Here is a 57,671-nt window from a genome sequence, read left to right as displayed (position 1 = left end):
GGCCAGTAAAATGATGGCCAAACAATCTATTCAAAAGGTTGTCATGCTTGGCTTGTTGGCGATTCTTGTGACGACGATTGGTTTATTTTTCGCTCCGATGGGGATTGGCGTGTGGTATTTTGTCTTGCTGATGTTCATTTTTGGAATTGGCATGGGGATAGTAATTGTTTCGACAACGGTCTCTGCACAACAAGTTGTACCCAAAAGTCACTTGGGAGAAGCAACTTCATTTAATACCTTGGTTAGAACCATTGGACAAACGGTGATGGTAGCTGTCTTTGGTTTAATCTTTAACTTTATGACCAACCAAGAATTAGATAAGCAACATTTAGCTGGACGCACAGATTTGTTAAACCAATTTGTCAATCCAAAAACGGCGCATCAAGTGGCGAGTCGATTACATGAGATTTTACGAAAAGTGCTTTATGAAGGACTCCATGCGGCATTTTTCGTAGCTATTTTACTGGCAGTGATCAGTATGGTTTGTGTGAAAATTTATATCCGCCATCAAGTGAAATTAGGCGAATTAGAGGAATAAAAAAAGAACGGTTGGCTGACCGTTCTTTTTTATGCACTCATTTGGATTTGTAAGACATATTGCTCGAATTGGTGCTTAAAGCTATCAAAATAAAGAGCAGCTGGCACTTTTTGCGACTTTTTCCATTCATAGGCCATACCGATTAATAGCCAACTGGTTGAAGTGGTTAAAATTTCACTTTCTGGTGTGCATAATGGTTTTGGAATCGCCCGTTGTAAAATCAGTTGCAAATCTTCTCTTAATACAGGGCTGGTATAAAAACTCAAGGCTTCGACATAGTTCTTCTTGCAGATGCTAGCCATATCGGTATGAAAATCAGCCAAAATTAAGAAAATCTTCTTTAATAACTCTAAAGAAAAAGGCTCGTCTGGTAGAATTTGTTCTTGAATTTGAGCGAGTAAAGTTTCTTTAGTAATCATGTCTAGCAAGTGATATTTATCAGTAAAATAATTATAAAAAGTGGCTCGATTGATTTGTGCTTGATTGGTTATATCGGCAATTTTGATTTTTTCTAAACTTTTTTGATGCAATAAAGTAATGAAGGCCTCGATGATTTGTTGGCGTGTTTTTTTACTGCGAATATCAATAGTTGTCATGACGTTCATCCTTTCTTTTTTTCATTATATCAAGAATGGATGAATTTACCAAAAAAATGCTTTAGCGCACAAGACAAGTAATTCCTGCTTTTTCAAAGATTTTTTGATGTTCTAAGAGATCTTCTGTGTGTAGTTGGCTGACCTTAGCTAGACGATAGGGACGGTTGAGCTGTTCATATTTTTTTTCACCAAATTGATGGAAAGGAAGTAGCTCAATATTTTGCACACCATATAAAGTAAATAATTTTGCAAATTCTTTAGCATCTTCCAGGCTATCATTGTATCCTGGAATAATCGGAATCCGCACAATGATTTGATGATGCTGGATGGCATAACTGAGATTTTGCAAGATGATATCTTGTTTAACCCCCGTACCTTGGCGATGCTTTTCGTTATCATAATGTTTAATGTCAAAATAAATTAAATCAACATACTGTGCGATTTCTTGAAAGGTATCTGCTTTACAATATCCAGTCGTTTCTATAGCGGTATGGATATTTTGGGCTTTTAAGGCTTTGAGTAAATCGAGGGCAAAATCAGCTTGAAACAAGACTTCTCCACCGGATAGTGTAACGCCACCACCTGATTCTTGGTAAAAAGGAAGGTCTTTTAATACTTCTTCCATAATTTGGTCGACTGTTTGCATTTTACCAACCGTTTGCATTTTTTTCTTTTGAGGATGAAACATTTCTTCAGGATGGGCATTTTGAGATTCTGGATTGGCACACCAATAGCATCGTAATGGACAACCTTTGAAAAATACGACAGAGCGAATCCCAGGACCATCATGTAGACTAAATTTTTGAATATTGAAAATACAAGCTTGTTTAACTGAACGCATCATAGTATCCCTTCTTTCTTTCATGTTTATCTTAACACAATAAACTTCAAACGTAAATATAATTTGTTTCAAATGAAATGTGATATCTGTAAATTGAAAGGCATGCTGGTTTATGTTATGCTAGATTTGCCTGAGAAAGGATGAGGTTGATGACTAGAGAAGAAGAAATTATTGCGATTGTTAGTGAAAAGAAAAAAATAGAAGTCAATGAATTGGCTGATTTATTAAAAGTCTCACGGGTCACGATTCGAAAAGATTTAGATAAATTAGAAAGTCGGGGAATTTTGCATCGCCAACATGGTTTTGCCGTATTAAATAATCAAGATGATATCAATTATCGCCTGGCTATTAATTATGACTTGAAGCGTAAAATTGCTAAAAAAGCTGCTGAATTAGTAAAAGATGGCGAGATGGTGATGATTGAATCAGGATCGACTTGTGCACTTCTAGCAGAAGAATTAGCATATAATAAAAATGATGTGACGATTATTACCAATTCTTGTTTTATTGCTTCTTATGTACGTAAGGCAGATAGTGTCAAAATTATTTTGCTTGGTGGAGAATATCAAAAAGATTCGCAAGTCAATGTGGGGCCGCTTGTCAAAAAAGTAATCAGTGAATTTCGAGTAGATAAACTATTTGTTGGGATTGATGGCTTTGATCGTGCACGTGGTTTTACTGGTAGTGATATCACTCGAGCGGATACTGCCAACGCGATGATGCAAAGTGCCAATCAAACCATTGTGCTTACTGATTCCACCAAGTTTGAACAAATGGGTGTCATTTCTGAATTTAATTTTGCCGATATTTCGCATGTGTATACGGATGCGGGAATTGATGAAGCAACCATTCACTTTTTAAATGAGCAAGACATCCAGGTTGCGACAGTCTAAAATAAATGAGTTTTGTCTAAGTAGGTCTAGTTTCGCTAGTTTTACTTAGACTTTTTTTATTAGTTTAAGTTTTTAACTTTCATTCGTAAATATTTAAAGTTTCATTTGACAAATTGTGAAAAGATGTGCTATATTATGTGCGTAAGAAATAAATAAAGGTTTCAAATGAAGAAAAGAGGGATTTATATGTCAACTGCTGTAGCGACGCAAGATCATGTTAATCGTAAACATTTTGGAGATTTAACCCCACGGATGAATCAATATCGTGAAGAAGTTTTAGACAAGAAGCCTTATATTTGTGCAGAGCGCGCGATTTTAGCTACTGAAAGCTATAAACGGCATCAAAACGAACCTAATCTTTTGAAACGTGCCTATATGTTACAAAATATTTTGGAGCACATGAGTATTTATATTGAAGATGAGACCTTAATTGTAGGAAATCAAGCAAAATCCAATAAAGATGCACCGATTTTTCCAGAATACACCCTCGAATTTGTCTTGAATGAATTGGATACTTTTGAAAAACGTGATGGCGATGTTTTCTATATTACAGAAGAAACCAAAGAACAATTACGTTCCATTGCGCCATTTTGGGAAAATAATAATCTAAGAGCTAGAGCCGGTGCGATGTTGCCAGAAGAAGTAAAAGTTTATATGGAATCAGGATTTTTCGGTATGGAAGGTAAGATGAATTCTGGAGATGCCCATTTAGCCGTGAATTACGAAAAAGTCTTAAAATATGGATTACGCGATTTTGAAGAACGAACGAAAAAAGCTAGAGCAGCATTAGACTTAACCAAACCAGAAAATATCCATAAGTATCATTTTTACCGCGCTGTATTAATTGTAATTGATGCGGTAAGAAGCTATGCTATGCGTTTTAGTCAATTAGCTAAAGAAAAAGCTGTACAAACACAAGATGCGAAACGTAAGTCTGAATTACTTGAAATTAGTCGTATTTGTGCGAAAGTACCATATGAAAAAGCTGAAACATTCCATGAAGCGATTCAATCTGTTTGGTTTATCCAATTAATTTTGCAAATTGAATCGAACGGACATTCCTTATCTTATGGTCGTTTTGATCAATATATGTATCCTTATTACTGCCATGATATTGACGCAGGAATAATATCTGAAGACCAAGTTGTTGAATTATTAACTAACCTTTGGATTAAAACCCTAACGATTAATAAAGTTCGTAGCCAAGCCCATACTTTCAGCAGTGCAGGTAGTCCTTTATACCAAAATGTAACAATTGGTGGCCAAACAACAGATAAAAAAGATGCAGTGAATGATTTATCTTTCTTAGTATTGCGAAGTGTTGCTCAAACACGTTTGCCACAACCAAATTTGACGGTGCGCTATCATAAAAATTTAAATCCGAAATTTATGAATGAAGCGATTGAAGTAATGAAACTCGGCTTTGGTATGCCAGCTTTTAACAATGATGAAATTATTATTCCATCTTTTATCAAGTTTGGTGTCAAAGAAGAGGATGCTTACAATTATAGTGCGATTGGTTGTGTAGAAACAGCTGTACCTGGAAAATGGGGTTATCGTTGTACCGGTATGAGCTATATCAATTTTGCTAAGATATTGATGATTACGATGAATGATGGGATTGATCCTGTTAGCCGTAAACGTTATGCACAAGGTCATGGCCATTTTACCCAAATGCAAAGTTTTGATGATTTGCTTCAAGCTTGGGATCAGACTTTACGTGAATTAACCAAAATGAGTGTCATTGTCGAAAACGTGGTCGATTTAGCGATTGAAAGTGAAGTTCCTGATATTTTATGTTCGGCTTTGATAGATGATTGTATTGCACGTGGTTTAACCTTAAAAGAAGGCGGTGCAGTCTATGATTATATTTCTGCTTTACAGATTGGTATTGCGAATTTAGCTGATTCTTTAGCTGCAATTAAAAAGCTTGTCTTTGAAGAAAAGAGATTTACGACTGAACAATTATGGGATGCGTTGATTCATGATTGGCAAGGAGAAGAGAATGAAAAAATCCGTGAATTGATTATTGAAGAGGCGCCAAAATATGGCAATGATGAAGATTATGTTGATCAATTAGTTCATGATGCTTATGAAGTATATATTGATGAAATCAAAAAATATCCAAATACTCGTTATGGTCGTGGCCCAATTGGTGGTATTCGTTACTCAGGTACTTCTTCTATTTCTGCAAATGTTGGTCAAGGAAAAGGCACGATGGCTACTCCAGATGGTCGAAAAGCATGGAGCCCATTAGCTGAAGGTTGCTCACCATCACATAATATGGATCAGCACGGCCCCACTGCAGTCTTAAAATCAGTGGCTAAACTGCCAACGGAAGATATCTTAGGTGGTGTGCTCTTAAATCAAAAAGTGAATCCGCAAACATTAGCCAAGGAAGAAGATAAACAAAAATTGATTATGTTATTACGTACTTTCTTTAATACTTTGAAAGGCTATCATATTCAATATAATGTCGTCTCAAGAGAAACTTTATTAGATGCGCAAAAACATCCTGAAAAACACCGTGACTTAATTGTGCGGGTTGCGGGTTATTCAGCTTTCTTTAATGCCTTATCTAAAGCAACTCAAGATGATATTATTGCACGTACTGAACATGTCATTTAAAACTTGTAACTGAAGGTGAAAAAAATGGAACTATTATTAGATACTGCCAATTTAGAACAAATTCAAAAATATGTAGATACTTTACCAATTGATGGGGTAACCAGTAATCCATCCATCATTAAAAAAGAAGGAAAAATCGATTTTTTTGAACATTTACGCCAAATTCGGCAAATCATTGGCAAAAATCGTACCTTACATGTCCAAGTGGTTGCGACGGACTATGAAGGGATGTTGGCTGATGCGAAAAGAATCTTAAAAGGAGTGGATGATCAAGTCTATATTAAAGTACCAAGTAATGAGGTCGGCTTTAAAGTAATGAAAGAGTTGAAACGTCAAGGAATTCATATCACAGCCACGGCAATTTATACAGAATTTCAAGGGTTGTTGGCCATTCATGCAGGGGCGGATTATCTAGCACCTTATTATAATCGGATGGAAAATTTAAACATTGAGGCTAGTTTAGTGATTCAAAATCTTGCAGCTGAGATAAAGCGGGTTCATGCTGACAGTAAAATCTTAGCGGCTAGTTTTAAAAATGTCAGCCAAGTGTTACAGGCTATCAATCAAGGGGCTCAAGCTGTTACGATTGGTCCAGATGTTGTCGCTCAAGCCTTTAGTATGCCATCTATCCAAAAAGCTATTGATGATTTCTCACAAGATTGGCAAAGCATCTATCAAGATAGCTACATTCATGACTTATCATAATTGAAAATGAATCATTAACGGACATGCACCTTGTTTTCACCAAGCAAGGTGCATGTTTATTTTTTTGTTTTATGTGAAAAATTTCTTATTTATCAGTCAAATGATTGAAACTGTGTTATACTATAGTTAATAGAAAGCGCTATCAAAAAGTAGTAAGAAGGTGAGTGTATGTATGGATTAGGCGATATTCTATTTTTAACGCTCTTTGCAATGCTTGTGGTTTTTGTTGTCTTGCTAGGCATCTGGGGGCTAATGGTCGTGATGAGTAAAATCTTAAATCAAGGTGGAAAGTAGGGTGAGCATATGTCAGCAATTGTTCAACAAATGATTGAAACTTCAGGAATAGCCAATTTAACGCTGCAAAATGGAATCATGATTTTATTAGCGTGTTTCTTTTTATATTTGGGAATTAAAAAGAAATATGAGCCGTATTTAATGATTCCGATTGCCTTTGGGATGTTGTTAGTGAATTTACCTTTAGCTAATCTTATGGCCGGTGCTACCAATGGTCAACCAGGTGGCTTATTACATTATTTATATTTGGGTACGGAATTAGGGATTTATCCGCCATTAATCTTTTTATGTTTAGGAGCAGCGACAGATTTTGAACCCTTGCTTGCCAATCCTTACACGATTCTTTTAGGGGGAGCTGCCCAGTTTGGTATTTTTGCGGCCTTTTTCTTAGCAATTTTGTTTCATATGTCGCCACAAGAAGCGGCATCCATTGGCATTATTGGTGGGGCAGATGGTCCGACAGCAATCTTTTTAACCAGTCGTCTAGCACCAAATCTATTACCCGCCATCGCTTTAGCTGCTTATTCTTATATGGCGTTGGTGCCAATTATTCAACCACCGATTATTCGTGCACTAACTACAGAAAAAGAACGCCAATGTCCAATGAAAGTCACCCGTAAAGTGAGTCAAAAAGAAAAAATTATCTTTCCAATCGCTGTGACTATTTTTGTCAGTCTATTAGTTCCTAGTGCTACGACATTGATTGGTTGCTTGATGTTAGGAAATCTAATTCGTGAAGTCAAATTAGTACCGAAATTATCTGAAGTCTTACAAAATGTCTTTATGTATATTATCACCGTTATTTTAGGTTTAACAGTTGGTGCCAAGGCAGAAGGAAATTTATTCTTATCCAAAACGACCTTAATTATCATTATGCTTGGGTTGATCGCTTTTGCAGTCGGCACCGCTTCAGGGGTATTGATGGGCAAACTAATGTATTATGTGACAAAAGGAAAAGTAAACCCAATGATTGGTGCAGCAGGGGTATCAGCCGTTCCAATGGCAGCGCGTGTAGTTCATTTAGAAGGTCAAAAAGCCAATCCTCATAACTATTTATTGATGTATGCGATGGGACCAAATGTTGCCGGAGTTATTGGTTCAGCCGTAGCAGCCGGTGTTTTACTAGCATTCTTCCAATAATGAATGTTCAATAAGTGACGTGTTGCTGTGAAACAAATTTTTATAGTGAAACAAGGTGAAAAAATAAAACGCTTTTTGCGAAATAATCCGTATGAAATTGCGTCAAATAAGCATTCTTATATTTTCATTTTTTTGAGGATAACTCACGTAAACAGTTTTACTTGTTGATATACAAATGTTTGTTCTACTTTAAAAACGGATGATATCAACACGTCAAGGAAAAATTTTATCTTCCCAAAAAATTGTGAAACAAAAATTCCGATTTTTTTTGAATGATGTGGATAACTCAAAAAGATTTTCTTTTCAGATTCCTTATGGTAAAGTATCATTATGGAAAATGAAAGGGGCAGCGTGTATGTGGTCAAAAGAAGAAAAACGTGAAGCTTATGAGTTATTATTGCTTCAACAAAAAGGCTTATTAGAGATTGAAAGTAATTGGATTGCAAATTTGAGTAATTCATCTGCTTTATTAAATGAAACATTAAAGGAAACGGTATTTGCCGGTTATTATCTTTTTGATGGACAAGAATTAATTTTAGGACCATTTCAAGGGAGAGTTTCTTGTACGAGAATTCAAATGGGCAAAGGTGTTTGTGGAGAATCTGCGCAAAAGGAAGAAACATTAATCGTCCCTAATGTCAAAGAGCATGAGAATTATATTTCTTGTGATTCTGCAGCAATGTCTGAAATTGTCGTGCCAATGGTTAAAGACGGCAAATTAATCGGTGTACTGGATATCGATAGTTCTAAAATTGGGATGTATGATGAAATCGATCAAGAATTTTTAGAACAATATGTCGCGATTCTTTTAGATAGTTTATAATGAAAGCTTCAAATCGGCTTCTTTTCTAGAGTTTAGAGAAGAAGCCGTTTATTTTATTAAGATTTGTTTAGAATGAAATAACATCTATTCACATACCATTTGGAAAGTTTTATACTGATTCATAGTGAAGAAAAGATGGTATTAAATCATGAAAAATAAAAAAATTATCGGTGGTGTAACGCTTGCTATTATCCTAATCGGCTTGCTTATTTATTGTTATGCAGATGATATTTATCTTGCTTTACATCCACCTAAAGAAGAGCATGTTTTTAAAACAAAACCAGATGCGATGATTCCTCAATTAGCACAGCAGCTAGGTTTAGCCAATGCTACCCAAATGGATGGTTTAGCCAATCAAGCGGTGAAAGTCTATAATCATCAGTCGCAATCTAAAAATGGCTATTTTGAAAGTTATATCGAAATTCCGGTTAGCCAACAGAGTCGCTTTGTCTCAATGGTCTTTTATCAAAAAAACAGTAAAGATTATTACGAGATTCCAGCTAGGAAATTATCTGATACGACTTATTATATTCAAACAGAATTTTTTTCTCAGCATCCAAAAACAAAATGGCGCCAAGGGGTTTTGCTTTCGGGAATGTTGATGGAGTATGAGTATTTTCCAATTCAAGATCATTTCAAAGTAAAAAATTATCGTCAACCAAAGCCATCATTCTATCCGAGCCTTCAGTTAGCTTATCCTCAACCAATGCATTTGATTAAAGAGAAACGATTGAAAAGGATAGTCCAAAGAGAAAGAAAATCGCAAAAACATGAATTAATGGCGCATCATTTAACAGATTTTTCTTTAGCTGATTTTGAACATCAAGAACGAAATAGCATTGAGACTATGTATTTTGACTATACGAAGATTGATGATGGAAAGATTCAGATGGATTTCAACTTTACTTATCCATTATTAAAAAAAGTTTCTTATCAAATAGCGATGTTCAGTCAGGAAAATGGCTTGGATGATGTCAAAAATTATCCATTAAAACAAACAGGACCAAAGCATTTATCTTTATATTTTACGAACCATGATCATAATCGCTATGAGACGGGGTATTATACTGGCTATATTCAAAGAAATACGCCAATTCAGTCGCAAGTTAGTTTCATTAGCAAGCAATTTTTCATTCCTAAATATATTTTGAAAACCATTAGTTACAAAATGAAGAAAATAGATGGTCCTCGTGGTATTTATGCGCTACAATTAAAGTTAAATAAGAATGAGCGTATTTTGCAAGCACGTTTTGCAGTATGGACGGCTAGAGGCAATCAAGATGACTTGCAGTGGTATACAGTTAATTCGCCAAATCAACAAGGAATTTTTGAAGTGATGATTGATACGCGAAGAGTTCATTTTGATGGCAAGGAAATTGATAGTCTAGTAGATGTTGAGATAGACCAAACTGGAACACAAAGGATGGGTGAAATGAAAGATAAGGTATCGAAAAATCGAGTGGCTATGTATGTCAATCATCGGGGCAATCATCAATATGCACCGGAAAATTCATTGCCAGCTTTTAAGCAAACAAAATATGAAGCGATTGAGACAGATATTCATTTAACGGCCGATCAACAGTGGGTGATTATGCACGATGATTCATTAGATCGTACAAGTAACGGTAGAGGGAAATTGGGCTTATTTACTTACCAACAACTTCTTCAATTTCGTTTAATTGGTATTGGTGAGCAACACTATGTCTATGCGGAGTTAAAAATTCCGACTTTGGCAGAGTTTTTGGCAATTTGTCAAAGTAAGCAAAAAATTCCGGTCATTGAGATTAAAGATAAAGAAATAAACGAGGCTGCTTATCAACATTTGGTGCAAATGGTGCGTGAAGCTGGTTTTGGTTTGACTGCTAGATTTATTTCGTTTCATTATGAACCCTTAAAAGTAATCAAACAAATCATGCCCGAAGCTGCGGTGATGTATTTGGATAAAGATATCACGGCAAGTAATATCAAAAAAGCCAAACACTTAGGAACGCGAGCTGGTTTAAATATTAAATGGCAAAATCTAACTTACGAAAAGGTAGCTCAAGCCAAAGCTGCTGGTCTACAAGTTGGTGTCTGGACTGTTCCTGTAAGTCAATATTGGCAAATGGAACAAATGGGTGTGGATTACATTACAACGGATGATTAGTCATACAAAAAGAGCGTTTCTTCCAATCGCGTTGAGGCGCTCTTAACTTGTATATAAAGAAAAAAAGCATTGAGCAATCTCAACGCTTTTTTAGTACATTTAAAAAATACCTATGGAGGCGGTGGGAGTCGAACCCACGTCCAAACATATCGCCACCCAAAAATCTACGCTCATAGTCAGTTCTATTTAAAGTTCATTTGAGAAGATGCCGAGTGACAGGCCCCTTAACAAACTAGTCTGACAATCTCTTTAATCAAAAACAGACGGAATTTGATTACGTATCCCACTTAGAATAAGACCCGGGAAAAGCACATGGGCGATGCTTAGCGGATCACGCTTGCTGTTTTTTAGGCAGCTAAAGCGTAAGAATTGTTTGTTTTTGCAGTTATATTTAACTGTAACGTTTTAACGTAGACGTAACCTACGAAGCGCAATTCAGGCCCGAACTATGCCTGTCGAATCCGTAACGCCCCCTCAATAAAAATAAGAGGGTGCCACTTACATAAAAAAGTATAGCATAACTTCTTTTAATATCAAAGAAAAAACCTTGAAAAGTTTAATATTATTTTAAGAGACTGCTATTTAAGCATGATTTAAGGTAAATAATAGATGATTATTGTGAGGAAAACTATCGAATTAATATGATTTGCGTTATAATGATTTCAGAGAACAAACGAATACTAGAGGTGAAAAATATGCAAATATTAATGATTGAAGATAATGAATCAGTGGCAGAAATGATGCAAATGTTCTTTATCAATGAAGGCTGGGAAGCAACGTTTAAATATGATGGCAAAGAGGGATTGGATGCTTTTTTAGCAGAGCCTGACAAATACGATATTATCACATTGGATTTAAACTTACCTAGTATGGACGGCATGCTTGTCGCTAAAGAAATTCGTAAAGTTTCTAATACGGTGCCAATTATTATGCTTACAGCGCGTGATTCTGAAAGTGATCAAGTGATTGGACTAGAGATTGGGGCAGATGATTATGTGACGAAACCATTTAGTCCACTTACTTTAATTGCTAGAATCAAGGCTTTACATCGTCGTAGTGAGCTAGTTGAAAAAGTGAGTGGAAAAAGTGATGAGACGGATGATTTTGAAATTGCTACTAAACATTTCAAAATGAATACGAAAACACGTGAAGCTTATTTGAATAATGAGCCGATTGATGGATTAACGCCTAAAGAATTTGATTTGCTTTATACGATGGCCAAAAAACCACGTCAAGTCTTTACACGTGAACAACTTCTTGAATTAGTTTGGAATTATGAGTATTTTGGCGATGAACGAACAGTGGATGCGCATATCAAGAAATTGCGTCAAAAAATTGAAAAAGTTGGTCCCCAAGTTATTCAAACAGTTTGGGGAGTCGGTTATAAATTTGATGATTCAGGGTTAGAAGCATGAAATATTTATATCAACAATTAATTGCCTTTTGGACCGTCATTGCGATTACTTTTATTTTGACAGGATTTGCGTTTATTCAATTAACGAGACACACCATCGAGCAAAATAACTATCAACAATTATACGGTTATGCCAAGGCAGTAGAGAAAATTTCCAAAAGTTTTAATAATGTCTTTGCCGGTGATCAGAGTCAATATCGCATTGTTCAGAATGCCTTGAATCTATCTGAAGCAGTATTAAATCAGCAAAGTGTCAATTTCGTTTTTGTGAATTCCCAACAAGAAGTGCTCTATCCAGATAGCAATGCTTCCGTAAAACCACCGATTACCAAAAAACAATGGCAGCAACTCACCCAAGGACAAGTGCAACAAGCAACTTTGGAAAGAGATATTTTTGGTCAAAAGAATATGACTTCCTATGAAATGGTGCCTTTTTTATTAAATGATGAGTTTGGAGTTTTGATTGTCAGTCGACCGGCGAAAAATGTGGAAGAGACGGTCAATGAGTTTACTAGCAATTTAATCAAAGGCTTCATTGTTTCAGGAATCGTGGCATTTATCATTAGCTATTTCTATGCAAGTTTTCAAGTGCGGCGGATTAATCGCATGAAAAAAGCCACGAAAGAAGTTGCGAGTGGGCATTTTGATATTGTCTTACCGGTTCATAATCGGGATGAGTTTGATGAATTAGCTGCTGATTTTAATAAGATGACTGATTCATTGAAACAATCCCAAGAAGAAATTGAACGACAAGAAGAACGACGCAAACAATTTATGGCAGATGCTTCTCATGAAATGCGTACTCCTTTGACGACGATTAATGGACTGTTAGAAGGTTTTGCATATGGGGCAATTCCGGAAAGCCAAAAAGAGAAAGCCATTGCCTTAATGAAAAATGAGACCGAGCGTTTAATTCGGTTAGTTACTGAAAATCTTGACTATGAAAAGATTCGAACCAATCAGATTTCTATGGTGATTAAGAAATTTAACGCAACAGAAGTATTTGAAAATCTATTTACGCAATTGGAAAGTAAAGCAGAACAAGTGAATGACCAGCTGATTTTAGAAACTAAACAACCTGTGGAAGTTTATGCTGATTATGACCGTTTTGTTCAAATAATGGTAAATATATTGCAAAATGCCATTCAATTTACGGAAAATGGTACAATCACGGTTAGCTTAGAAAAAGGCTATCTAGAAACAATCATTAAGATAAGTGATACTGGAATCGGCATGTCTGAAGAACAGCTGAAAAATATCTGGGATCGTTACTATAAAGCTGATCCATCTAGAAAGAATAAAAAGTTTGGTGAATCTGGGTTAGGACTTTCTATTGTCGAACAGTTAGTGAAGTTGCATAAAGGCCAAATTCAGGTTGAATCTGAGTTAGGAAAAGGAACAACTTTTATCATCTCTTTACCGGATGTCGATATGGAGCAATAAAAAAAGCAGACAGGCTATTTGGATAGCTTGTCTGTTTTTTTACTCATGAAAATGAAGTAAGGTTAGGTTGTGCGTAAGGATGATAATCTGTTTATGATAATGGCGGCTGATTTGCTTCAATTTTAGCAAGAGTTGTTGAATTTGCCAGGTCGTACAATAATCAATGCCACGAATATAGATGCAGTCATTGTGTTGGATAAATAGTTGTTGATAGACTTGAATGGCAATCAGGGTTTGATAATCTGCTTGTGTAGGTAGGACATCAAGATTGGTTTCTGCTATCTGAAATTCTTTTGCCAACCATTCAATGGCATTTTGCTGATTTTTACGTCGAATGGCTAAATGGGCCTTTAAAGATAAAAAAGGAACGAAATTAGAAAAGGGTTGATTCGCTGTTTCATAACTCATTTTTATATTCGGAAAGTTTAGTTGATTATTTGGCAAAAGAGATCCTTCCTTTCTTTAGATTTTGAACGAAATAAATCAGGCTGTTTACTGTGATAAGTCCTAAGCTATTAATGAAGCAAGTTTTAACCAACATTTGCAAACTAATTTTTTCTAAGTGAATTTGATTTTGGATGAATTGCCATAAACCATTTTCTGATTCAGGCACTTTTATTTGAAAAATATTTTTAGCAGGTACAGGTGCCTGAATCCATTCTTTAATAGAGAAGTGATGAATATCAGCGAAGTAATAACGACATAAAGAAAAAATAATCGGTAATATCCAAGTTTGTAATAAAAACATCACCATACTCATGACCACGGAGACAGTAATAGAAATCACGAGTAATTCCCCACTAATTAAACCAAAATAATTGCTGACGGTACCCCCATTATTGATCCAGGAAACTTTTTCATTTTGACGGTTTTTTTGTAAGCGAAATAAGAAGTAACCGAGGATGAGAAATAGGATACATAAGACAATCATATATAGCATTCTACTTGGAGATTGCCACTGGGTGATTAGTTGTTTTGCTTTAGCTGAAATATCAAAAAATTGCTGTATCGCATGAATGATTGCAATCAAATATTGCTGAAAAATAGCATAGAACCACTGGATTAAAATGAGTAAACTAAAAAAGAGCGCAATGCCTAAAAATGCTTTTTTATGATAATAAATACTACGCTTAATGACACTTAACCAAAACAATCTTTCACCTACCTTCAAAAATATCTAGATTTCCTCTAAGTATTACTATAGTCTTTTTTTATGAACATTTTGTGAATAAGGTACGAAAAAAAGAGGCTGAATTCATCATTTCAACCTCTTTTTACTGATAGCTATTTGTTTTCATTTGAAGAACTTGAACTTGCCTCTTTAGGATGTAGTTCTTGATAAGATTTGGTTTGGTACTTATCAGTAGTACTTGTATGATTATGTTTACTGTAAACACTTGTTGACTTATCGCCAAGTTCTTTTTCAATTTTTTCAATACGATCTGTGTTTTTCAGATAATTATAATCATCTGGGTTGATGGCTTTCAATCCACTCTTCGTATAGAACCGTAACAAATCACCATTATTTATTTTATCTGAGGTGGCCAACTGATCGGATACGGCGTCTTTATCTGCGTCGATTTGTTTTTTGAGTTCTTCACTAGGTTCGGTAATTTCTTCACCGGTTTTATTATCATAAAGCACGCCACCATAATAAGTATAGTTTGGTGTCACAAAATCACCATCACGGAAGGCGACAAGTTGTTTATGATCAGGTGAGAATAAGTCTTGACCTAGTTGAATATAGTTTTGCGTATCAACACCTAGTAAATGTAATAATGTAGGTAGCGCATCGACTTGACCGCCATAAGTATCAATGATTTTACCTTGAGTCATACCTGGAATGTGAATCATGTAAGGTACGCGTTGGACTTGGGCGTTATCAAAGTTTGACCAAGTATCACGGTCTTTGCCTAACAGTTGAGCTAATTCTTTATTACGCGCATTTGAAATTCCATAGTGGTCACCATAAAGGATGATGATGGAATTATCATAAAGACCACTTTGTTTGAGATAATCAAAGAATTCATGAACCGCAGTATCCATATAATTGGCTGTTGAGAAGTAACTATTAATTGTTTCATCTTTTGTTTGTGCCAATGGGAAACCTGTTTCATCTCCACTCAATTGTGAGTATGGATAGTGATTCGATACGGCTATAAATTTGGTATAGAATGGTTGTTGCAAGTGTTCAAGATACTTCACAGATTGTTGGAAGAATGGTTTATCATTTAACCCATATTGGAATGAGTTATCTTCTGTTACATTGTAATAGGAAGCATCAAAGAAATAATCATAGCATAGATGTTTATAGGTTTCATTTCGATTCCAAAACGTACCGGAGTTTCCATGGAAAACAGCAGAAGTGTATCCTTGTGTTTGTTTTAAAATATTTGGTGCTGCTTCAAAGGTATTTTTCCCACCTAATTGTGTGAAGAGAGCGCCTTGATTTAATCCAAAGAGTGAGTTTTCAAATAAAGTTTCAGAATCACTCGTTTTTCCAGCTTTGACTTGATGGAAAAAGTTAGAAAAGCTAAAAGTTGAATTACTATGATATAAACTATTAATGAAAGGCATCACTTCATGTTCAACACCATTTTCATCTTTTAACTTATAATCAATTAAAAATTGTTGTGTACTTTCTAGGTGAATATAAATGACATTGCGACCTTTTGCTAAACCAAAGTACTGGTCATTGGGTTTGGCATAATGGCCTTTGACATATTCTGCTACTTCATCCATATCGGTAGCACTTGCCTGAGCACGCACTTGAGTTGTTTTATAAGTTTGGACACCATCATAAGCAGTAAATGCATTGATTCCTAAGTATTTCACTAAGTAATCACGAGAGAAGGTACGTGTTAATAATTCTGGACGATCACTTTCAGCTAAGAATAAGTTACCTGAAAAAATCATCACAGATAGTGTGGTAAAAGCAAAAGCCATTCGCGCACGTACCGGAGTTTCATCCATTTTGATACGTTTGGTAGCTAAAGCAAAGACGAGCAAAATGAAGTCTATCCAATACAAAATATCATACGGTCTAAATAGTTTAATGGCACTTTCACCTAAACCACTCGCAACCTTACCCGCACCTAACATCGTATTGATTGTGATGAAGTCAGTGAATTCTCGATAATAAACAGCATTCGAAAACAATAGGGTAGTCATGATAAAATAAATGACCATCATTGTAATATAGGCTGGCTTTTTGCGACGAACGTATAAACCGACTGATAATAAAAGTAAGGTTGTAGCAATTGGATTTATTATCAAAATAAAATGTTGGAGCGCATTTTCCAAAGATAGATGAAAATCTAAGGTATAGGCCAACATATTTTTTAACCACATTAACACAATTAGTAAGGTGAAAAAGCCCAAACGTTTGTTAACCCAGCTAAAATAATTTTTTTTAGTCAAAGGAAAATTCCCCTCTTTTCTTTTATTTACAAATTTTCATAAAGTTACACTATTCCTTTACATTTTACTCATCTTAAAATCGACTGTCAATTGAACTTCAAATACCGTCATCATAATTTAATTTTTCTTTATAAAATGTCTCAGTGCTTTTTTCGTGTTTTCTATTATTTTGTGTTATAATTTTTTTAAATAAAGAGAGAAGAAATGGAGAAACAAATGCCAAAAGTAACAATTAAAAATTCTGCAAAAAATAAATTTTTACATGGCTATCCCTTAATACGCAAAGAAGAAGTGTTAGATGTACAAGTAACGAATGATTGGGTAGATTTTGTCGATGAAAAGGACCGCTTTATTGCCAAAGGATATTTAGGTGAGCAGAACAAGGGCATCGGTTGGATATTATCTTTGAAAAACGTAGCAATCGATCATCATTTTTTTATGCAAAAGTTTGAACAGGCTAAACAAGAGCGTTCAACCTATTTTTATTCTCAAGATACGGATACTTTTCGAATTTTTAATGGAGAAGGCGATGGAATCGGTGGGATGACAGTCGATTATTACAATGGTTACGCAGTTGTTTCTTGGTACAATGCTACAATTTATCATCATCGCCAGCTAATTATGGATAGTTTTCTCAAAGTATATCCAGAAATTATTGGTATTTATGAGAAAAATCGTTTTAAGAGTGATTTACCAGAGTCCAATCATTTTTATGGAAGAAAAGCACCTGAACCATTAATCGTGAAAGAGAATAACGTTCAGTTTGCTACCTATTTAAATGAAGGTTGGATGACCGGAATTTTTTTAGATCAACATGAAGTGCGAGGCCGTTTGGTCGATGGTTTAGCAATGGGAAAACGTGTGTTAAATATGTTTAGCTATACAGGAGCTTTTTCGGTTGCTGCAGCTTTTGGAGGAGCGAGTAGTACGACTAGTGTGGATTTAGCTAAACGTAGCCTTGAAAAGACAAAAGAGCAGTTTGCAGTAAATGGCTTTACACTAGAAAATCATAAAATTCATGTGATGGATACCTTTGATTATTTCCGTTATGCTAAGAAAAAAGGCTTGCAGTTTGATGTAATTGTACTTGATCCTCCAAGTTTTGCGCGAAATGGCAAGAAGGTATTTTCTGTTGCAAAAAATTATGGAGATTTAATTGCAGATAGCTTACCTATATTAGCTGAGAAAGGAATCATTATTGCTTCCACTAATGCAAGTAATGTCCCATTAACGAAATTTCAAAAAATGATTGAGAAAAGTTTTCAAGTTGGTCAAGTGAAGTATCATTTATTAGAGAGTCACCATTTACCGGCGGACTTTAAAACGAATTCGCACTATGAAGAAAGTGATTATTTAAAAGTATTAATTTATCAAAAAGTATCAAAGTGAGAGGAAGGATTGTATGTCGACGGAGTTTAAACGCCCCAAGATTTGTGTTCCGCTAACTGGAAAAACAACGGAAGAATTGGTTGCACAAGCAGAAAAAATTCGGCAAAGTTCTGCGGATATGGTGGAATGGCGAGCTGATTATTTTACAGAAATTCAAGATTTGGAGCAGACACTAGTGACGCTGAGAACTTTACGTAATAAATTGTCAAATAAGGAATTGCTCTTTACTTTTCGAACTAAAGAAGAAGGTGGAGAAGCCCAAATTCGCTTGGATGATTATAAAGAATTGTGCTTAAGTGTTTGTAAGTTGCAGTTAGTGGATATGATTGATATTGAACTTGCACAGGCTGAGTTTTTAGGACGATATTTTATTAAGCAACTAAAAGAGACGCAGACAATTTGTTTGATGAGCTATCATAATTTTGAACGTACGCCTAAAGATGCAGAATTAATCTTTAAAATAGGGCTAATGCAGCAGATGGGAGCAGATATTGGTAAACTGGCTTTAATGCCGCAGCAACTAAATGATGTCTTACGTACAATGAGTTTAATTGAAAAAGCGCATAGTTTTTACGACTTACCTTTAGCAGTAATGGCGATGGGTGATTTGGGAAAAATAACAAGGGTTGCTGGTGAATTAATGGGTTCTCAATTTACTTTTGGGTATTTTGGAGAAAATTCTGCGCCAGGTCAAATCCAAGTGGAGATGCTTGATCAAATATTGACCACCCTTAGCATACAAGAAACAGTAAAGGAAGAGGAAATTGGCTAAAAAGAAGCAAGTGAAAACAAATGCGATTCGGATTGTTGAACAAAAAAAGATTCCTTATCAAGAGCATACTTATATTTTTTCAGAAGATGATTTAGGAGCAAAACATGTGGCTGAAGAGTTACATCAAAATGAAGCACAAATCTTTAAAACATTGGTTGCAGTCGGCAATAAAACAGGGCCGATTGTGGCAGTGATTCCTAGTAACCAAGAGTTAGATTTGAAGAAAATTGCGAAGGAAAGTGGCAATAAAAAGGTAGAAATGTTGCATCTCAAAGACTTAGAAAGTTTAACAGGGTATATTCGTGGTGGGTGTTCACCAGTCGGAATGAAGAAACTATTTCCAACCTACTTTGATCAGTCAGCCTTAAATTTTGCGACCATTATGGTATCAGCCGGAAAACGCGGTTTACAAATGGAGTTATCCCCCAATGATTTAGCCAGCTTAGTCCGTGGCAAATTTGTTGATTTAATTTTAGAAAAATAATTCAAAAAAGAGGGGCCTCCCCCTCTTTTTTGATTAGTTCTAACTTTGCCATAATGCTGTTTGAGCGGCATGCATACCAGCTACATGACCAGTACAAAAAGCTGCTGTAATATTGTAACCGCCTGTATAACCATTAATATCTAAGACTTCACCACAAGCATATAGTCCCATCATTTTTTTACTTTCTAAGGTTTTGGGATTGATTTCTTTTAATGAGATTCCGCCACCAGTAACAAATGATTTTTCTAAAGCAAAGGTGCGAATAATCGGTATTTGAAAAGCTTTGATCAGATTTACTAAAGAATTAACTTGTTTTAAAGTGACTTGTTTACTCATTAAATCTGCGAGGTGTAATCGTTCAAGATAAAAGGTAAGCAACCGATCAGGTAAAAGTCCCTTCAACGCATTGTTCACTTGTTTCTTCTCATTTTCCTGAAGCATTTGAGTAATTTTTTGATTCAGCTGATTAGTGGTTAGTTCTGGTAAACAGTCCAATTCGACAATCACAGGTGTTTGTTTTTTCAGCAGCTGATTAACAAAAGAAGAACATCTTAAAGCAGCTGGACCTGAAATTCCAAAATGCGTAAATAGTAAATCCATGGTGTGACTTGTCACTGTTTTCCCTTTTTGATTTAAAACAGTTAATTGCACATCACGTAAAGATAATCCTTGTAAGGTACGCTCCTGGATAAAATCTGCTTCACTAATTAGCGGCGATTCTGTCGGGTATAGTGGTGTGATTTGATGTTTTACTTGTTTGGCTAATTGATAACCATCACCAGTTGCCCCAGTGGATGGGTATGTTTTACCACCTGTGGCGATAATAACACTCGGTGCAAAAAAATCTCCTTTATCACATCTCACTCCTTGAATGGTACGACCATCATGAATGAGTTTTTCGACCGTTGTTTTCATGCATAATTCAACATGATTTTCTTTTAGTTTAGAAACAAGGCAATCAACAATTGTTTTGGACGAATCAGTGGTAGGAAACATTCGCCCATGATCTTCTTCTTTTAATTGCACGCCTGCTTGGGTAAAGAATTGGATAATATCTTGGTTATTCCATTGATTAAAAGTACTATATAAAAAGCGACCATTTCCTGGAATGTGTTCGATTAAATGTTCGACGGATTGACAATTGGTGACATTACAACGTCCGCCTCCAGTCATCAATAATTTTTTACCGAATTTTCGGTTTTTTTCAATAAGCAGTACTTTTGCCCCGTTTTCACTCGCACTAATTGCTGCCATCATCCCACTCGTACCGCCACCGATGACAATAACATCATATTTTTGCAAATTTTTCTCACATCCTAATTTTAATGAATTATTTTACTATTTTTTACAGTAAAATAGATGAAATATTTTCAATTTTCAGTTACAATATATCATACCTATATGATTTTTCCGAGCCTTTCGCTTGTTTTTTTGAAAATCATTCGGATATCACTGCTGATAGGTGAAGAAAAATGTATAGATGTACTATTCATTCTCATGTTATATTGACGTGATGAAATTTTATGATGAAAAACAGGAAGGAAGTTGTGGTTTATGAGTAAAGTAACGGAGTATGTTGAGAAAATTCAAGCAGAGTTACATGCAAAAGACAGTCATCAAGCAGAATTTTTACAAGCGATTGATGAATTTATGGAAACCGTTGTCCCATTTTTAGAAGAACATCCAGAATATGTGGATCAAAATTTATTGGCAATTATTACTGAGCCAGAACGCTTAGTCCAATTTCGTGTGCCTTGGCAAGATGATAATGGTAATTGGCAAGTGAACCGTGGCTACCGTATCCAATTTAATTCTGCTTTAGGACCATATAAAGGTGGTTTACGTTTCCATCCTAGTGTAAACTTAAGTATTTTGAAATTCTTAGCTTTTGAGCAAATCTTTAAAAATAGTTTGACAGGTTTACCAATTGGCGGGGGTAAAGGTGGTAGTGACTTTGACCCTAAAGGCAAATCAGATGCGGAAATTATGCGTTTTTGCCAAAGCTTCATGACAGAGTTAGCCAAACATATTGGACCAGATACAGACGTTCCTGCAGGTGATATCGGTGTAGGTGGCCGCGAGATTGGTTACTTATTTGGTCAATATAAACGCTTAAAACAATATGATGCTGGTGTCTTAACTGGAAAACCTCTATCTTTTTGGGGAAGCTTAGGACGTACTGAAGCGACTGGTTATGGTGCGGTTTACTTTGTTAAACATTTATTAGCCGATCAAAATGAAGACTTTAATGGTAAGACAGCGATTGTTTCTGGTAGTGGAAATGTGGCAATCTATACTATTGAAAAACTTCAACAATTAGGTGCTAAAGTCATTTCATGTTCAGATTCAAGCGGCTATATCGTGGATGAAGAAGGAATCGACTTAGACTTACTAAAAGAAATCAAAGAAGTGAAGCGTGAAAGATTAACAAGCTATCAAGCCAAACGTCCTTCAGCAAAATATGTAGCTAATGATTCAGTTTGGAACGCAAATCTAAAAGCTGATTTAGCCTTCCCAAGTGCGACTCAAAATGAAATTAATTTAGATCAAGCCAAACAATTAGTCGCAAATGGGATTAAAGTCGTTGCAGAAGGTGCGAACATGCCATCTACTTTAGAAGCCGCTAACTACTTCATCGAAAATGGCGTACAATATTGCCCGGGTAAAGCGGCTAATGCAGGTGGAGTTGCTGTATCTGCTTTAGAAATGAGCCAAAACTCACAACGCTTAGCTTGGACAAAAGAAGAAGTCGATGCTAAATTAGACGATATCATGCACAATATTTACCGCGCTTGTCGTGATACAGCCACTCACTTTAACCAAGGCCATAACTTATTATTAGGTGCGAATATTGCAGGATTTGAACGTGTGGCTAAAGCGATGAGTGCTCAAGGATTAGTCTAGGAAATACAAGCAATTTATCTGGAAAAAATAGACATCTGGAGTTTTCAATCTAGTCATTTTGCTAGTTGAAGGCTCCTTTTTTAGAAGTCGTTGAAGGTTTCATTAAATTTCGCGATTTTTTTCACTAATTTTAGGGAATTTACTTGAAAAATTGAAACAAAACACGTAAAGTAATAACTGTATAAACGACGAATTTTTTTAGGAGGAAAACAATGGCTCACATTAAATTTGATTATTCAAAATTAGCTCCATTTGTTAGTGAACATGAATTAGCTTACATGCAAACACAAGTGACAGCAGCAGACAAAGCTTTAAGAGAAAAAACAGGTCCTGGTAACGACTTTGTTGGTTGGTTAGATTTACCAACAAACTATGATAAAGAAGAATTTGCGCGTATCAAAGCAGCAGCGAAAAAAATCCAAGAAGATTCTGAAGTACTTGTTGTAATTGGTATTGGTGGTTCTTATTTAGGGGCACGTGCAGCAATTGAATTTTTAAATCATTCATTCTACAACGTATTACCTAAAGATGGACGTAAAACACCTCAAATCTTCTTTGCTGGTAACTCAATTTCTTCAACTTACTTAGCTGATTTAATTGAATTAATTGGCGACCGTGATTTCTCAGTGAACGTTATCTCTAAATCAGGTACAACTACTGAACCTGCAATTGCGTTCCGTGTGTTCAAAGAATTATTAATTAAAAAATATGGACGTGAAGAAGCAAACAAACGTATCTATGCAACCACTGACCGTGCACGCGGTGCTGTAAAAGTTGAAGCTGATGCAGAAGGCTGGCAAACATTTGTCATTCCAGATGATGTTGGTGGACGTTTCACTGTATTAACGCCAGTTGGTTTATTACCAATTGCTGTAAGTGGTGCTGATATCGATGCTTTAATGAAAGGTGCGGCTGATGCACAAGTCGCTTACTCATCTGATAGCTTAGAAGAAAATGAAGCTTATCAATATGCAGCTTTACGTAATATTTTATATCGTAAAGGTAAAGCAATCGAAATTTTAGTTAACTACGAACCAGGAATGCAATACTTCTCTGAATGGTGGAAACAATTATATGGTGAATCTGAAGGTAAAGATCAAAAAGGTATCTATCCTTCAAGTGCTAACTTCTCAACTGACTTACACTCTGTTGGTCAAACAATCCAAGACGGTGTAAGAAATATTTTTGAAACAGTTGTGAAAGTTGAAAAACCTCGTAAATCTGTTGTCATTCCTACCCAAGAAGATGATTTAGATGGTTTAGGTTACTTACAAGGTAAAGAAGTTGATTTTGTAAATACAAAAGCTTTCGAAGGTACTTTATTAGCACATACAGATGGTAATGTACCAAATATGTTAGTGAAATTACCTGAAATGGATGCTTATACATTAGGTTATGTCATTTACTTCTTTGAAATTGCTGTAGGTATGTCTGGTTACTTAAACGGGGTTAACCCATTTGACCAACCAGGTGTTGAAGCTTACAAGAAAAACATGTTTGCTTTATTAGGTAAACCAGGTTTTGAAGAATTAGCGAAAGAATTAAATGAACGTCTATAATTTCAAAATTTTAAGGCTTAGCTCTCTAATCGAGGGTTAAGTCTTTTTTTGCTATTTAAGGCTAAAAAAAATCATCCTTAGCGTGAGAACTAAAGATGATTCTTAAAGTAGGTTGTTTGGATTTGTGGGCATGATGTTTTCCTTTCTTTATTTGTTTGCAACAAGGTTTGCCACTGCTTGTTCAATTGTTACACCATAGGCACAGTTGTTTTCGTTGTTAGCATCAATTGCGATAAAGACATTTTGTGTTGTGTCAAAAGCAATTCGATAAACAAGATTTGTGTTTTTGTAAGTCATAATACGACCTCCTTTAATTATTTAATATTGTAACCCCTTTACATTGTTCATTATAGCACAAGTAGTAAATTCTGGCAAATATTTTGAATTCGTTATCTAAATTTAAGCATAAAATAAAACGACTACCACAAAATAAATGGGGTAGTCGTGTTTTCTTAACTTAATAAATTGGTTAGCCAGTTCGCCCCGTAAATTAAGGCCATACTGTAAGCTAGAATCGTTGCTGGTTTGCATAATAAGATAATCCAAGTGAATTTCTTAAGGCTGATTTCTGTGAGCCCAGCAATCATACATAAGGCATCATCAGGAGCAACCGGTAATAGAATGGCTAAAGAAAATAAGCGATCAAATCTCTTTTGATTATCTAGCCAATGCGTATATTTGTTAAAGGTCTTTTCACTAATCATACTTAAAATGAATGGTTTACCATATTTTCTAGCAAGTAGGAAAACAATGACAGATCCGATACAAATACCAACATAATTATAAACGAATCCCCAAAAAGGACCAAATATGACTACACCAGCAGCGGTAGATATCCCACCAGGAATAATCGGCACAACTACTTGAATGATTTGTAAAAGGATAAAGATAAATGGACCAAAGATTGCGGCATTCTCTATGTACAGTCGCAAGGAATGAATATCTTTAAATAGTCCTAAGCGATAAAAATAAATCGTGACAATAATCGTTGCAACTAAGCCACAAAATGAGATGAAGCTAACGATTTTACGGGATAGTTCAATGTTCATAGAGAATCTCCTTTTCCAAATTATCTATCGCTATTATAGCTGTTTTTTACATATTTGAGAATACCACTTTAGACTGATTTTATAAATTTTTACGCTTTTTTTGTAAATTTGATATCTTTAAAACAATTCTTTCTACTAAATTACTCATCATAAAGGCACCAGCAATACTAGCCGCAGTGATAGTCACGATACTTATTTGGGTAAAAGCTGCTGTAGTATTACCGCTAATAAATAGACGAATAGCTAAATAAGCTGGGCCACCAGGCACGAGCAAAAATAGGCTTGGTATATGAAAGATAATGACCGGCATTTTTTGTTTACGTGAAAAATAGATACTTAAGATTCCAATCAGAAAGGCTGCCCAAAAATTGGCGCCACCTAAGGACATATGATGCATTTTTAACTGCCAAAAGACTAGCCAACCGCATACTCCAGTAAAACCAGCTGCGACAAATGCTCTTCTAGGGATATTTGTGATGATACCAAAGCCAATTGTACTCAAAAAGCTAAAAACAATATGAATCATCCACTCGCTCATAGCCATCCTCCTAACCAGTTGAAGACCGTTGCAATACCGGCGCAAATGGTAGCTGCGACAATCAATGCTTCTGTTGCTCGAGCTGTCCCGCTAATTAAATGTCCCGCTAAAATATCACGAACAGCATTGGTAATTGCTACGCCAGGTACAAAGGGCATAATTGAACCAATAATAATGGGATCGATTTGACTGGCGAAATGGTATTTTACAGCGACGATGCTCATAATACCAATACAAAAACTGGCGATGAACAAATCAAAGTAGTTCAGTTTTATCAGCGATTTGCAGACAACGCTAATAATAAACCCAAGTGAGCCGATTAAAAAAGTAATCAAAAAGTCAGACATTACCCCGCCAAAGAGATACATCGCGCCAGCACTAATCATTCCGGCTGCTAAAATTTCTAGCCAAAGTGGAAAGGTAGGTACTTTTTGATCGATTTGTTCGAGTTTTTCTGCCAGTTCATGAAGATTGATTTTTTTATCTGCAAACTGCCTAGACATCTCGTTGACAGCAACCACTTTTTCTAAATTGATGGTACGCGCTTCGACACTGGCAATCATGACTTTTTGCTGATTCTCAAGACCGATGAAAATTCCTGTAGCTGTAACGTAACAACTCACATCCATTTCCCCGGCGTTTTGTGCAATTCGTTTCATTGTATCTTCTACGCGATAAACTTCAGAACCATTTTCCATCATAATTTTACCAGCTAATAAGGCGGTTTTAAGTATTGTGGCTTTTACATTTTCTGATTGGATATTATTGAACAAGGGATAATCACCTCAAAAGCATATAAGTTGGGATATTTTTTATTTTAGCTAAATTTTTGAAAAAGGCAAAAAATTTTAATTTATGATTTTGAAAAGTTTATATTTTGATGGAACTATGATAACGTTTTTTGCCTAGTATGATAACATTTTTGACGAATATTTTTTTGCCTAATTTACATATTTTGAGTAAAATAGAGATAGATAGAATTTGGGGGAGATTTGAATGAGGTATAAAATTTACACAAGAGAACAAATTGTAAAAGCAGGGTATAATATTGTGGCACGTGAAGGATTTGATAAGTTCACTGCTAGAAATGTCGCACAAGAATTGGGAATTTCAACACAACCTATTTATTTGCAGTTCAAAAATATGAAAGATTTGAAGACACAAGTTTTGGATAAAGTTTGGCATGATATTGAACGAATTAGTCTAACCAAACCAATAACAGGAGATATTATTGTGGACTCCCCTGTTCATTTTATTGAGTTAGCCTTAAAGAAACCTACCTTATACAAAGCTTGTTGGGTAGATAATAATGGTGGCGGTGATTACTTATTCGCTAAGTCTGAAAACTATTATCGCGAACAAGTCTTTAAAGATGACCGTTTCAAACATTTAAGTGATGAAGAATTTAGAAATTATCATTTGGAAACATTAATTGCGGTTAGTGGTATTATTTCCTTACAAAATGCTGGAATTATTCATTTAACGCATGATGATTTCGTGAATATGTGTAAGAAAATGATTGATGATATCGCCAAAGGTCAAAAATTAGATTTAATTCGACAATAAAGATAAAACCTCAGTAGTAGCGACTATTGAGGTTTTACTTGTTTCTTCTTCCAGAAATGTGTTAGACTATAGAGAAAGATTTTAAGGAAGGAGAAATATATGGAAAAGAAATTAATCGCGATAGATTTAGATGGTACGACATTAAACGCGCAATCACTGATTACTCCAAAAACGCAAGCGACCTTAATTAAGGCTCAGCAACAAGGGCATACTGTAGTGATTGCAACGGGTCGTCCTTTTAGAATGAGTGAACAATTTTATCGTCAACTAAAACTGGATTCTGCTATGGTTAATTTTAACGGCTCATTAACGCATAAGCCTTTTAAATATTGGGAAAAAGAAACCGAATATTTTATCGATCGTGCTATTGCTTTTGACTTAAAGGCTAAAAAAGAAGCACTAGGGATTGAATTTGTAGCCGCAGAAGATCGTCGTCATTTTTTTGTTAGCCAGTTAGACGGTGTTGATCCTACCTTTTTCGGTTCAACTAAGGTAACGAATGATAATCTATTAGAGAATTTAAAAGAAAATCCGACTTCATTATTAATTAAAACACGCCCAGAAACCTTAGACAGTGTCGCTGAGGTATTAAATCGTTCTTATCCTGATGTTGCGACTAAAACGTGGGGTGGACCACATAATATGCTGGAAATGACCCCTAAGGGAGTACACAAAGCAACTGGTCTTGCACTAATTGCGGATGATTTAGGATTTAAGCCAAAAAATATTATGGCATTTGGCGATGAATACAATGATGTGGAAATGCTCGAATTCGCAGGTCGTGGTGTGGTCATGAAGAATGGTTCTGAGCAAGCGAAAAAAGTCGCGAACGATATGACTGAATATACGAATGATGAAGATGGTCTAGCACGCTACTTAGAAAAGTATTTAAGTTTATAACAAAAGAAGCACAGAATTTTGGAGGATTCTGTGCTCTTTTGTTAATTCATTTCATTTATAGCATTTTTGATAATTGCCATTACAGCTTCTTTATGCTCGGGGATTTCAATATCATATTTGGTAATTGGAATCGCAATTTTTTTACTCTTATCATAAGCGTTATACCAATCATCATAGCGTGAATGTAGATGTTTATAATAAGCTAATAGTTCGTCATTTTCTTCATTTTCATCTACTTGTTCATATTCGCGACCACGTTTTTTGATACGTTGTAAGTGAATATCAAGTGGTCCTTGTAAATATACTAATAAGTCTGGTGCTTTTTTAGGCATACCGTCTAACTCTTCCATCATATTATCTAAAAGAGAAAGATAAGTATCCATTTCAGCTTCAGACATATTGCCATTTTCAAAATTGATTTGGGTAAATAAAGCATCTTCATAAATAGAACGGTCTAAAACATTGTGTTGATGTTTCAAAGCTTCTTTAATGCTCTTAAAGCGGGTATTTAAAAAGTGAATTTGTAATGCAAAAGCCCAACGCTTCGGATCTTTATAAAACATTTCTAAAATGCGATTATCATCGACACTTTCATAAAAAGGTAAACTGCCTAATTCATTCGCAATCATTTCAGTGTATTTGGTTTTTCCGGCACCAATCATACCTGCAAGTACTATCACAGCTTGGTTAGCTCCTTTCATTTATAACAAAACTCCTTAAAGTTCAGCAATTATCATTCTTCTACTAAACTACAATATATTGACAACATGAAAAATCATACCACAATATGTTGGGTAAAACAAGTCAGAGATCTGTCCTGATTACAAGAAAAGTGAACAAAAAAAGCAACTACAAAGCTGCAGTTGCGAAAAGGAGAGTACGGGATTTGAACCCGTGCACCGAAAAATTCGGCTCGCTGGATTTCGAGTCCAGTGCATTACCACTCTGCCAACTCTCCGTAAGTTATATTTTGACTGTTTTTTATAAAAAAGTCAATAAGGAAATAGATAATTTCTAGTTGTTGAGAGGTGAATGTTGCAAAACACGAACATTTAAAAGATTTTTAAAGCTTTTTATTCTTTTTCTGTTGAAATCCGAAAATTACTCGACTATACTACCTTGTGTAGTCTGAAAAAAACGTACATTTAAAATCGATTTTTTCGGAATATATCAGAATATCTGAGGAGTGGACTTATTAAAATGGAAAAATTTTTCAAATTGAAGGAAAATAAAACAACTGTCTCTACAGAAATTTTAGCTGGATTAACAACATTCTTTGCAATGAGTTACATATTGTTCGTTAATCCAAATATTTTATCTCAATCTGGCATGCCGTTTCAAGCGGTCTTTTTATCAACGATTATTGCTTCAGTAATTGGTACTTTAGTCATGGGATTATTTGCCAATGTACCCTATGCGCAAGCGCCAGGTATGGGGTTGAATGCTTTCTTTACCTTTACTGTAGTATTTGGCTTGGGGTATTCATGGCAACAAGCTTTAGCGATGGTGTTTATCTGTGGTTTAATCAATATCTTTATTACTGTGACGCGTATTCGCAAAATGATTATTCATGCAATTCCTGAAAGTATGCAACACGCTATCAGTGGTGGGATTGGTATTTTTGTCGCTTATGTTGGGATTAAAAATGCGAATTTATTAAGCTTTAGTGCTGATGGTGCAACAATTACTAATGCGATCGTTGAAAAAGGTAAAGTGGCCAGTGTTTCAATGAATGGTGGCATCGTTCCTGCATTAGCAAACTTCAATAATGCACCTGTACTTTTAGCTTTAATTGGTCTATTTTTAATGACGATTTTAGTGGTCTTAAATGTACGTGGCGCAATTATCATTGGGATTTTAGGTACTACAATTATTGGTATTTTAATGGGTGTTGTTGATTTAGGTGCGATTGATTGGCACACGAATTCATTGGCTAACTCATTCAAACAATTAGGTACAACTTTTGGTGCTGCTTTTGGTCCAGAAGGGATGCAATCTTTATTTAGTGAATCTCATAAAATTCCGCAAGTGATTATGACAATTTTAGCTTTCAGTTTATCTGATACTTTTGATACAATTGGTACATTTATCGGTACTGGTCGTCGTACGGGTATCTTCTCTAAAGCAGATGAAGATTCATTAGACAATGGTCGTGGGTTAAATACGCGTCTAGATCGTGCGTTATTTGCTGATGCGATTGCGACAAGTGTAGGTGCGGTATTCGGTACTTCTAATACGACTACTTATGTTGAATCAGCTGCTGGTATTGGTGCGGGTGGACGTACAGGTTTAACTTCTGTGGTTGTCGCGATTCTTTTTGCAATTAGTAGTTTCTTCTCACCATTAATTTCAATTGTTCCTAGTCAGGCAACTGCTCCTGCTTTGATTTTAGTTGGGGTTATGATGATGGCTTCCTTTAAAGATATTAATTGGACAGAATTAGAAGAAGCAATTCCAACTTTCTTTGCTTCAATCTTTATGGGCTTGTGTTATAGCATCTCTTATGGTATCGCAGCTGGCTTTATCATGTATGCCTTAACGAAAGTCTTAAAAGGCAAAGCAAGCCAAGTTTCACCAGTTATTTGGGCAGTCAATGCATTGTTTATTCTAAACTTTGTGATTCTTGCCATTATCTAGTTGTTTATATCAAATGAATATAAAAAGGGCGATTCTTTTGCAGGCTCACTTAGGGATTTGATGAAATAACTATTTTTAAGTGAACCCTTCAAATGGAACTCAAAACAAAACGGCCACACTAGAGTATTGAACTACTTCGGTGTGGCCGTTTTTCCCTATCTCGAGTACCGAAATGGGTAAGCGCCCAATAACGAGGTATATTGAAAATCTCCAAAGTCCTCTGATATTCTCGACTTATAGTGGATAGTGACAAAATAAAAATTCACTAGAAACTATAAGGCGAGGATATCACTCATCGACTCTGGAGATTCTTTTTTTATTTACAATTTGCTTGTACAGTTTCTGACCATGGCAAATAAGCTTCTAGAACTGCTTTTTTTGCTAAAGACTCCTCATTTGGCAACTTCTCCAAAAGATAGGTAAGATATTTCTCTGAGTCTAAGCCATTTCGTTTGGCAGTTTCTAAAAGAGACAGGATGATTGCACTAGACTTGGCTCCTTCAAAGCTTTGAGAGAAAAGCCAATTCTTCCGTCCCAGGACTAAACCTTTAATCGCACGCTCAGCTAGATTATTGGATAATACTAATGAACCATCCGCTAAAACTGTTTTGAATGTTTCCTCATATTTCAACGCATAGGTGATCGCACTACCTAACTTTGATCCTGGGAGTACTGATTGATTGCGACACCAATCAAAGAAAGACATCATTAGAGGGGCTAATCTTTCTTTACGTTTGCTCAATCTTTCATCTGAAGGCAGTTCAGCCCAAGAGGCTTCTAGTGAAAACATCTGGTCACAATAATCTAATCCCTTGCGTCCCAATGACTGCTTATCTGCTTGTTTCGGCGTTGCTTCAAAAAATTTTCGGCGTACATGTGCCCAACAACCTACTAACTTTGCTTTAGGTAGTTGGCGATACGCTGACCACATATCACAGTGAACATAGCCTTCATAGTCACCAAGAAATTCTTGAACAGCCAAACCGCTTCTGCGCCGATCATGATGATAGAGTGTAATTGGCTGTACTGTTTGTTTTCCTGAAAGGAATGTCCAGTAATAGGTCAAAGAGGTATCATTCTCTAAAACTCTATAGGCTGTCTCATCCGCATGAAGAAGGCTTTGTGTTAATAACTTTTCACGCAGTAATTCATAGAGTGGTTCGAAATAATACTGACTAGACTTGATATGCCAATTAGCCATCTCTTTACGACTAATCGGTAGCCCCATTTTCTGCCAATCCGCTTCTTGTCGATAGTTTGGCACTTTCAGTGTGAATTTCTGATGAATGGTGTGCGCAATAACAGAAGCTGAACCCAGACTATGCGCCAAGGGCGCCTTGGGTACAGGGGCCTTGATGATTTTATCTGTCGCATTTTTCTTGCTACAGGCAACACATTTATAGGCATGCTGAATATGATCCACTCGTTTTAACTGTGCAGGAACATAGACTAATTCTTGTCGTTGCACACACGAGCCGATTTCTTTTAACCTTCCATGACAATCTGGACAGGTACAAGCCTCTCCCATCAATTCATGGTGGATGACCTCTGGTTTAAATTGTTGAAAAATAGCTTGCCGTTTGCCTTTCGCTTTTTTCCGACGATAAGTAATGGTTTCTTCTTCTGGATTACCTGGGACAGTCACTTTCTTCTTCAGGAAGTTCCATGTCATCAAACAGGCTCAATTGATTCTGGTTATAGTCACGCTTTTCAGAGGATTTACCATAAAGTTTTTTGGTAAGGTAAGCGACTTGTTCGCGTAAAAGCGTAAGTTCATTGGACATTGCTTCAATTGTTTTTGTTAGTGATTCAATCGTTTTTTCTGATGATGACATCTTCGTTAACTCCTCAAGATTTTTCTTTATTATACGCGAAAAAAAGCCGGCATTTCAATAGAAATGACGACTTTGACTCTCTAAAATTTTTGGTGTAATAGAAAATCCTTTCATTAACCATTCAACTTGTTCAGGCGTTAAAGCCCGAACCTCCGCAGTACTTCTTGGCCAAGTTAGTTGTCCATTTTCAAAACGTTTATAAAGCAACCAGAATCCTTCACCATCCCAGTAGAGGGCTTTAAATCGATCACTTTTTCCACCACAAAAAAGAAAGACGGATTTTGAAAAAGGGTCTAAATCAAATTGTGACTGAATAAGGTAAGCCAGTGAATCGATTCCTTTTCGTAAATCCGTTTTCCCACAAACAATGTAGACGGGCCCCAGATCACTTAAGTTTAGTCCCATAAGCGAACACCTTCTCTAAAATTTCATTTCGTTGAGTGGCATCAAGTGATGAGAAAAAGCTGAGCTCAATCGCTCCCACTTTACAACGAAGCAATAGCTCGTTTTTGGTTCGTTTCTTGAAGTGTTGCGTGCCAGTTTTGGGCATCTCTAGAGGGACAATAGGTTGTTTCATCATGAAAAATCCTCCAATCTTCTGTTTGAATACAGTATAACTGGAGAACTAGATAGATGCGATACACCTCGTTATTGGGCGCTTACCGAAATGGTAGGTGAGATAATTTTATTTCTCATCTTCGCCAAAATATAACATCTTGCCAGAAGTCGGTTCTCTTTTTGGTTCAACATATTTGATTCTATATATTTTACACCTAAATTTTTCTAATGATTTGTCAACTTCATCAAACACATTTTGATAAATTAATGTATTTACAGAGCCATGAATATTTTCTTCCTCTGATATAAAATATTTTTGATTAAGTTCTGAAACCTTTAAAGCACACACTGCAAAATTTTCTTTGTTATTCTGTAGTAAATTGAAATGATATGCTTCAGAACGAAATTGATAAACAATATTTCGCATTTTATCAAAAATATCATCATATGCGGATTGACGTATACTTTTGTTCGATATCATAAAGTCTAGATTTCCATATGCATTATCAAGTTGGCCTAATTCAGTGGATGCTACATGACAATAACTATCCATGCAATATTGTAAAGAATCCATATATTGTTTCATGCTAGTATTATAATATTTTTCTAACTCATCATTGATATCGTCATTTTCATTAAATGGCATTGGAATATTTTCTTGATACCAGGAAATCAAAGATTCCTTTGCTATATGTTCAATTTTTGTATTCTCAGAGATAAGTGAAAATTTTTCTATCCGCTCATTAGAATTCTCTTCCTGTAAAGCGTTTAACACTAATTCTGCTGGAGCATCAAAATCAAGGTATTTAATTTTCCTTAATTCTTTTAAAACTTTAGTAGCCTGAAGCCAGAATTCTTCCATAGACTTTTGTTTTTCTACAAAATATTCTGTAAGTGACATTATAAATCCTAAAAGAGCACTTCCAAGAATAGCCATTTCAATGTCATAAAAAATAGAATTTGATTCTTTTCCAATTGCGAATGCTAGTACCAAAGCAATAATGGATATTGCCAACGTGATTATTGTTAACCATTTTTTTGCTTTCATTTACAAGCCTCCTTACGAAACGCAACGAGCATTTTTTGTAATATCTGTGAATTCCGATATTCCTCTTTAATTACATCCATATTATAACCTTCTATTTCTTCAAAATAGGGCATCCATATGTTGCTGCTGTATTCTTCCTTATTATTCCAGTTATAGAAAACATAATTTTTAAAACGTTCTTTTTCATCATTTGTTTCAAACAAAAGAATGCAATCCATAAATTTATCATGTGCTATTGTTTCATCATCACCATCCGGATGATAATAAAATACATTTACAATATGTTCAATGGAATCTTTGATAAAATACTTAAATGAAATATCCCAATGATGGTATTTAGTTAATGAAATACCATCTGTTCTTGGCGATGGTGTAAAATAACGTCCACCATCAAGTGACAGTCCCTCTAATGAAGCAAGCATTGTTTGATGATAGTACAAATTAATATCGTACCACCTAGGATGGATATCAGTTTGATTAAACAAGTAATACTGATATCCGTCCTTTGAATCATCAACTATTGATTCTATTGTGAATTCAGGTGAAAATCTATAATATAACTTTTCGGAGTTATAATTATCAGGAGAACAATCCCATAAATTAGAATTTTTTAAATACATCATAATTCTATCTAATGGTGATTCTAATAATCCAAATCTTTTCCGCCATAAAAATTCAACATCGTTTAAATCGGCCTGCTTATCAATAGGTGTGTTATTATCTACAACTCGTGTATACACATGGTATGCTCTTACAATCTTTCCATAGTTCTTTCCATCTTTATTTTTTACGTCTTTATCTTGATAATCTTTTTCTAAATAATACGGAACTTCAAGACTGTCTTTTATGATAAGAACATCAATCTCATGATTATTAATAGTAAAGGTCTGCATTTCGATTCTTGGACGAGTACTTCCGACAAATGTAATGTTTCTTAATATATCGGTAATGCCTTGTTGATTTCTTCTGTATGAATCATTTTCTACGCCTGTTATAGAACAATCATCATCTGCTACACCAAATATAATGTAAGAGTCTCTTCTTGGACGGTTATTTGCCATACATAAAATATCATGAACAAGTTCAGCTTTATCATGATGGTGCTCTCTCTTGAAATCCCACCAATCATCTTCTCGTCTCGTCTTTATTAGAGAGATCACTAATTGTTCTGTATCCATTATTCTTCAACCTTTATAATCTCATTGATAATCTGTGCCATTTGTTTATTTCCTAATTGGTCTCTGAAATGGACTGTATAGCCATCTGCAGTAAGCATATTAAAGAATACTTTTGCACATTCTATTTTTGCTTTTTCAGTACCTCTCAAATCTGTTTTGTTTTCAACATCTTTTGTTTCAACAATAAGATTCAATTCTTTATGTCCGTTTTTATGCTTTACTACATACATAAAGTCTGGGCTATACATTCCGCCAGTAATTGTAGGAATAGCAATGCTTGCTCTAGGAATTTTTCCGTAGACAATAACTTCATCTATATCAGCAGTAATATTGTCTTTTTCCAATGGCGAATCATATGCGTAGGAATCGTATAAATACTTGTCACTAGGGGTTCCAGGAACAATTTTTGTGCCTATCCTTCCTTGCGATATTTCGCTCCTTACAGTTCCGTCTGCATAAGTAAGTGCTGTTGCACCTAACGGAGCCTTACTGCGTTCATATCTAAATCTTCCTTGCAAATTGTCATTCTTCCATGCAGAAAATTCTGCACAGAAACCTGCTACCGTATTCTCATTGATATGTGCAGTAAACTCTGTTCCATGATTTTGTGCATATTTAGTCAGTGCTGTGTGTAATACTTTAATTGGTAAATTTGTAGCAGATGATATTCTTTTTAGAAAAACATTGTATGGAATTGTTTTGTGAATTACATACTGTACCCCTGTTTCTCTTATAGCATTCATCTCGGCTCCATTGCTTTCAACCACATCTCGGTCACTGCGCATAACCAAATCCGTAAAAACTCCCGGCTTTTCAAAGAGCTTCAACAAAACATCATCTAAATTATCATTTAAATCATTATCATAAAACAACAAATATCTGTGATTGATAGTTTCCCAAAGTTCCTTTATGTCGTTATAAACAGCTTTGCGGATTTTCACAGGTTTTGGTTTATCTTTATTTCTATCTTTAACTTTTCCAGTAGATAAGCCTGTAGCAAAATCAGGATATTCTGCAAAGAACAAATCTCTTGTTTCCGGTTTGATATTAAGATGTCTGTCAATGTAACGCTTATCATAAAGTTCATCAAATAAATCATCACTTGATTTGCCGATTTTCTTTGCTACTGCATTCAATTTTTCTTCAGAAATAATTGCTGTTTGTGGAAGTTCTCCATTTATTTGGTCCACAAGTTTTTGAGCAAAGTCTGCCTCTGTAAAATCAACAATATAATTCAGTGTGAACTCTTCATTAGATATTCTATTTCCGTTTTCATCAACAGGAAGACGTAATCCTCGTCCTACTTCCTGAAGCTTACTGTTTTCACTTCCACTTGAACGAAGTTTTGCAATAGTAAACACATTAGGATTATCCCAGCCTTCTTTTAAAGTCCATTTAGAAAAGAGAAAACGTAGTGTATTCAGTGTTCCATCTTCATTCTTAAAAGACAAAAGCTGTGTTTTACCATGTAAAATGGTATCAATCTCTTTTGCTATGTCTTCATCTGAATCACTATTATCTTGAGAGAAATACCCCGCATGACAAGCACTTAAATCTGAAAGGCTTGCTTCGAGATAGTCTCTATATTCTTTATCGTGTTCATTTAAAGATGATATGGTTTTTTCTATTTGTTCTTTCAACAACTCCTCAAACATTGTTAGAAGATATGGCTTCTTGCCGTCATCACTACTTCGATATGATGTGATGTCATCAATGAAAAACAATGCTAAGGTTTTAATCTTATAGTTGCGATTACAGAAATTTTCTTTTTCTGTTTCAAAATGACGCTGCAGAGCCAGTCTCAGCATCTGTTCCTGATATGAGGTCATGTAAATATCAACATCAAGTTCCTCTCCGGAAGTCTTAATAATTCCGTTGGAGAATTCAACCGATGTTTTATCAATTACAGAAATAGTTATTCCCTCAAAAGCATCACTAATAATTGATAAAGAATCTCCTTTTTTCAGTGTAAAGTTTCTTGTTGCTTCATCTTTCTTTTTATACTGAAAATGAACTGCTTCTTTGCTATCAATAGATGTTATTTTTACTTTTTCTTCTTTCTTTGAAACAGGCTCAAAATGTTCCTTTGCTACTCCCTTGATTAAACCCTGATTAAAAGATGCACAAGCATTTAAATCATAAAGAAGATTTTGGTAATCCTTAATTGTAATTTTATTTTTCCCTCTTCCTGAAGTTCTTTCTGGAAAAGTTGCACCAAAACGGATAATCGATTGAGGCTTAATCTCATCGAGAATAACTTTAAAAGCTTTTTGATCACGTGAAAAGCGATGTGGTTCATCAATTATCACAATTGGCTTAGTAGATGCAATGGCATTGAATGGTCTATAAAAGCCTTCCACTCCATAGTCATAATCATCACGAGTTAACATTTTACCATTTGTCAATAATTGCATATTAACAAGCAATACATATATTTTCTTTGTGTTTTGGCAAGAACCTTTTACAAATTCACTTACTACACTAGGAAAATAAGAACGCCCTTTTTTCTTGTTTTTCGGTGATTCCAGTACCAATGTTTCAATTTCAGTTCCGTATCCACAGCCATCGGTGAAATGGCGTCTTGCATATGGTTCGTTTAAGAATTGCTCTGTACCGGCTTTAATTGCCAGAGAGGGTACAGCAATGATAAATTTATTAAAGCCGTATCTTTTATGCAGTTCAAACATCGTCTTTGTATAGACATATGTCTTACCTGTTCCTGTTTCCATCTTTATATCCAGATTGAGATACTCACAGTCTGAAACAGGAACATTTGAATGATATTCCGGCGGTAACTCAGATTGCAATCTTTTTATATTTGTTGCAATGTGAGCATCAGCCAATGAAAAAGTGGGATTTGTATAAAATTGTGTTGGTGCTGAAATATAGGCACCGCTAAATACATCGACAATAGCATCAATTGCTTTTTGCTGATGTGGTAATTGTTGTTGGAGGATTAGTTCCATGTTATGCCTCCTTAATAGCGTACATCAAAGTTTATACGAAGGTTCTTTTCCGTATCTTTGAGTCTTGCTAAATTCATTTTAAGGTCTTCTGTCATAGTCCAAACAAAACTATATCCGAACAACACTACATTTTCCGGATTAAAGTTACCGTCCGTTTCATATTTATCGACAATGGCAGTAATAGCGTCTTTTGTAATATCAGCATCAATGAGATATAGGTGTTTATCAATGAAATATCCCGTATATCCCTCAAAATCTATTTTTTGTACATCTGCATTAAACCCGTATCCGTCACGAACAAGCCATGTTGTCAAAACAGTATTTGTTCCAAAATCTGTAAGGATATCATTTGTTAAGAACATACCTTGATTTTCTGGAACAAAATTTTCCAATTTATCAAGAGTAGTTGTATTTGGCTCTTCAAGGGTATAGTGCTTAAAGCCAAGAGCAACTTTTGCATCTGGGTATGTTTCTTTAATTTTAGATGTTGCCCTATGAATTCTTTCTAACCCAACTTGATCAAGTGTATGCTTTCGATTTACACTATCTAAAAAATCAAGAACTTTCTGCGTTTTTGCTTTTTCAGTCTTTGAATCATTGGAAAATTTTTCATCTAAATCTTCTGGTAACTGAACAGCAATCATGGTTCTGTTACCATTGCTTTCAGCGTTCAATGATAGTAATGCTTCAAAAGAAGATGCAGAACCAGAAAAGAAGTCTAAACATATATCTCCATCATTTGAACCTATATGGAATACTTTCTTTATTAAATAAGTTGGTTTTGGAAAATCAAACGCATCTCCCATCTCATAGGCGGTTAGTTCCTTTGAACCTTGTTCTGTTATAACATTTGTTTCTTCCCAAATATCATCGTCTTCTCCCGATAAATCTCCTACCAAATCATCTTCATACCATATGGTTTTAGCTTTAAACGTTCCTTTTCTATATTTCTCATAGCATCCATATTTACCGGTGTTCTTTTTCTTTGCCACTAATTCACTTTCCATAGATGAGGATGAATTATTAAAACGGTTAAATTTATCTTTCCCCCAACGCCAACAACTTTCCTCACCTTCACTGTTTAACGGTAAAATTTCAATGCTGAATTCTTCGCTTTTTTCTAGTGAAACAGGACAATATCCACATTCATCAATTGAATTTGGATTTGTATATATTGGATAGTAAAGATTTGGTCTATTAAATTTTCCAAATTTAGGGTTTCTGTTTCTCAATTCTCTTTCTTCAAATTCTCCAATATTATCTTGTTTATCAAATGCTCCTTGTCCTTTACTTAATTCATTAAGTTCGGTTGAAATATTCTTTGTATAAACAAAAAGATATTCATGAGTTTTAGCAAGTTGTTTATATGTTTGCCCTCTCTTATTTGCTTGAACGATAATATTTGCGACAAAGTTTTCTTCTCCAAAAACATCATCACATATCAGTTTTAGATTACTTTGTTCATTATCATCAATAGATATAAAAATAACTCCATCATCGGTGAGCAAATCTCTCGCTAACAATAAACGAGGGTACATAAACATAAGCCATGCAGAGTGAGAAGCTGAACCTCTCTTTGTCAAATCAAGAATTCTTTGCGCTTGTTCATCGTCAATGCTTAACTTTGTTGATAACTCTTCAGCCGAAAAGTTAAAATTATCATTATAAACAAATCCATCAGAGCCTGTATTATATGGAGGATCTATATAAATACATTTAACCTGATGTGCATAGCTTTTTAATAATTGTTTTAATCCGTCAAGGTTATCTCCTGAAATATAAATATTCTGGCTATCTTTGTTTTCTGGTTTGTTGTTATGTTCTTCGTCTGGCACAATAACAGTAGTAGTATCAATAGATGCTAACAAGCGAGCATAATTCTTTCCGAGGAATTTTAATTCGTAACCTTCATTACTAACCATTAACTTGTCACTTAAATATTCTTTGAATCTTTCAATATCAAAACTGCCGTCTGCGTTAAAGCAGGCCGGAAAATTTTCCTTCAATACTTCTATTTGTTTAGTGTTTGGAAGTATTTCTTCATTTGAATTCAAAATATCTTTAATCATTTTTCTTTAACCTCCACAGTGTAGTTAAGCCATGCCTCTTCAACAGTTGAATAATCTATATCATGGTTAAGGCAAAATTCTTTAATGCTTTTCATCGCATTAATGTTAGGTTTTGCTTTTCCACATTCCCATCTATTTACAGTTGAGAATGCAACTTTTACTTCTTTAGCGAAATCATTTTGTGTTAATAGACTTCGTTGTCTAATTCGCTTTATCTCTTCCGGTAACTCCATATCGCATCTCCTAGTCTTTGTAATCTCAAAAATATAGCGTTATTATATCGCATAATTATGAATTTTTCTACCTCTTAGATCCTCCGGCCTATATGACTTGGAGTTTTTTTATTTTTTATTCTTCAAAAACGTCCTTTTAGTTATCTTCCCGTGGCTACTAGTTAAAGGAAATTTAAAAAATTTTTCTTGAAAGGGTAAAAAACAGGCATTTGTATTTGCCTGTAACTTGTAAGGAAAAAGATTTTAAGAATTGGTACTTAAACGTATCAGTTTTGTCTTTTCACTGTTGAAAGATAAAAAAGGAGGAAATTCATATGGTAAAAGCTGAAAATATACCGCCATATCTAAAGGCAAATGCCAAATGGTGCAACTGGAGGTACGAGAATAGAGATTAAGGTAGGTTATTACACGGAGATTGCTTTTCCGGAAGCTGAAGTCAGATTTATTGCCATCAACAATGGAGTTGACAGTGCCAATCAGCAAGAAAGTGATTTTACACCATTTCTTAATATTATTAATGAATGGTACGCCAAGGACACGAGCAAGAAAATCAAAGCTGTGTTTAAGTCCAAGGGCGAATCTGGAAAGCCATTGTGTACAAATCCACCTTATGGATATATGAAAGACCCTAAGGATAAGAATCATTGGATCGTGGATGAGCCTGCCGCAGAGATCGTAAAAAGGATATTTCAATTATGTATTGAGGGATATGGTCCAAGTCAGATTGCTAAAAAACTCGAAAACGATAAGGTGCTTATACCTTCTTCCTATTTCAAAGAAATCGGATTGTATCCGTCAGCACCTACCACCGAAGAACCTTATGCATGGGTGCCTAGGACGGTAGCAGATATTCTTGACAGGCAGGAATACCTTGGTCATACGATCAATTTCAAAACAAGGAAAAAATCCTATAAGCTAAAGAAAACAATCAAGAATGATCCATCAGAGTGGCAAATTTTCAAAAATACACATGAAGCTATTATTGATGAAGACACATTTCAGACGGTAAAGCGAATTCGTGACGGAAGACGCAGACCTACACCTCTCGGAGAAATGCCAGTATTGTCCGGCATGGTATTCTGTGCAGACTGTGGTTCAAAGTTATATCAAGTCAGAGGCAAAGGCTGGAGTCATGACAAGAAATATATGGTCTGTGCCAACTATCGCAAACGAGGCAAAGACACCTGCACTTCCCATCAAATACGCAATGTGGATATTGAAAATGTTCTACTTTACATGATTCAGCAGGTAACAGCGTTTGCTAGAGAGCATGAAAAGGAGTTTGTTGAGATGGTTACAAAGTCAAATGTTAAAGCGGTTGAACGTGAAATTCGTGAAAGCAAGAAAGAATACGAACAATCACAGACCAGAGTCAGCAAGCTCGATACCATCATTCAAAAGTTGTACGAAGACAATTGTTGAAGGTAAAATCAGTGATGAGCGTTTTGAAAAAATGTTAGCAACTTATGAAACCGAGCAGAGTCAACTAACACATCGTCTTGCAGAACTTGGACATATCATCGATACAGCCAAACAGAAATCCTCTAATGCAGACCGTTTCCTTCGATTGGTTAAGACTTACACAGATATCAAGGAACTTAACGCTGAGATCATCAGAACTTTTATTGAGAAGATATATGTTTACGGAAACGAAAAGCCTTGGGACAGGAACACCAAAAAGCTAAAGGTAATTTTCAACTTCATTGGTGAAGTACATATTCCAAGCAATGTAAAAAAGGCATAGCCGATTATTACGACTATGCCGATATTTTACAGGATTACAAATCCCTTATTGAGTTGCCCTTTGCGGTCGTCCTTTTTTGATTTCTTGCGAGAATAAAAATTTCCGGTAAATCTGTTGTCAATCTAAGCAAAATTGCGCTATAGTATTATTTGGTGAAAAAAGAAGGAAGGTATTAGTTTGAAAATTGATTGGAAACGAAATTTATACATATCATGGATTGGGTGCTTCTTTACTGGGGCTAGTTTTAGTTTGGTGATGCCTTTTATTCCAATCTATATTGAGCAATTACATACACCTAAAAGCCAAGTTGAACTATATGCAGGATTAGCGATTTCAGTGACCGCTTTGGCCGCAGCACTTGTCGCACCGATTTGGGGAAATTTAGCTGATCGTAAAGGCCGACGATTAATGATGATTCGAGCAGCGGCAGGGATGACTTTTTCGATGGGAGCACTGGCATTCGTACCTGATGTTTATTGGCTATTATTTATGCGTTTTTTAACAGGCGTACTTTCAGGATATATTCCTAATGCCACGGCTTTAATTGCCTCACAAGCCCCACGTGAGAAAAGTGGTTGGGCGCTTGGTACATTGGCGACTGGTGCGATTGCCGGAACGATGATTGGTCCTTCATTAGGAGGGATTTTAGCGGAAATATTTGGGATTCGCAATGTATTTCTAATTACCGGAACCGTGCTATTAATTACGTTAATTTTGACAGTTACGATGGTCAAAGAAGATTTCAAACCTGTTCACAAACAAGAAATGCTTTCGTTAAAAGAGTTGTTAGCGAAAATGCATAATGTACAATTATTATTTGGTCTATTCGTTACCTCGCTAATTATTCAGGTAGGGATTACTTCAATTAGTCCGATTTTAACCTTATTTATTCGTCAATTAAATGGCAATCAAGGCAATGTATTATTTGTAAGTGGTTTGATTGTCTCTATTTCAGGGGTGTCTGCGATGATTTCTTCGCCAGCTCTAGGAAAACTTGGCGATAAGATTGGTAACCATAAGATTCTATTAGGTGGCTTAGTATTCTCCTTAGCGTGTATTTTACCGATGGCATTTGTTCACAGTACTTTGCAATTAGGGATTTTACGATTTTTACTAGGCTTTTCTACCGGTGCTTTAATGCCATCAGTCAATACTTTGATTAGTAAGATTACGCCGCCTGAAGGAGTGAGTCGGATTTACAGCTATAATCAAATGTTTTCAAACTTTGGACAAGTTGTTGGACCGATGATTGGTTCGACTGTTGCGCATGGATTTGGATATCGTAGCGTGTTTATTGTGACTTCGATTTGCATCTTTTGTAATTTGTGCTTATCACTCTTTAATTTTCGTAAGCCGATTGTCTATTATATACCAGAATAAAGTAAAAAACGTGATTGCTAAATGTAAGCAATCACGTTTTTTGTGCGCCTGGCATGGGTGTTAGACTTGGTGGTGAAAGTCCACTACAGGCTTGGCAGTAGGAACTGTTAGCTGACAGCAAGGGTGTCCTCGGCGACGGGGAATCTGAAGGAAGCTCGAGGCAAATACTTGCACCGACGAACAGAAATTTCATACAAGGCCATGTAGAATGGATGAGCTTGCAAAACAAAGCAAAGTCCAATACTGCCCGGGTTCTGCATGGTAAATGAAGCGGTGACATGAGTAGAAGGTCTGCACTCTTACCCAGGGAGGTCTCACTAGCGGTAACACCGTAGTAACAACAAATAGTGAGAAGTCAGCAGAGGTCATAGTAGAGGGAACTCGAAGGACCGAACAATAATCAACTTACAACTGAAAGGAGGTTAGGAGATACGATGACAACAGAAAATAGCAAACAAGCTAGCAAATCTCAGAAGAATAAGGCGGAACCTAAAAGATATGAGAATGCGTTGAGTATGCTCTTAGGCAATGCGAAGAAAGTAAGTGGTGGACACCCATTTATGGAAGAAATCACAACGCTAGATAATTTATTACTAGCATGTGAAAGGGTCAAAAAGAACAAAGGTCAACCAGGAATTGATGGGATGACAGTGGAAGAAATTGAGGGACATATCCGACAATATCATCCACACATCCGAAGAAAGTTGATGGATGGAACATATAAGCCTCAGCCGGTAAGAAGGGTACATATCCCAAAACCCAATGGGGGTACAAGAAGTTTAGGGATTCCTGTTGTGAGGGATAGGGTTATCCAACAAGCGATTAGACAGGTAATAGAACCATTCATAAACCCAACATTCTCAAGGTCAAGCCATGGATTTAGACCAGGAAAAAGCCCCAAAACAGCTATGAAGCAAGTCACTAAGTACTATGAAGAAGGATATACTTATGTTGTAGATTGTGATTTAAAGCAATACTTTGACACAATTAATCATGATAAACTGATGTACCTACTAGGAAAACATATTCCAGATAAAAGGGTACTTACTATCATCAGGAAATTCCTTACATGTGGCGCCATAGATATGAAAAATGGGTTTAAAATGACACGAAAAGGAGCGCCACAAGGTGGCGTTATCTCACCTTTATTGAGTAACATTTATCTACATCAACTTGATGAAGAATTAGAACGAAGAGGGCATAAATTCGTGCGGTATGCGGACGATTTTGTCGTCTGTGTTAAATCACAAAGAGCTGGAGAGAGAGTAATGGAAAGCATTACGAAATTTCTAGAGAAAGAACTAAAACTCACGGTCAATAGAGACAAGAGTAAAGTTGGAAGCCCAACACGTTTAAAATTCTTAGGCTGTCTGATGAGAAGAGTAAACAAGACCTGTCGTTTTACAGCTACCAAAGAAAAGCAAAAGTCATTTCTAGATTCGTTGAGATATACGACAAGAAGAAATAGACCTGGAACAATGAAAGAAATCATTAAAGAACTTAATCTGAGGATTAGGGGATGGATAAACTACTTTGGTATAGGTCACATAAAAGGCTTTATAAAGAGAACTGAGGCATGGTTGAGACGAAGACTCAGACAGCTAGTACTCAAGAGATGGAAGAAGTGTTCAACGAAAATCAACTGGCTGATAAAATATGGACTAAGCGAGGACGAAGCAAAATGTATCGCATATTCACGCAAGAAATACTGGAGACTGTCTAAGACAAAAGAAGTTCATAAAGCCATGAGTAACGAAAGAATACATAAATGGGGGCTAGTCTCCATGACAGAACTAGCCCAAAAAGTCTACTTAAGTTATTGAACCGCCGTATACGGAACCGTACGTACGGTGGTGTGAGAGGTCGGTTAGTCAATTAATGACTAACCTCCTACTCGATTAATTTTGTTTTGCTTTTTTTGGAACGCAGACATTTGCAACAATGATGACAATGATGCCTACTAAAAAGGATAGTTGTGCGGTAACAGTAAAATCATATTGACCACCTGTTAATGCACTACCTAGATAGCCAACAACTTGACCTAAAATCATTGCCCAAAACATGGTAACGATATATTTCACAGAAATTCCTTCTTTCCTGTTTAATCGTCTTTTAGTTTAACATATTTTCAGCGATTGTAAAGTCTTTGCTTGTTGTCAGTTGCGATAATCTTCAGTACAATAAAAAGGAAGAATCAACGAAAGGAGCAAGCGTATGAGTTATGTGCCAATCTATACCAATAGTGCCTATACCTTGATGAATAGCACTGTTAAGGTTAACGAATATATTGATTTAGCCCAAAAGATGGGTTATCAAAGGCTGGGATTGATTGATGAAGATACGTTAAGTGGGGCTTTGACATTTTATCAGTCTTGTCTAAAAGCAAATATCCAACCGATTATTGGTTTAAAATTTTCATATTACTCACAACGTATGAAACGAAATCTGCCTTTAATTGCTATTGCTTTAAATTATCAGGGATTTCAGTCTTTAATGGAAATTTCTACAAAAAGAAAGTGTGAAGAAGTCGTTCATTTAGCTGAAATCACTCATGTACAGCAGTTAGCCTGGGTTGTTAATTTTGAACATCCATTGGCTAATCCTGAGATGGAAAATACTTATCGCCTTGATTTGATAAATGAAATCAAAGCATCTCTTCCTAAAGTCTATTATGGCATCCAAATTTATGAAAAAGTAACTCAAGACTTTTTAGAAACATTTGACTTATTGCCTTTAGCACTCTCTAAAGTAAATATCTTGCATAGCGAGGAAGCATTTGCCTTGAAGGTCTTACAAAAAGTACAGCGTGGTGAAGTATTGACATCAGAAGAAATCCAATCAGCTCAACATTCACAAGCTTACTCGCTCTTATCTGAAGAATCTTATCAGCGCTATTATCAAGAAAGTGTACCTAGTGCGCTTGAACATTTAAGTCATTTATGTGAGCAAGTACAATTGGAGATTCCTTTGCATCAGGCTCTTTTACCACAGTTTCCATTGGTGGCTGGTCAAAAAGCTGATGAAGTATTAAAAGCACTCTGTGAGCAGCAATTACAAGCATTTCATTTAGAGGATAATCCTACTTACCAAGAAAGGTTAGCCTATGAATTATCTGTCATTCATAATATGGGCTTTGATGATTACTTTTTAATTGTCTATGATGTAATGAAATATGCCCATGATCAAAAAATCGTTACGGGAGCTGGGCGTGGTTCGGCGGCGGGAAGTCTAGTCGCTTATTTACTTCGCATTACGGATGTCGACCCAATCAAGTATCAGCTACTTTTTGAACGTTTCTTGAATCCTGACCGTCAAACAATGCCCGATATAGATTTAGATATTCCAGATAATCGCCGTCAAGAAGTCTTGCGTTATGTACACCAAAAATATGGACATTATCAAGTAGTGCAGATTGCGACGTTTGGTACGATGGCAGCAAAAATGGTCTTAAGAGATGTCTCAAGAGTATTTGGATTGTCGCAAAGTGAAAGCAGTCATTGGTCTAAAGCTGTTCCTAATACTTTAAAAATTACTTTAGCACAAGCCTATCAACAATCCAAAGACCTTCGCCAGTTAATTGAGCGCTCTAAGAAAAATCAGCTAATCTATCATGTTGCTTCTATTTTAGAAGGATTGCCACGTCATGTTTCAACCCATGCAGCAGGGGTCGTTATCAGTGATATTGATTTGCGAAGTTTAATTCCTTTGCAACTAGGTTCAGATGAATTACTTTTAAGTCAATATACGATGAATGATGTGCAAGCTACTGGATTGTTGAAATTTGACTTTTTGGGTTTAAAAAATTTATCGATTATTGATGATGCATTAAAAGCGATGCGTCATTTTCCAAATGCGATACGTAGTCAAGCTGAAATCCCTATTGATGAAGCAGAAACGATGAAAATCTTTCAAAAAGCGGATACTACAGGGGTATTTCAATTTGAATCTTCTGGTATCCGCCAAGTATTAAAAAGAGTGGTACCGCAGAATTTAGAAGATTTAGCAGCGGTAAATGCACTGTTTCGACCAGGCCCTATGCAACATATTGATGAATTTGTGGCTAGACGATTCAAGAAACAAAAGGTTACCTATGTCGATCCGCGGATGAAAAAAATTCTATCCAACACTTATGGCATCATTGTCTATCAAGAGCAAGTCATGCAAATTGCTTCAGAAATAGCTGGCTTTACTCTTGCTCAAGCCGATATTTTACGTCGAGCGATAAGTAAGAAGGATAAAGACGAAATGGATAAATATCGCCAAATTTTCGTTCAAGGTGCTGTTAGTAATGGCGTACAACAAGCAAGTGCCAATCAGATTTACGATTATATTGAAAGCTTTGGAGATTATGGGTTTAATAGGTCCCATGCCTTTGCTTATTCAAAAGTAGCTTATCAAATGGCTTATTTAAAGGTTCATTATCCAGCAGCCTTCTTTACGGCATTAATGAAATCTGCCCAAAACGATGTGAAAAAATTAAAAGAATATGCCCATCAACTAAAAAAATACCAGGTTCAATTGCTTGGACCAGATATTAATCAAAGTCAATTAGAAACATCGATGGTTCAGTTACATACTATCAGAATTGGTTTAGCGAATATCAAGGGTACGCGTAAAGATTTCTTGCGCCAGATGGTTAAAGAACGCTACGAAAATGGAGCGTTTAAAGACTTTGATGACTTTTTAATGCGGGGTTATCATCAGAATAGTCATTGGCTCAAAGAAGAATTTTTAGTACCTTTGATTGCAGTCGGTTGTTTTGATCAATTAGGTGAAAATCGCAAACTTCTAATGCAACAATTGTCCAGTAAGATTCAAAATTTTGTCATCAGTGCGGGAAGTCTAGATTTATTGGAGACGATGACTTTAAGCGTAGATGAGCAAGTTGCTGAATATGCCCTTGAAGAAAAATTAGCATTAGAAAATCAATATCTAGGGATGTATCTATCTGGACATCCGCTAGATCGCTATCAGTCTTACTTCCAACAAGAAAAAGTAGTAGAAGTTGCGCACTTGGTAGCCAATCAACGTGCCAGTATCTTGCTTTATCTGACAAATATTAAAGAGATAACCACGAAAAACCAGGAAAAAATGGCCTTTATTACCGGAAATGACGGGACACAAGAAATAGAAGTGACCATTTTTCCGACACTTTTCCGACAAATTCGTCAAAATCTGCAAGTCAATCAGTGTGTATTGATTAAAGGAAAAAGTCAAATCAGTACTTATAGTGGACAAATTCAATTTTTAGCTGAACAAATGTATTTTAATGAACAAATCCAAAATCAGTTACAACAGAAGACTTGCTACCTTCGTTTTGAAAATGGTTTTGAAAATGAAAGTTTGATGTATCAGTTACAAAGCGTGTTAGAAAAACATCATGGAACTGTACCGGTTGTTATTTTTGATGCACTTAATCATCGGAAACAAATGATTGATGAAAAATTTTGGATTAAAGAATCTGCTGACTTGTATGCTGAACTTAGACAATTGTTAGGTAAAGAAAACGTTGTTATGAAATAAATTGCACATATTTTCAATTTATCTTTACATTTTTCTAATTTTTTCAAGATACTACAAGACATTTTCATAAATTAATGGTAAAATACTGTTCGTGGCTAAGATTAGCAGGGAACATTTATTTTAATGTGTCAAAATATTTTAATGAGGTGAAATTATATGAAACGCATTGGAATTTTAACCAGTGGTGGAGATGCGCCAGGTATGAATGCAGCAATTCGTGCTGTCACTCGCAAGGCCATCTATGAAGGAATGGAAGTATATGGAATCAACTATGGTTTCGCGGGATTAGTTGCAGGAGATATCCGTCGCTTAGATTTAGCTGATGTTGGTGATAAAATTCAACGCGGTGGTACTTTCCTTTACTCTGCACGTTATCCTGAATTTGCTACTTTAGAAGGACAACTTAAAGGTATTGAACAATTGAAAAAATTCGGTATTGAAGGTTTAGTTGTCATCGGCGGAGATGGATCTTACCATGGTGCGATGGCTTTAACAAAACATGGTTATCCTGCTGTTGGTATCCCAGGAACAATTGATAATGATATTCCGGGAACTGATTACACAATCGGTTTTGATACTGCAATTAATACAGTATTAGATGCTTTAGACCGCATTCGTGATACAGCAACTTCACACGTTCGTACATTTGTTATCGAAGTAATGGGTCGTGGTGCTGGAGACATCGCTTTATGGGCTGGTGTTGCCGGTGGTGCGGATGATATTATCATTCCTGAACATGATTTTGATATGAAAGAAGTTGCTGAACGTATTCAACAAGGTCGTGACCGCGGTAAAAAACACTGCTTAATCGTATTAGCTGAAGGTGTGATGGGTGGTAACGAATTCGCTGAAAAATTAGCTGAATATGGTGATTTCCATACACGTGTATCTATTTTAGGACACATTGTACGCGGGGGTTCTCCAAGCGCTCGTGACCGTGTATTGGCAAGTAAATTTGGTGGTTATGCCGTAGATTTACTAAAAGAAAACAAAGGTGGTTTATGTATCGGTATCGAAAACGAACAAATCGTTGCTCGTGACATTATCGATATGTTAGAAAATCATAAACATAAACCAGATTTATCTCTATATCAATTAAATCGCGAATTGTCAGTTTAATTGAGAGCTTAATCTAGTAAATAATAAGTATTTTACTTATTTTTAAAATAAACGAATAGGAGCAAAGTAGTAATGAAAAAAACAAAAATTGTTAGTACATTAGGACCAGCAAGTAATAGTGTCGAAACAATCGCAAAATTGATCGAAGCAGGTGCCAACGCATTCCGCTTTAACTTCTCACACGGTGACCATGAAGAACAATTATCTCGTATGAACATGGTACGTGAAGCGATTAAATTAACAGGTAAAGATGTTGCGCTTTTATTAGATACTAAAGGTGCTGAAATCCGTACAACAGTTCAAGGTACTGAATCAGGTAAAATCGAATTCAATATCGGTGATATCGTACGTATTTCAATGGATGGCGAACATGTAGGATCAAAAGAAAAGATTGCTGTTACTTATCCAGGATTATATGACGATGTTCATGTAGGTGGTCATGTATTATTTGATGACGGCTTAATCGACATGAAGATTTTAGAAAAAGATGAAGCAAATCGTGAATTAGTTACTGAAGTACAAAACGCAGGTATTTTAGGTTCTCGTAAAGGGGTTAACGCTCCTGGTGTATCTATCAGCTTACCAGGTATCACTGAAAAAGACGCAGACGACATTCGTTTTGGTCTTGATAATGATATTAACTTTATTGCTGCAAGTTTTGTTCGTAAAGCACAAGACGTTTTAGAAATTCGTGAAATCTTAGAAGAAAAGAACATGACTCACGTTCAAATCTTCTCAAAAATTGAATCTCAAGAAGGTATCGACAATATCGATGAAATCTTGAAAGTATCTGACGGTATCATGGTTGCACGTGGTGACATGGGTGTGGAAATTCCAGCTGAAATGGTACCAATGGTTCAAAAAACAATCATTAAGAAATGTAATGCTGCAGGTAAAGCCGTAATTACAGCTACTCAAATGTTAGAATCAATGCAACACAACCCACGTCCAACTCGTGCGGAAGCTTCTGACGTTGCGAACGCTGTATTTGATGGTACAGATGCAACAATGTTATCTGGTGAATCTGCTAATGGACAATACCCAGTTGAAGCTGTTTCAACAATGGCTCGTATCGACATGGAAGCTGAAAAACAATTAGCTAAAATTGGCACATACAAAATTGATAACTTTGATAAGACAGATGTTACTGAAACAATCGGTATGGCAGTAGCAACTGCAGCTAAAAACTTAGGTGTTAAAACAATCGTTGCAGCTACTGAATCAGGACATACTGCTAAAATGATTTCTAAATATCGTCCAGATGCAGATATCTTAGCAGTTACTTTTGACGAACGTACAAAACGTGGTTTAATGTTAAACTGGGGTGTCTATCCAACAGTTACTGAAAAACCAACTACAACTGATGAAATGTTTGAATTAGCTACTAAGAAGGCTGTAGAATTAGGTTTTGCTAAAGAAGGAGACTTAATCTTAATTACTGCTGGTGTACCAGTTGGTGAACGCGGAACAACTAACGTAATGAAAATTCAATTAATTGGTTCTAAATTAGTTGAAGGCCAAGGTGTTGGTAGCCGTTCTGTAGTTGCCAATGCAGTTGTTGCTAAAACTGCTGAAGAAGCAATTGCCAACGCAAAAGATGGCATGGTATTAGTAGTGCCTACTACTGATAAAGAATTTATGCCAGCTATCGAAAAAGCAAGTGCATTAGTTGTTGAAGATGGTGGTTTAACTTCACACGCTGCTGTTGTAGGTATTGCTAAAGATCTACCAGTTATCGTTGGTGCTAAAGGAGCAACTTCAGCTGTGAAAGATGGCGAAGTTGTAACTGTAGATTCTCGTCGTGGTATTGTATACCGTGGAGAAACAACAACTATCTAATTGAAACGATTCTTTAGATAAACATGGGTGGGTAGATTGTCGAAAGATGGTTTATCCACCTTTTTTAAATAATCTTTTTATTAGAAATTACAGATAAATTTAAGGTGTCAAGAAAAATTCATTGACAAAGCTAAAAACCAACTGTATAATAGCTTTTGTTGCTTAGGGGTGAGATAAGATGAAATATTCTTTATTAGAATTAAGAAAGTATCAAGAACAAACCATTGAATTAAATGAAACACTTGATTTAAAAGAGGCTGTCTTAGCACGTGACTCACAAGTTATTGATCTAGCACCTGTTCAAGTAAGTGGCTTTTTAGAAGTAAAGGCAAATGAGTATTTTACCCACTATCATTTAACTACTGTAATGACTTTACCTTCAAGTCGGTCTCTTGAACCTGTGGCTGTTCCATTATCAGTTGATGTGGATGAACTATTTATGACACCTGAGCAATTTAAAATGAAGGATGATAGTATCCCTGATGAAGAAGTTTTGATTTTGGATACTCAGACTTTGGATTTAGAAGCATCAATCATCGATAATCTTTTGCTTGCAATTCCACTTCAAGTATTGTCTGAAGAGGAAAGACAAAATGATGACTTACCATCTGGCAATGATTGGCAAGTAATCTCAGAAGATGAATATCTTAGTCAAAAACAAGCAGAAAGTGAAAATCAAATTGATCCTCGTCTTGCAAAATTATCAGCATTACTCGATTCTGAGGATGAAGATAAGTAAGATTGGAATAAAAGCAGAATTTCTGCAATTTGAAATAAGGAGGTGTAGCAAATGGCAGTACCAGCTAGAAGAACTTCTAAAGCTAAAAAAGCAAAACGCCGTACTCACTACAAATTATCAATTAACGGCTTAAACGAATGCCCAAACTGTGGTGAATTAAAGAAAAGCCATCACGTATGTGCAAACTGTGGCTACTACGATGGTAAAGATGTGGCAGCTAAATAATGCTTAAAATCAAGTAAGCACTTAAACCCTTAGGCTAACCATGGGGCCTAGGGTTTATTTTTTTTACTCAAAAGGATTTTACTTTTAATCATAAGCGTTTTAGGCTATAATGAAAGAGTCTATTGAAAAGCCTGTGAAAATATCCAGGTAAAATTAGGAGGAATGAACATGACGAAACAGCAAATTGGTGTTGTTGGTATGGCTGTAATGGGTAAAAACTTAGCCTTAAATATTGAAAGTCGCGGTTATTCAGTTGCACTATACAATCGTACAGGATCAAAAACAGAGGCCGTTGTAAATGAACATCCTGAAAAAAACTTTAAAGCAACATATACCATTGAAGAATTTGTACAATCATTGGAAAAACCTCGTCGAATCATTATGATGGTTCAAGCAGGAAAAGGAACAGATGCTACCATTCAAGCATTGTTGCCTCACTTAGATAAAGGGGATATTTTAGTTGATGGTGGGAATACCTTCTTCAAAGATACAATGCGTCGTAATGAAGAATTAGCTAACTCTGGTATTAACTTTATCGGTACAGGGGTTTCTGGTGGTGAAGAAGGCGCGCTGAAAGGTCCATCTATCATGCCTGGTGGTCAAAAAGAAGCCTATGATTTAATCGCACCAGTCTTAGAACAAATTTCTGCTAAAGCTGAAGATGGTGCACCTTGTGTGACATACATTGGGCCAAATGGTGCTGGTCATTATGTTAAAATGGTGCATAACGGGATTGAATACGGTGATATGCAATTAATCGCTGAAAGTTATGACCTATTGAAAAATGTTTTAGGTTTATCCAATGATGAATTAGCTGAAACATTTGCTACATGGAATAAAGGTGAGCTAGATAGCTTCTTAATGGAAATTACAGCTGACATTTTAACACGTAAAGATGATTTAGGTACAGGTAAACCCATTGTTGATGTCATTTTAGATGCAGCTGGTAATAAAGGTACTGGTAAATGGACAAGTCAAAGTGCATTAGACTTAGGTGTGCCACTTCCATTAATTACGGAATCTGTATTTGCTCGTTTTATTTCTACTTATAAAGAAGAACGCGTCAATGCTAGTCAAAAATTCCCTAAAACACAGTTTGAGTTCCAAGGGGATAAAGCTGAATTCGTTGAAAAAATTCGTCAAGCGTTATACTTTAGCAAAATCATGAGTTATGCTCAAGGATTTGCTCAATTGCGCCAAGCTTCTAAAGAATATGACTGGCAATTACCATTTGGCGAAATCGCAAAAATCTGGCGTGCAGGTTGTATCATTCGTGCACAGTTCTTACAAAAGATTACTGATGCGTATGAAAAGAATGATGATCTTGAAAACTTATTATTAGATGATTACTTCTTTGATATTACAGTTAAATATCAACAAGCTGTTCGTGATGTAGTGGCATTAGCTGTTCAAGCAGGTGTTCCAGTACCAACCTTCTCATCAGCGATTGCCTACTTTGACTCTTATCGTGCGGAAAAATTACCAGCAAATATTATCCAAGCCCAACGTGATTATTTTGGTGCACATACTTACAAACGTACAGATCGCGAAGGTATTTTCCATTACAATTGGTATGAATAATTAGATTAGGCAGGCTCAATGAATTCTTTTGAGTCTGCCCCTTTTTTTTCTTTCGTATCCATGATAGAATTGTGCTAGCATGATTAAAAAGATTAAAGGAGATATATGTATAGATGAGTAACGTATTAATTATTGAAGATGAAAAAAATCTTGCTCGCTTTGTTGAATTAGAATTAAAACATGAAGGTTATAGTACAGAAGTTCATTATAATGGTAGAACTGGTTTAGATGCTGCCTTAAATAAGGATTGGGATGCTATTTTACTTGATTTAATGTTACCTGAATTAAATGGCTTAGAAGTTTGTCGTCGCATTCGTCAAAGTAAAAATACGCCAATTATTATGATGACTGCTAGAGATTCAGTGATTGATCGTGTATCCGGCCTTGATCACGGCGCAGATGATTATATTGTTAAACCTTTTGCGATTGAAGAACTACTTGCTCGTCTTCGTGCTTTATTACGTCGTATTGACATTGAAGGGGATAAAAACGCGGCTAAACAAACGACATTAACTTATCGTGATTTAACCATTGAGAAGGAAAATCGTGTCGTTCGTCGTGGTAATGAAATTATTGAATTGACTAAACGCGAATATGAATTATTGCTCACACTAATGGAAAGTGTGAATGCGGTATTGGCACGTGATGTATTGCTCAATAAAGTTTGGGGATATGAAACTGAAGTCGAAACTAATGTAGTGGATGTATATATCCGTTATCTACGCAATAAAATTGATGTACCTGGTGAAGATAGTTACATTCAAACAGTTCGTGGTACTGGATATGTGATGCGTTCATGATGAAAATGATTAAGAAGAAAAACAAGGAGCTAAAGGGGCCTTCTTTAACCATTAAGTGGGCCTTAGCAAGCTCTTTCTTCATCTTTGTCATTTTTACGGTTTTTGCAGTAACAACGTATAAATCAGCTGTTAGTCTTTTGGTAGAAAAAGAGCGCAAACAAAGTGAAGAAACCACTTATCAAATCGTATCGAAATTGGCCGATAACGATCAATCGCTGACTTTGATTAACGTGTATCGCAAATTAACAGATAGTTCAGAAAGTCAAGCTAGATTATATGACCGTACTTCGACATTAAAAGGCAATATGATGAGTATCGATCCATTTATTGCTGAGTTAGGTCAAAATAATTTCCGCCTTTATGTATATAATCCGGATTATCATCTGGTTTTTAAAACAAAAGAAGAAAGCCTTTCTCTACAGTCGGTGGAGACCATTGAAAATAAGCTCACAACGATTAATCAACAAGCTGGTTTGTTGAGCGTGCAACCTGTGATATCAAAGCAAACGAGAGAAAAAATTGGCTATGTGCAAACTTTCTATGAATTGAGTTCAATGTATGAGATGAAGCGCAGTCTATTAATGATTTTAATCGCAGTTGAATTGATTTCACTCTTACTTAGTCTGATTTTAGCCTTTTTGCTATCTTCATATTATTTGAAACCGTTAAAGATGTTGCGCGATACAATGGAAACAATCCGCAAAGACCCACAATCTGATATTCATGCACCGGTCATTGAAACACGAGATGAATTATCTGATTTGTCGGAAATCTTTAATGAAATGATTGATCGCATGCGTACTTATATTGAGCAACAAGAACAATTTGTGGAAGATGTTTCACATGAATTAAGAACACCGGTAGCCATTATTGAAGGTCATTTGAGCATGCTGAATCGTTGGGGAAAAGATGATCCAGAAATTTTGGAAGAATCATTATCTGCAAGTATGCAGGAAATTAAGCGTATGAAAGATTTGGTTCAAGAAATGCTTGATTTATCACGCGCGAAACAAGTAGACATCTACTATGGTAATGAAACTTGTCAGGCTAAAGAGGTGGTTAATCAAGTATTTAACAACTTTAAATTGTTATATCCTGATTTTATGTTCGTGATGGATGATGACTTACCAAGAGAACGAACACTACAAATTTATCGTAATCATTTCGAACAAATCTTAATTATCATTCTAGACAATGCGGTAAAATACTCTTTAGATCGTAAAGAAATCCACGTAAGTATTTCAAGTAACATGAAAGAACTTGAAATTGCAATCCAAGACTTTGGTGAAGGGATTCCAGTTGAAGATCTGCAAAAAGTATTTAATCGTTTCTATCGTGTGGATAAGGCACGGGCAAGGACAAAAGGTGGGAATGGCTTAGGTCTTTCAATTGCCTATCAGTTGTTAGAAAGCTATAAAGGACGAATCACCGTTGAAAGTAGTCTAGGGCAAGGTACAATTTTCAGAATATATGTTCCAATTATTGAAAGTGAACAAAATTCATATTAATTTTTTATAATGAAGCAGTTGCTATTTGCGGCTGCTTCATTTTTACGAATAATTAATCTAAAAATCGCCGATGATATTTATGCTTTTAAAATGAATTCCGAATTATATTACAATAAATGCTCTTTATGTTCGAGACAAAAAATAATCAAAAAAATATAAAATTTATGCTTGCATTTTGTAGAAAGACTTGGTATATTATTACTTGTCCTCGAGATAAATGAGGACTTAAAAAATAATAAAAAAAGTAATTGACATCTAAAAAGTTATATGATACTATAACAAAGTACTTGATTTAAGAAAACATCTTTAATCAAGGGTTTGAAAAAAGTTTTAAAAATCATTTGACAAACAAAGTTTAATGTGATAAACTCTAGAAGTTGTCAATACGACAAAGTAGACCTTTGAAAACTGAACAAATAAATGCAAACAACCAATGTGTAGGGTCTTTAGTTTATTGCAAACTAAAGAAAAATACATGCAAGCAATAGCTAGCAAAATCAATTTTGAGCTTAAAGTCATTTATGACTTATCAATACTTTTTATGAGAGTTTGATCCTGGCTCAGGACGAACGCTGGCGGCGTGCCTAATACATGCAAGTCGAACGCATTTTCTTTCACCGTAGCTTGCTACACCGAAAGAAAATGAG

The 57,671-nt window shown here is 35.7% G+C and carries 51 protein-coding genes, 1 tRNA gene, 1 rRNA gene and 1 other RNA gene (1 of these 54 running past the window's edge); 31 read left to right on the top strand and 23 right to left on the bottom strand.

What is annotated here, in order from left to right; all coding sequences use genetic code 11:
- A protein-coding gene (locus tag ACTQZM_RS02070) for an MDR family MFS transporter (protein WP_441652744.1) crosses the window boundary here: on the top strand, positions 1–538 show its 3' end. The gene continues 947 nt to the left of window position 1, outside the view; 538 of the gene's 1,485 nt are visible here — the last part of the coding sequence; its start codon lies off the left edge, out of view; its stop codon occupies positions 536–538.
- Between the two features lie 29 nt (positions 539–567).
- On the opposite strand, the gene ACTQZM_RS02065 is transcribed toward ACTQZM_RS02070, so the two are convergent.
- Together ACTQZM_RS02065 and ACTQZM_RS02060 are read right to left on the bottom strand one after the other, a co-directional pair.
- Entirely contained in the window at positions 568–1,134 is a 567-nt protein-coding gene (locus ACTQZM_RS02065) for a TetR/AcrR family transcriptional regulator (RefSeq protein ID WP_441652743.1), read from the bottom strand.
- Between the two features lie 61 nt (positions 1,135–1,195).
- Positions 1,196–1,975 (bottom strand): glycyl-radical enzyme activating protein, encoded by a 780-nt coding sequence (locus tag ACTQZM_RS02060; protein WP_243197980.1) that lies wholly within the window; start codon positions 1,973–1,975, stop codon positions 1,196–1,198.
- A 149-nt stretch (positions 1,976–2,124) separates the two neighbouring features.
- On the opposite strand from ACTQZM_RS02060, the gene ACTQZM_RS02055 reads away from it, so the two are divergent.
- From ACTQZM_RS02055 to ACTQZM_RS02025, 7 genes are all read left to right on the top strand, one after another.
- On the top strand, positions 2,125–2,868 hold the full coding sequence (locus ACTQZM_RS02055) for a DeoR/GlpR family DNA-binding transcription regulator (RefSeq protein WP_171315994.1): 744 nt from the start codon (positions 2,125–2,127) through the stop codon (positions 2,866–2,868).
- A gap of 186 nt (positions 2,869–3,054) precedes the next feature.
- Positions 3,055–5,496 carry a glycyl radical protein gene (locus ACTQZM_RS02050; RefSeq protein WP_441652742.1) on the top strand — a complete coding sequence of 814 codons (2,442 nt, stop codon included), beginning with the start codon at positions 3,055–3,057 and terminating at the stop codon, positions 5,494–5,496.
- A gap of 24 nt (positions 5,497–5,520) precedes the next feature.
- The gene (locus tag ACTQZM_RS02045) at positions 5,521–6,201 is read left to right on the top strand and encodes a fructose-6-phosphate aldolase (RefSeq protein WP_441652741.1); all 681 of its coding nucleotides are present in this window, start codon (positions 5,521–5,523) and stop codon (positions 6,199–6,201) included.
- A gap of 168 nt (positions 6,202–6,369) precedes the next feature.
- Positions 6,370–6,495, top strand: coding sequence for an OadG family protein (locus ACTQZM_RS02040; RefSeq protein ID WP_016251282.1), 126 nt, complete (start codon positions 6,370–6,372; stop codon positions 6,493–6,495).
- Positions 6,496–6,504: 9 nt separating this feature from the next.
- On the top strand, positions 6,505–7,635 hold the full coding sequence (locus tag ACTQZM_RS02035; protein WP_171300292.1) for a sodium ion-translocating decarboxylase subunit beta: 1,131 nt from the start codon (positions 6,505–6,507) through the stop codon (positions 7,633–7,635).
- A gap of 355 nt (positions 7,636–7,990) precedes the next feature.
- On the top strand, positions 7,991–8,458 hold the full coding sequence (locus ACTQZM_RS02030) for a GAF domain-containing protein (RefSeq protein ID WP_018345209.1): 468 nt from the start codon (positions 7,991–7,993) through the stop codon (positions 8,456–8,458).
- A gap of 148 nt (positions 8,459–8,606) precedes the next feature.
- Positions 8,607–10,604: a glycerophosphodiester phosphodiesterase family protein gene (locus ACTQZM_RS02025; protein WP_441652740.1), complete on the top strand. Its 1,998-nt coding sequence runs from the start codon at positions 8,607–8,609 to the stop codon at positions 10,602–10,604.
- Between the two features lie 110 nt (positions 10,605–10,714).
- Here ACTQZM_RS02025 and ssrA read toward each other — a convergent pair.
- Positions 10,715–11,078, bottom strand: a transfer-messenger RNA (tmRNA) gene (gene ssrA / locus ACTQZM_RS02020).
- Positions 11,079–11,299: 221 nt separating this feature from the next.
- On the opposite strand from ssrA, the gene ACTQZM_RS02015 reads away from it, so the two are divergent.
- Both ACTQZM_RS02015 and ACTQZM_RS02010 read left to right on the top strand, forming a co-directional pair.
- Positions 11,300–12,019 carry a winged helix-turn-helix domain-containing protein gene (locus ACTQZM_RS02015; protein WP_441652739.1) on the top strand — a complete coding sequence of 240 codons (720 nt, stop codon included), beginning with the start codon at positions 11,300–11,302 and terminating at the stop codon, positions 12,017–12,019.
- The gene (locus ACTQZM_RS02010; protein ID WP_171302004.1) at positions 12,016–13,461 is read left to right on the top strand and encodes a sensor histidine kinase; all 1,446 of its coding nucleotides are present in this window, start codon (positions 12,016–12,018) and stop codon (positions 13,459–13,461) included. Before ACTQZM_RS02015 ends, ACTQZM_RS02010 begins: the two co-directional genes overlap by 4 nt.
- A 39-nt stretch (positions 13,462–13,500) precedes the next feature.
- Here the strand turns inward: ACTQZM_RS02010 and ACTQZM_RS02005 are convergent, their stop codons facing one another.
- The 3 genes from ACTQZM_RS02005 to ACTQZM_RS01995 form a co-directional block, all read right to left on the bottom strand.
- Positions 13,501–13,905: a hypothetical protein gene (locus ACTQZM_RS02005; protein WP_441652738.1), complete on the bottom strand. Its 405-nt coding sequence runs from the start codon at positions 13,903–13,905 to the stop codon at positions 13,501–13,503.
- Positions 13,895–14,614, bottom strand: a complete 720-nt coding sequence (locus ACTQZM_RS02000) for a hypothetical protein (RefSeq protein ID WP_441652737.1) — start codon at positions 14,612–14,614, stop codon at positions 13,895–13,897. The genes ACTQZM_RS02005 and ACTQZM_RS02000 overlap by 11 nt, the downstream gene beginning before the upstream one ends.
- Before the next feature lie 131 nt (positions 14,615–14,745).
- Entirely contained in the window at positions 14,746–16,881 is a 2,136-nt protein-coding gene (locus tag ACTQZM_RS01995; protein ID WP_441652736.1) for an LTA synthase family protein, read from the bottom strand.
- A gap of 216 nt (positions 16,882–17,097) precedes the next feature.
- Between ACTQZM_RS01995 and ACTQZM_RS01990 the strand changes: the two genes are divergently transcribed.
- Genes ACTQZM_RS01990 through ybaK form a run of 3 tightly spaced genes read left to right on the top strand, consistent with a single transcriptional unit; the run spans position 17,098 to position 19,526 of the window.
- Positions 17,098–18,270: a class I SAM-dependent rRNA methyltransferase gene (locus ACTQZM_RS01990; protein WP_441652760.1), complete on the top strand. Its 1,173-nt coding sequence runs from the start codon at positions 17,098–17,100 to the stop codon at positions 18,268–18,270.
- 13 nt (positions 18,271–18,283) lie between these two features.
- Positions 18,284–19,042 carry a type I 3-dehydroquinate dehydratase gene (gene aroD, locus ACTQZM_RS01985; RefSeq protein ID WP_208945117.1) on the top strand — a complete coding sequence of 253 codons (759 nt, stop codon included), beginning with the start codon at positions 18,284–18,286 and terminating at the stop codon, positions 19,040–19,042.
- Complete coding sequence (gene ybaK / locus ACTQZM_RS01980; RefSeq protein ID WP_441652735.1) at positions 19,035–19,526, top strand: Cys-tRNA(Pro) deacylase; 492 nt, start codon at positions 19,035–19,037, stop codon at positions 19,524–19,526. Before aroD ends, ybaK begins: the two co-directional genes overlap by 8 nt.
- A gap of 39 nt (positions 19,527–19,565) precedes the next feature.
- Here the strand turns inward: ybaK and ACTQZM_RS01975 are convergent, their stop codons facing one another.
- On the bottom strand, positions 19,566–20,828 hold the full coding sequence (locus tag ACTQZM_RS01975) for an NAD(P)/FAD-dependent oxidoreductase (RefSeq protein ID WP_441652734.1): 1,263 nt from the start codon (positions 20,826–20,828) through the stop codon (positions 19,566–19,568).
- Between the two features lie 252 nt (positions 20,829–21,080).
- Here ACTQZM_RS01975 and gdhA point away from each other — a divergent pair, with 252 nt between their 5' ends.
- Positions 21,081–22,430 (top strand): NADP-specific glutamate dehydrogenase, encoded by a 1,350-nt coding sequence (gdhA, locus tag ACTQZM_RS01970; RefSeq protein ID WP_441652733.1) that lies wholly within the window; start codon positions 21,081–21,083, stop codon positions 22,428–22,430.
- Between the two features lie 212 nt (positions 22,431–22,642).
- Positions 22,643–23,989, top strand: a complete 1,347-nt coding sequence (locus tag ACTQZM_RS01965) for a glucose-6-phosphate isomerase (RefSeq protein ID WP_047242977.1) — start codon at positions 22,643–22,645, stop codon at positions 23,987–23,989.
- Positions 23,990–24,136: 147 nt separating this feature from the next.
- On the opposite strand, the gene ACTQZM_RS01960 is transcribed toward ACTQZM_RS01965, so the two are convergent.
- From ACTQZM_RS01960 to ACTQZM_RS01945, 4 genes are all read right to left on the bottom strand, one after another.
- Positions 24,137–24,286 (bottom strand): hypothetical protein, encoded by a 150-nt coding sequence (locus ACTQZM_RS01960; protein WP_087401976.1) that lies wholly within the window; start codon positions 24,284–24,286, stop codon positions 24,137–24,139.
- A gap of 155 nt (positions 24,287–24,441) precedes the next feature.
- Entirely contained in the window at positions 24,442–25,038 is a 597-nt protein-coding gene (locus ACTQZM_RS01955; RefSeq protein ID WP_047341504.1) for a TVP38/TMEM64 family protein, read from the bottom strand.
- A gap of 79 nt (positions 25,039–25,117) precedes the next feature.
- Entirely contained in the window at positions 25,118–25,576 is a 459-nt protein-coding gene (locus tag ACTQZM_RS01950) for a threonine/serine exporter family protein (protein WP_441652732.1), read from the bottom strand.
- On the bottom strand, positions 25,573–26,349 hold the full coding sequence (locus ACTQZM_RS01945) for a threonine/serine exporter family protein (protein ID WP_441590409.1): 777 nt from the start codon (positions 26,347–26,349) through the stop codon (positions 25,573–25,575). Before ACTQZM_RS01945 ends, ACTQZM_RS01950 begins: the two co-directional genes overlap by 4 nt.
- A gap of 223 nt (positions 26,350–26,572) precedes the next feature.
- Between ACTQZM_RS01945 and ACTQZM_RS01940 the strand changes: the two genes are divergently transcribed.
- Together ACTQZM_RS01940 and ACTQZM_RS01935 are read left to right on the top strand one after the other, a co-directional pair.
- Positions 26,573–27,142 carry a TetR/AcrR family transcriptional regulator gene (locus tag ACTQZM_RS01940; RefSeq protein ID WP_248622337.1) on the top strand — a complete coding sequence of 190 codons (570 nt, stop codon included), beginning with the start codon at positions 26,573–26,575 and terminating at the stop codon, positions 27,140–27,142.
- A gap of 99 nt (positions 27,143–27,241) precedes the next feature.
- The gene (locus tag ACTQZM_RS01935; protein ID WP_248622339.1) at positions 27,242–28,042 is read left to right on the top strand and encodes a Cof-type HAD-IIB family hydrolase; all 801 of its coding nucleotides are present in this window, start codon (positions 27,242–27,244) and stop codon (positions 28,040–28,042) included.
- 41 nt (positions 28,043–28,083) lie between these two features.
- Here ACTQZM_RS01935 and ACTQZM_RS01930 read toward each other — a convergent pair whose 3' ends face one another.
- Together ACTQZM_RS01930 and ACTQZM_RS01925 are read right to left on the bottom strand one after the other, a co-directional pair.
- Positions 28,084–28,743: a deoxynucleoside kinase gene (locus tag ACTQZM_RS01930; RefSeq protein WP_441652731.1), complete on the bottom strand. Its 660-nt coding sequence runs from the start codon at positions 28,741–28,743 to the stop codon at positions 28,084–28,086.
- A 170-nt stretch (positions 28,744–28,913) separates the two neighbouring features.
- A tRNA-Ser gene (locus tag ACTQZM_RS01925) sits at positions 28,914–29,000 on the bottom strand.
- 242 nt (positions 29,001–29,242) lie between these two features.
- On the opposite strand from ACTQZM_RS01925, the gene ACTQZM_RS01920 reads away from it, so the two are divergent.
- Positions 29,243–30,679: an NCS2 family permease gene (locus ACTQZM_RS01920; protein WP_441652730.1), complete on the top strand. Its 1,437-nt coding sequence runs from the start codon at positions 29,243–29,245 to the stop codon at positions 30,677–30,679.
- A gap of 316 nt (positions 30,680–30,995) precedes the next feature.
- On the opposite strand, the gene ACTQZM_RS01915 is transcribed toward ACTQZM_RS01920, so the two are convergent.
- The 9 genes from ACTQZM_RS01915 to ACTQZM_RS01875 form a co-directional block, all read right to left on the bottom strand.
- The gene (locus tag ACTQZM_RS01915; RefSeq protein ID WP_441652729.1) at positions 30,996–32,351 is read right to left on the bottom strand and encodes an IS66-like element short variant transposase; all 1,356 of its coding nucleotides are present in this window, start codon (positions 32,349–32,351) and stop codon (positions 30,996–30,998) included.
- Entirely contained in the window at positions 32,308–32,514 is a 207-nt protein-coding gene (locus ACTQZM_RS01910) for a transposase (RefSeq protein ID WP_047338686.1), read from the bottom strand. Before ACTQZM_RS01910 ends, ACTQZM_RS01915 begins: the two co-directional genes overlap by 44 nt.
- 54 nt (positions 32,515–32,568) lie before the next feature.
- Positions 32,569–32,919, bottom strand: a complete 351-nt coding sequence (gene tnpB / locus ACTQZM_RS01905; protein ID WP_047338685.1) for an IS66 family insertion sequence element accessory protein TnpB — start codon at positions 32,917–32,919, stop codon at positions 32,569–32,571.
- Complete coding sequence (locus ACTQZM_RS01900; protein WP_047338684.1) at positions 32,900–33,094, bottom strand: hypothetical protein; 195 nt, start codon at positions 33,092–33,094, stop codon at positions 32,900–32,902. The genes tnpB and ACTQZM_RS01900 overlap by 20 nt, the downstream gene beginning before the upstream one ends.
- A 105-nt stretch (positions 33,095–33,199) precedes the next feature.
- On the bottom strand, positions 33,200–34,120 hold the full coding sequence (locus ACTQZM_RS01895; protein WP_441652728.1) for a hypothetical protein: 921 nt from the start codon (positions 34,118–34,120) through the stop codon (positions 33,200–33,202).
- On the bottom strand, positions 34,117–35,298 hold the full coding sequence (locus ACTQZM_RS01890; protein ID WP_349110620.1) for an ATP-binding protein: 1,182 nt from the start codon (positions 35,296–35,298) through the stop codon (positions 34,117–34,119). The genes ACTQZM_RS01895 and ACTQZM_RS01890 overlap by 4 nt, the downstream gene beginning before the upstream one ends.
- Complete coding sequence (locus tag ACTQZM_RS01885; protein ID WP_441652727.1) at positions 35,298–38,264, bottom strand: type III restriction-modification system endonuclease; 2,967 nt, start codon at positions 38,262–38,264, stop codon at positions 35,298–35,300. Before ACTQZM_RS01885 ends, ACTQZM_RS01890 begins: the two co-directional genes overlap by 1 nt.
- 11 nt (positions 38,265–38,275) lie before the next feature.
- Positions 38,276–40,333, bottom strand: a complete 2,058-nt coding sequence (locus ACTQZM_RS01880) for a site-specific DNA-methyltransferase (RefSeq protein WP_441652726.1) — start codon at positions 40,331–40,333, stop codon at positions 38,276–38,278.
- Positions 40,330–40,566 carry a helix-turn-helix domain-containing protein gene (locus tag ACTQZM_RS01875; protein ID WP_007049039.1) on the bottom strand — a complete coding sequence of 79 codons (237 nt, stop codon included), beginning with the start codon at positions 40,564–40,566 and terminating at the stop codon, positions 40,330–40,332. The genes ACTQZM_RS01880 and ACTQZM_RS01875 overlap by 4 nt, the downstream gene beginning before the upstream one ends.
- Before the next feature lie 354 nt (positions 40,567–40,920).
- Here ACTQZM_RS01875 and ACTQZM_RS01870 point away from each other — a divergent pair, with 354 nt between their 5' ends.
- From ACTQZM_RS01870 to ltrA, 4 genes are all read left to right on the top strand, one after another.
- Complete coding sequence (locus tag ACTQZM_RS01870) at positions 40,921–41,988, top strand: recombinase family protein (protein WP_441652725.1); 1,068 nt, start codon at positions 40,921–40,923, stop codon at positions 41,986–41,988.
- Positions 41,989–42,019: 31 nt separating this feature from the next.
- Positions 42,020–42,310 carry a DUF4368 domain-containing protein gene (locus tag ACTQZM_RS01865; RefSeq protein ID WP_441652724.1) on the top strand — a complete coding sequence of 97 codons (291 nt, stop codon included), beginning with the start codon at positions 42,020–42,022 and terminating at the stop codon, positions 42,308–42,310.
- Between the two features lie 177 nt (positions 42,311–42,487).
- Entirely contained in the window at positions 42,488–43,690 is a 1,203-nt protein-coding gene (locus ACTQZM_RS01860) for a multidrug efflux MFS transporter (protein WP_441652723.1), read from the top strand.
- Positions 43,691–44,124: 434 nt separating this feature from the next.
- Positions 44,125–45,513, top strand: a complete 1,389-nt coding sequence (gene ltrA, locus ACTQZM_RS01855) for a group II intron reverse transcriptase/maturase (RefSeq protein WP_441652722.1) — start codon at positions 44,125–44,127, stop codon at positions 45,511–45,513.
- A gap of 75 nt (positions 45,514–45,588) precedes the next feature.
- Here ltrA and ACTQZM_RS01850 read toward each other — a convergent pair whose 3' ends face one another.
- Complete coding sequence (locus tag ACTQZM_RS01850; protein WP_047341511.1) at positions 45,589–45,771, bottom strand: YjzD family protein; 183 nt, start codon at positions 45,769–45,771, stop codon at positions 45,589–45,591.
- A 133-nt stretch (positions 45,772–45,904) separates the two neighbouring features.
- On the opposite strand from ACTQZM_RS01850, the gene ACTQZM_RS01845 reads away from it, so the two are divergent.
- From ACTQZM_RS01845 to ACTQZM_RS01805, 9 genes are all read left to right on the top strand, one after another.
- Positions 45,905–49,213 carry a DNA polymerase III subunit alpha gene (locus ACTQZM_RS01845; RefSeq protein WP_441652721.1) on the top strand — a complete coding sequence of 1,103 codons (3,309 nt, stop codon included), beginning with the start codon at positions 45,905–45,907 and terminating at the stop codon, positions 49,211–49,213.
- A 156-nt stretch (positions 49,214–49,369) separates the two neighbouring features.
- The gene (gene pfkA, locus ACTQZM_RS01840; RefSeq protein ID WP_441652720.1) at positions 49,370–50,332 is read left to right on the top strand and encodes a 6-phosphofructokinase; all 963 of its coding nucleotides are present in this window, start codon (positions 49,370–49,372) and stop codon (positions 50,330–50,332) included.
- A 72-nt stretch (positions 50,333–50,404) separates the two neighbouring features.
- Complete coding sequence (pyk, locus tag ACTQZM_RS01835; RefSeq protein WP_441652719.1) at positions 50,405–52,171, top strand: pyruvate kinase; 1,767 nt, start codon at positions 50,405–50,407, stop codon at positions 52,169–52,171.
- Positions 52,172–52,349: 178 nt separating this feature from the next.
- Positions 52,350–52,910 (top strand): YceD family protein, encoded by a 561-nt coding sequence (locus ACTQZM_RS01830; protein ID WP_441652718.1) that lies wholly within the window; start codon positions 52,350–52,352, stop codon positions 52,908–52,910.
- 51 nt (positions 52,911–52,961) lie between these two features.
- Positions 52,962–53,135, top strand: a complete 174-nt coding sequence (gene rpmF, locus ACTQZM_RS01825) for a 50S ribosomal protein L32 (protein ID WP_047242983.1) — start codon at positions 52,962–52,964, stop codon at positions 53,133–53,135.
- 168 nt (positions 53,136–53,303) lie between these two features.
- On the top strand, positions 53,304–54,716 hold the full coding sequence (gene gndA, locus ACTQZM_RS01820) for an NADP-dependent phosphogluconate dehydrogenase (RefSeq protein ID WP_047338785.1): 1,413 nt from the start codon (positions 53,304–53,306) through the stop codon (positions 54,714–54,716).
- A 113-nt stretch (positions 54,717–54,829) separates the two neighbouring features.
- A complete protein-coding gene (locus ACTQZM_RS01815; RefSeq protein WP_018345213.1) occupies positions 54,830–55,516 on the top strand; it encodes a response regulator transcription factor in 687 nt (228 codons plus the stop codon).
- Positions 55,513–57,024, top strand: a complete 1,512-nt coding sequence (locus tag ACTQZM_RS01810) for a sensor histidine kinase (RefSeq protein ID WP_205247310.1) — start codon at positions 55,513–55,515, stop codon at positions 57,022–57,024. The genes ACTQZM_RS01815 and ACTQZM_RS01810 overlap by 4 nt, the downstream gene beginning before the upstream one ends.
- A 537-nt stretch (positions 57,025–57,561) precedes the next feature.
- Positions 57,562–57,671: ribosomal RNA gene (locus ACTQZM_RS01805) — 16S ribosomal RNA — on the top strand; the annotation flags it as partial.

It is taken from the genome of Enterococcus cecorum (genome assembly GCF_052119425.1).
Lineage (GTDB): Bacteria > Bacillota > Bacilli > Lactobacillales > Enterococcaceae > Enterococcus_E > Enterococcus_E cecorum_C.
The sequence above is the reverse complement of the archived record's forward strand: the minus strand, read 5'-3'. Positions and strand labels throughout refer to the sequence as shown.

What these genes read in the sequence shown, in the direction of transcription:
- ACTQZM_RS02065 (WP_441652743.1), bottom strand. Translation starts at nt 1,134, where the DNA reads ATGACAACTATTGATATTCGCAGTAAAAAAACACGCCAACAAATCATC.
- ACTQZM_RS02060 (WP_243197980.1), bottom strand. Translation starts at nt 1,975, where the DNA reads ATGCGTTCAGTTAAACAAGCTTGTATTTTCAATATTCAAAAATTTAGT.
- ACTQZM_RS02055 (WP_171315994.1), top strand. Translation starts at nt 2,125, where the DNA reads ATGACTAGAGAAGAAGAAATTATTGCGATTGTTAGTGAAAAGAAAAAA.
- ACTQZM_RS02050 (WP_441652742.1), top strand. Translation starts at nt 3,055, where the DNA reads ATGTCAACTGCTGTAGCGACGCAAGATCATGTTAATCGTAAACATTTT.
- ACTQZM_RS02045 (WP_441652741.1), top strand. Translation starts at nt 5,521, where the DNA reads ATGGAACTATTATTAGATACTGCCAATTTAGAACAAATTCAAAAATAT.
- ACTQZM_RS02040 (WP_016251282.1), top strand. Translation starts at nt 6,370, where the DNA reads ATGTATGGATTAGGCGATATTCTATTTTTAACGCTCTTTGCAATGCTT.
- ACTQZM_RS02035 (WP_171300292.1), top strand. Translation starts at nt 6,505, where the DNA reads ATGTCAGCAATTGTTCAACAAATGATTGAAACTTCAGGAATAGCCAAT.
- ACTQZM_RS02030 (WP_018345209.1), top strand. Translation starts at nt 7,991, where the DNA reads ATGTGGTCAAAAGAAGAAAAACGTGAAGCTTATGAGTTATTATTGCTT.
- ACTQZM_RS02025 (WP_441652740.1), top strand. Translation starts at nt 8,607, where the DNA reads ATGAAAAATAAAAAAATTATCGGTGGTGTAACGCTTGCTATTATCCTA.
- ACTQZM_RS02015 (WP_441652739.1), top strand. Translation starts at nt 11,300, where the DNA reads ATGCAAATATTAATGATTGAAGATAATGAATCAGTGGCAGAAATGATG.
- ACTQZM_RS02010 (WP_171302004.1), top strand. Translation starts at nt 12,016, where the DNA reads ATGAAATATTTATATCAACAATTAATTGCCTTTTGGACCGTCATTGCG.
- ACTQZM_RS01990 (WP_441652760.1), top strand. Translation starts at nt 17,098, where the DNA reads ATGCCAAAAGTAACAATTAAAAATTCTGCAAAAAATAAATTTTTACAT.
- aroD (WP_208945117.1), top strand. Translation starts at nt 18,284, where the DNA reads ATGTCGACGGAGTTTAAACGCCCCAAGATTTGTGTTCCGCTAACTGGA.
- gdhA (WP_441652733.1), top strand. Translation starts at nt 21,081, where the DNA reads ATGAGTAAAGTAACGGAGTATGTTGAGAAAATTCAAGCAGAGTTACAT.
- ACTQZM_RS01965 (WP_047242977.1), top strand. Translation starts at nt 22,643, where the DNA reads ATGGCTCACATTAAATTTGATTATTCAAAATTAGCTCCATTTGTTAGT.
- ACTQZM_RS01960 (WP_087401976.1), bottom strand. Translation starts at nt 24,286, where the DNA reads ATGACTTACAAAAACACAAATCTTGTTTATCGAATTGCTTTTGACACA.
- ACTQZM_RS01955 (WP_047341504.1), bottom strand. Translation starts at nt 25,038, where the DNA reads ATGAACATTGAACTATCCCGTAAAATCGTTAGCTTCATCTCATTTTGT.
- ACTQZM_RS01950 (WP_441652732.1), bottom strand. Translation starts at nt 25,576, where the DNA reads ATGAGCGAGTGGATGATTCATATTGTTTTTAGCTTTTTGAGTACAATT.
- ACTQZM_RS01940 (WP_248622337.1), top strand. Translation starts at nt 26,573, where the DNA reads ATGAGGTATAAAATTTACACAAGAGAACAAATTGTAAAAGCAGGGTAT.
- ACTQZM_RS01935 (WP_248622339.1), top strand. Translation starts at nt 27,242, where the DNA reads ATGGAAAAGAAATTAATCGCGATAGATTTAGATGGTACGACATTAAAC.
- ACTQZM_RS01930 (WP_441652731.1), bottom strand. Translation starts at nt 28,743, where the DNA reads ATGAAAGGAGCTAACCAAGCTGTGATAGTACTTGCAGGTATGATTGGT.
- ACTQZM_RS01920 (WP_441652730.1), top strand. Translation starts at nt 29,243, where the DNA reads ATGGAAAAATTTTTCAAATTGAAGGAAAATAAAACAACTGTCTCTACA.
- ACTQZM_RS01915 (WP_441652729.1), bottom strand. Translation starts at nt 32,351, where the DNA reads ATGACATGGAACTTCCTGAAGAAGAAAGTGACTGTCCCAGGTAATCCA.
- ACTQZM_RS01910 (WP_047338686.1), bottom strand. Translation starts at nt 32,514, where the DNA reads ATGTCATCATCAGAAAAAACGATTGAATCACTAACAAAAACAATTGAA.
- tnpB (WP_047338685.1), bottom strand. Translation starts at nt 32,919, where the DNA reads ATGGGACTAAACTTAAGTGATCTGGGGCCCGTCTACATTGTTTGTGGG.
- ACTQZM_RS01900 (WP_047338684.1), bottom strand. Translation starts at nt 33,094, where the DNA reads ATGATGAAACAACCTATTGTCCCTCTAGAGATGCCCAAAACTGGCACG.
- ACTQZM_RS01895 (WP_441652728.1), bottom strand. Translation starts at nt 34,120, where the DNA reads ATGAAAGCAAAAAAATGGTTAACAATAATCACGTTGGCAATATCCATT.
- ACTQZM_RS01890 (WP_349110620.1), bottom strand. Translation starts at nt 35,298, where the DNA reads ATGGATACAGAACAATTAGTGATCTCTCTAATAAAGACGAGACGAGAA.
- ACTQZM_RS01885 (WP_441652727.1), bottom strand. Translation starts at nt 38,264, where the DNA reads ATGGAACTAATCCTCCAACAACAATTACCACATCAGCAAAAAGCAATT.
- ACTQZM_RS01880 (WP_441652726.1), bottom strand. Translation starts at nt 40,333, where the DNA reads ATGATTAAAGATATTTTGAATTCAAATGAAGAAATACTTCCAAACACT.
- ACTQZM_RS01875 (WP_007049039.1), bottom strand. Translation starts at nt 40,566, where the DNA reads ATGGAGTTACCGGAAGAGATAAAGCGAATTAGACAACGAAGTCTATTA.
- ACTQZM_RS01870 (WP_441652725.1), top strand. Translation starts at nt 40,921, where the DNA reads ATGCCAAATGGTGCAACTGGAGGTACGAGAATAGAGATTAAGGTAGGT.
- ACTQZM_RS01865 (WP_441652724.1), top strand. Translation starts at nt 42,020, where the DNA reads ATGTTAGCAACTTATGAAACCGAGCAGAGTCAACTAACACATCGTCTT.
- ltrA (WP_441652722.1), top strand. Translation starts at nt 44,125, where the DNA reads ATGACAACAGAAAATAGCAAACAAGCTAGCAAATCTCAGAAGAATAAG.
- ACTQZM_RS01845 (WP_441652721.1), top strand. Translation starts at nt 45,905, where the DNA reads ATGAGTTATGTGCCAATCTATACCAATAGTGCCTATACCTTGATGAAT.
- pfkA (WP_441652720.1), top strand. Translation starts at nt 49,370, where the DNA reads ATGAAACGCATTGGAATTTTAACCAGTGGTGGAGATGCGCCAGGTATG.
- pyk (WP_441652719.1), top strand. Translation starts at nt 50,405, where the DNA reads ATGAAAAAAACAAAAATTGTTAGTACATTAGGACCAGCAAGTAATAGT.
- ACTQZM_RS01830 (WP_441652718.1), top strand. Translation starts at nt 52,350, where the DNA reads ATGAAATATTCTTTATTAGAATTAAGAAAGTATCAAGAACAAACCATT.
- rpmF (WP_047242983.1), top strand. Translation starts at nt 52,962, where the DNA reads ATGGCAGTACCAGCTAGAAGAACTTCTAAAGCTAAAAAAGCAAAACGC.
- gndA (WP_047338785.1), top strand. Translation starts at nt 53,304, where the DNA reads ATGACGAAACAGCAAATTGGTGTTGTTGGTATGGCTGTAATGGGTAAA.
- ACTQZM_RS01815 (WP_018345213.1), top strand. Translation starts at nt 54,830, where the DNA reads ATGAGTAACGTATTAATTATTGAAGATGAAAAAAATCTTGCTCGCTTT.
- ACTQZM_RS01810 (WP_205247310.1), top strand. Translation starts at nt 55,513, where the DNA reads ATGATGAAAATGATTAAGAAGAAAAACAAGGAGCTAAAGGGGCCTTCT.